The following is a 41,777-nucleotide window of genomic DNA, read 5'->3' as shown; positions in this document are numbered from 1 at the left end:
GGCACAGGCACAGGCAGAGGCACCTGAGTTCTATGACTTTGACACCTACGCAGAGGAAAAGCGGTTTCGCAACCTGAATGCCGAGCTGCGTTGCCCGAAATGTCAGAATCAGAACATTGCCGACTCCAACGCACCGATTTCCAAGGATATGCGGGATCAGGTGTATCTGATGATGCAAGACGGTGCTACCGACGCCGAGATTGTGGGTGCACTGGTGGATCGTTTTGGCGAGTTTGTAAAGTACAAACCCCCGGTAGATCGCCGGACCATCATCCTGTGGGGTTTCCCCGCGATTGCTGTATTCGGCGGCTTGCTCATCGTGGTCGGTGTTGTCATGCGTTCCCGGCGGCAGAGCCCGGAGCCCTCGCTGAGCTCAGAAGAGCAGGCAAGAATCAAACAAATGCTGACTGACAAGGATCAGTCGTCGCGCAGCTGATCCCTGCACTACATTTTTCAACTGTGATGATATCTCCATGACTGAAACATTCTGGATTGCCGCAACGGTACTCATTCTGGTTGCCTTGGCGTTTGTGTTGTACCCGATCTTTTTTCACGGTTCTCGCTCGACTTTGGAAATCGACCAAAGAAATCAGAATCTGCTGGCCTATCGTAGCCGGCTTAAAGAGCTGGATAATGAGTACGAGGCCGGCATACTGGAGGATGAAAACTATCAATTGCTGAAGGATGAACTGGCCGGTGCCATGCTGGACGATGTGCCTGAGCATGCCAAGCCGGAACAACGTATTCCTGGCCGGCGCAGCGCGATGGCCATTGCCTTGATGGCAGTCCTGCTGCTGCCTGCAGGGGCTTTTATTGCCTATGAGCGATGGGGCGCCATGGACCAGGTGGAACAGTACCTGGCCATGCAGGAGATGAGTGCAGTCGGTGATGAGCAAGTTGCCAAGGTATCGGAACTTGCTGAGCAGTTGCGTACCCGACTTGAGACTAATCCTGGTAACGCAGACGGCTGGGCCATGCTTGGCCAGACCTACATGCGGATAGAGCGCTTCAGGGACGCGGCGGACGCGTTCAGGAATCTGGCCACAGCGGTAGCCGAAGACAGTGAATCCAGTGCGGTGGCTCTTGGTCTGGCCGCTCAGGCGCTGTTTTTTGACAACGAAGGAAAGATGACGCCAGAGGTGGTCGAGGCCATTGAAGCGGCTCAATCGCTTAACCCGAGCGAAGTCAACTCGTTGGGTCTGCTCGGGATCAATGCGTTCAGCCAGCAGGACTATCAGGCGGCGATTGAATACTGGGAACAGATTGTGGCGGTGGCCCCCGACCACCCTCAGATCGACTCCATTCGCGGCGGCATTGATGAATCATACCGTCGCCTGGGTCAGCAACCTTCGGCAGCAGTTCAGAGCCAGTCAGTACCCGTGACCGAGGCGGGACCGGGGGTGTCCTTGCGAGTCTCGCTGGACGACGATTTTCGCGATCAGGTGCCGGCTGATACCACCCTGTTTATCTTTGCCCGTTCGGCAAACACCGCTGAGGGAGCGCCGGTCGCGGTTGCCCGCTTGACGGCAGGGGCATTACCCGCTGATATCCGACTGGATGACCGGTATGCGATGTCACCGAATGCGACCATCTCAGCTGAGCAGGACGTGGTCATTATTGCGCGTTTAAGCCGGTCCGGCAGCGTTAATCCTCAACCGGGTGACTGGCAGGGCAGGGTTGAAGCGCAGGTGATGGCGCTGAGCGCTCAGCCTGAGCCAGTCCAGCTGGTGATCAATCAGGAACTGACCAACTGATCTGAATCATCGCCGGGCTTGTCAGTTTGACAGGCCCGGCGGAAACAATGGCGCCAATCCCTGATTTGATTCCGGGCTGGGCTGTCGAGCTCTCAGTCGCTCAAGCGCGTTAATCAGTGGTCGCGTTACGGCTTTACCAGACGAAGCCCGGTGCTGCGAGAATAACCCCTCCTGAAACTGCCGCACGGCGTCCGCCAACGCCGGATCTCCACTGAACCGAAGTACATCTTCCAGAGTAACCAGGCGCTGGTCCGGATATTTGAGCTTAGCCCAGCTCACCAGTAGGGCAGAGCTTTGCCCGGAGCCGGCCTGAATGGCGTTTTTGAGTGAGTTGAACGCCTGCTGTTCATTCGCCGTGCCGGCATTCTCCGGCTGAGCTTGCTCGCCGTGTCGTCGGCGAGAGAGCCACCACAGCCCGGCAGTCGCCAGCCACAGTACCGCCATGATGACTGTGCTGATGAGCCAGGGCGAGGTTTGCCCCGGGTCAGCTTGATCACTGCTCGTCGTTACCGGTAGCGGCTCCAGAGCTTGCGATGAATCGTCCACCGGGGTTGCAACCATCGGGCTATCACCTTCTATCCGGTAACGGCGAGCGGGCAGTTCGGCGTATTCAAGCTGGTCTGTCTGTGTATTCCACCAGGGTATCCGGATGGCTGGCAGCTCAACGTCACCGGTCTGCACGGGAACAAGCGCTGAAACTTGCTGCAGGGCCGAGTTCAGGCCCTCTGCTGTGGTTTCGGTATTTCTGATCGGTTGCTCTGGATAGCTCCGGATAGCATCCGGAATGGCCTGTGGCAGATCTGGCAACGCTTCTGAGGGCAGGCCGATGGCTTCCAGGGTGAGCTGGCGATTCAGGTTGGTTCCTGCGCTCAGTTCGGTAGATGAGGGCAGTCCCTCTTCGGTCAAGGTCATCTGTATGGCTGGCAGCCAGGGCCTGCCGGCGGGATAGTTGTCGGGTATGGGTTTTACCTGAACGTCAAACAGCTGTTGCCGATCTCGCAGAAAGCGTAGCTGCCCGGAGCTGTCACGGGCCTGGCCTTCAAAACTGATCGGGGCAAGCCTGAACTCGCCCGGCTGTTGCGGAAAAATGGCATAGCGTCGTTCCACTACCCGATAACGGGTGCCATCGCGATATCGGTTGAACTCTTGCTGCCTGCCCAGGGATTCGATGATGGCGTTCGGGTGTTCAGGCTCAGACAGTTCACCCCGGATCAGGTTGCCGGAAAAATACAGTCGAACGGTGAGTACCAGTTGTTCCTGAACGTAGACATCGGCTTTGTCTGCCGACAGCTCGATAAAGCTGTCTCTGCTGGCGGCTGGCTGGTTTGGCGGCGTGCCGCCCAGCACCTCAACCATCACCGGTGCCGAGGTCGAATCCTGGAATGTCAGCTCGGGAATAGTCAACGTACCGGTGCGGGTTGGCGCCAGCCGGTAGGTCCAGGTGATTTCACCTACCATCTCATTGTTCACGGTTTGAACGCTGTAACGTTGGTTGCGCGCTAAAATCTCGAAGTCAGGTTGAACCTGTTCTATATCGGGCGAGGGCAGTTGCGACAAGTTAAAGCTGAACAGGTTGGTCAGGTTGACGTCGATCTTCATGGAGCCTTTAACGGTCAGCGTCAGCACCTCGCCCTCGTAGAGCTGTGTGCGGTCTGGCTCTACGGTTAATTCGTTGGCCCAGGCCGCGGGCATGGCCACCATGAGTAGCAAGCACAGGCTGACGGCAGAAGTCACAAAACGTTTTACCATGGTGTGTCGCCCTCGTCCGGTAGGGTCTGGCGTTGTTGGTGTTGCTGCAGGAATTTGCGCTGCAGCAACCCGCCGGGATTGTCTGGTATGCGCCTGAGCCACTGCTCCTGGGCCTGAGACAGGGGCTGTTCAGAGATCTCAGCCGGGGCTTCTGCCGTTGCCTCATCGGCATCCTGCCCTGAGGGGTCGGTCGGCAATTGCGCATCTTGCTCCGATTGATCGGCGTCTTCCTGGCCTGATTCGTCGGATTGCCCCGGCTCAGGCTCCTGAGCCTGGTCGCTGGGTGATCCCTGGTCATTCGGTTGAGTGTCAGAGCCGTCGCCTTGTTGCGGGTCGCCATCCTGGTCGCCTGCACTATCCTGAGATTCCGGGCTGTTTGGGTCGCTTTGAGATTCTGATTCCTGCTGCTGTTGTTCCAATAATTGCCGGACCAGTTCGTGGTTGGCGCGAGCGTCCTCGAATTCAGGGTTTTGCTCCAGTGCCTGCTCATAGGCTTGCAGCGCTTCGGCCAGCTCACCGGAGCGGGCCAGGGCATTGCCCCGGTTGTAATGGCCCACCGGGCCGGCTTGATCCGCAAAGGTTTGTGCAGCGTCGTTGAAGCGCCCGTCCCGATACAAGGCGCTGCCTCGCCAGCCAGGTTGTTGCAAGCGCTCTGCGGCCCGGGCTGGATTCTGTTCGATCAGCTCCCGGCCTCTCTGATCTTCCCGCTGCCAAAGGCTGCCCCAATCCATTGCCATCGCCGGCCGGGGCGTCAGTGACAAAGGTATGATGGCCATAAGGCAGAGTGCGAAGGCGCCTTTCTTCCAGCCCAGTAACAGCAGCGGAAGCGCCAGCCATAGCAGCCAGTAACCGTCGTCTTGCCAGCGGTTGATGGTCATGCCGTTGCGGTCTTGCATGGCATCGCTACGGAAGTCCGGCTCCAGATTCAGGCGGCGGATGTCGTCATCGTCAAGGGTCAGGCTGTGGCTTCTGCCCCCGTTGTCACGGGCCAGGCGGGCCAGGGCATCCGGGTTGGCACGAGTAATAACAACGTTACCGTTGTCGCGAATAAAGCCCCGTTTGGCTAAAGGGATTGGTCCGCCTTCCCATGTGCCTACTGTCAGTGTGCTCAGGCTATAGGGAGTGCCTTGTAAGCGAGTGGTTATGTCACCGTGGTGGCGGTCGGGATAGTCGTCGGCAATGACCAGTATTCGACCCTGCCCGGGGGTCCCCTGCTGGAGAAGGTTGACCGCTTGCTCTATGCCCAGATCAATGCGGTTGCCCTGAGCCGGCATAATGGCTGGCTCCAGAACGCCGAGCATGGACTCGATAGTGCGACGATCGTCGGTCAGTGGGGTAACCACATGCGCATCACCGGAATACACCACCAAGGCTGTCAGGCCACCCTGACGTGCAATAAGGATATCCCGGATCTTGCGCTTGGCCTGGGTTAGTCGGTCTGGTTCAACATCGGTGGCCAGCATCGACAGAGACAAGTCCAGAACGATCACCAGGCTGTCGGCAGGCTGTTTGAGGGGCGTGGGTGCTTCGCGCCAGCTGGGGCCTGACAGGGCGATGGCCAACACGACAACGCCAAGCCCCAGAGGGAGCCGGGGAGACAGGGTTTTGGTGCCGGATGGTTGCTCATCCCGGTGGCGAATCAGGGGGTTCAGTAACGCGGCGGGGATGTATCGATCCCAGCCGGTGTCGCCTTGCCGCAGTCGGTGTTGCAGTATGAAAAACAACGGCAAGGCCAGTAGCAGCAATAACCAGAGTGGGCGCAACAAATGAAAGTCAGTCATTGCCCGTCCTCCCGCCAGGGTTGAAGGGGCGCACGCTGCCGAGCAGTTGTGCGGTGAACAGGAGCAGCCACAGAACAAGAGCAGCGCCAGCAGGCCAAACATAGAGCTCGGTCACCGGACGGTAGAACTGCCCCTCCTGCTCGATGGGTTCGAGCTGATTGATGCTGTCGTAGATCATTTCAAGTTCCGGCAGGCTGCGCGCGCGAAAGTAGCGTCCGCCGGTTTGCTGGGCCATTCGTGTCAGCATACCTTCATCCAGATCCCGGGATGGATTGACTTGCCGTGAGCCCAGCAAGCCACGCTGAACCATGGAATCAGCGCCAATGCCAACGGTGTAGAGGCGGACACCTGCCGCCTGGGCGATCTCGGCAGCTTTGTCTGGCGTAAGCTGGCCGGCATTGTTCACGCCGTCCGTCAGCATGATAACCACACGCTGTTGCTCCGGGCGGTCTCTAAGGCGCTGAATGGACAGCCCGACAGCATCACCGATGGCGGTTGCCCGCCCCGCCATTCCGATGGCCGACTCGTGCAATAACGTGCGCACGGTTTCCCGGTCAAAGGTCAGTGGTGCCTGCACATAGGCTTCGGTGCTGAACAGAATGAGCCCCAGGCGATCGCCCTCGCGATGATCAATAAAGTCGTCCAGTACTCGTTTTACCGCCTGTAATCGGTTGATGCTGCGGCCGCGCAAGACCATGTCCTGCTCGTCCATACTGGGTGAAATATCGACCACCAGCATCAGATCGCGTCCGCTGATAGGCATCTGAACCTGCTCACCGACATGCTGTGGTCGGGCAATCGCAACCACCAGCAGGAACCAGGCCGCCAACAACACGAGTTGTCGCCAGCGTGGCGTTGCCTGTCCCCGGGTGCTCACGCCGGGCAACCCAGACAGCCAGTGACCGACTGGAATCACCGGGGCATCTACCGCCTGTTTGCCTCGATTTCGGCTACCCGGTAACAGTGGCAACAGGGCGAGTAACAATAGCCAGGGGTAAGCCAGGCTTATCATACTCTTGCCTCCAGCCAGTTGGCCGCAAAGCGGAGCGCTTGTGCCGGATCAGCCGTCGCTCTGGGCTGCCAGGTGCTGGCAACCATGGCTTCAACCACCGGTCGTGAGGCAATGCGGTCGTCAGGCGCGGTTTCCAGCAAAAAATCAATCCATGCGTTACCCGATAGTGCTTCCGGATTGCGGTCAGGAAAGGCTTGCCGGGCGACTCGTTTGAGCAGTGCGTTAAGCTCACTGAACCAGGCCGGATCCTTACTCGCCGATTCTTTGAGATCGGTCAGAAGATCCTTGGCCTGCCGCTGCCAGAGCGTGTTGCGCCGACGCCTGCGCCAGAACACCAACAGGGTGATGACAACGGCCAATGCCAAAGCAGTAGCCAGCCACCAGCCCGGTGCTGGCGGCCAGAAACCGCCGGTCTCGGGCAGATGAATGTCTCGCAGCTGGGCTAATGGGTCTTGTCCGTTCATCCGATCCGCCCTCCTGGCCCGAGCAGCAGGCGCAAGGCCGCCGCAGGGTCTTGTTGAGTCATCACGGTGGCGGCCTGAACGCCCGCGGTGCGAAAGCAGTCTGCGAGTTGCTGTTCATGGTGAGCCACTTTGTCACGCCAGGCTTTCTTGAAGGATGGGTTTGATGCATCAAACCAGATGGGCCCGTCCGGCCCGGCAACCGCAAAGCGGCCGCTGGCCGGGAGTTCCGTTTCCATCGGGTCGAGTATTCGTATGGCACTCACGCTGTTGTGGCGCGCAAGCGCCCCCAGCAGGCTGGTGGTGGTTTCCGTCACAGTCATGAAGTCACTGATAACGAAGATCCGGCTGCCGGTGTGAGCAATTCGCCTGGCCTCGGTCAGCGCGGTGTCCAGGCGGAGATCGGCTTGATCACCGATGGGTGCAGGTGGGGGGCTGCCTGGCTGGTGTTGCAGATTAGCGAGCTGGTCGAGCAGACGCAGTACCGATTTTCTGCGGCGTGCCGGGCGGGATACGTGCAACTCCCGGCCATTGAAGATCAGCCCGCCAATCTGATCGCCGGCCCACAGCGTGAGCCAGGCAAGAATGGACGTCACCTGGGCGCAACGAACCTGTTTATACGCGCCGGTGCTGGCAAAAAACAAGGTCGGCCCCAAGTCCGCAATAAGCAACACCGGGCGTTCCCGCTCTTCCTCATACAGTTTTGTGTGAGGGGACTGGCGCCGAGCCGTAACTCGCCAGTCGATGCTGCGAATGTCATCACCGGGCTGGTATTGGCGGACCTCGGCGAACGTCATGCCACGCCCGCGCTGACGGGACTGCCGAAGGCCGGACTGGCGTGATCGGACCGGTCGTGCCGACGGCATTTTCAGGGCTCGCGCATCGGCCTGCAGGCGCACAAGATCCTGCAGGGTGATGTGAGTGGCGGGGGATAGGATAGCCATACTGCCGCTAATGCCTCCTGCTTCGAGTCACTTCAGGCAGTCACCGGAACCCGGTCAATCAGCCTTTGAAGCACGGTATCTGCCGTCATGCCCTCGGCTTCGGCTTCGAAGGTCAGCAAAATCCGATGCCGAAGAACATCAAAGGCCATGGCCCGAACGTCATCTGGGGTCACATAATCCCGGCCATCTAACCAGGCCAGAGCGCGGGCACACCGGTCCAGGGCAATGGTGCCGCGGGGGCTGGCACCGAACGCTGTCCAGCGTGCCAGTTCCGGGTCCAGACTGGCAGCATCCCGGGTCGCCAGTATCAGAGCCAGCAGATACTGTTCGACCGGTTCGGCCATGTATATATCCGACACGGCCTGCCTGGCCGTCATCACCTGATCCTCTGTAAGACGAATGTCTACGTTCGGGATTCCCTGACGGTAGTCTGCGCGCGCAAGGTGCAGAATCTGTCGCTCAGCATCGGCAGACGGGTAGTCAATCACCACATGCATCAGAAAACGGTCGAGTTGGGCCTCAGGCAGGGGGTAAGTGCCCTCCTGCTCAATCGGGTTTTGAGTTGCCATAACCATGAACAGCTTGGGCAAAGCAAAGGTTTGCATGCCGACACTGATCTGGCGCTCTCCCATGGCTTCCAACAGGGCGGATTGCACTTTGGCGGGTGCCCGGTTGATCTCATCCGCGAGCACCAGGTTGTGAAAAATCGGGCCGCGCTGGAACTCGAACAGGCCGGTCTCGGCCCGGTAGATTTCACTGCCAGTCACATCGGAAGGCAGGAGATCCGGGGTGAACTGGATCCGGTGAAAATCGCCTTCAAGGTGTTCGGCAAGGGCTTTGACGGCGGTGGTTTTAGCCAGGCCGGGGGCGCCTTCGACCAGCAAGTGGCCGTCGGCAAGCAGGGCAATCAGCAGACGGTCGACCAGTTTGTCCTGACCGATGATGCGGGTTGCCAGTTGAGATCGAAGGTCACCAAACGTTTGCTGTAATGACATGAAATTCATAGCTCTTGGTTGGTCATGGTCCAGCGGGCGCGGAGCCGTATTGTGCCTGACTTGTGCCTAAGTAGATTCCGCAGTTTTGGCGTCTGGCCGGCAAAAATCAAGAGCTTGACTATGCTTATGTGACGATACGCTGATTACGTTTATTTCACACAAACCCGAGGTTAGATATGAATGCGCTGACAATCGCCAGCAAGGATCAGTTCTTCGAGCAGTTAGCCGAAGCGTTCTCAGAAAAAATTGCCAAAACCGAGGCCAGAAAAATCGCTGAGTTTGCCCGACAGCATTATGCGCACATACCGGTCGAGGAATTGGTCAGGCGGCGATTCTCGGATACCTACGGCGCAGTGCTGGCGTCCTGGCAGTTTTTGCAAAAGCGCAGCGCGGATGAAACGCCTGTGGCGGTTTTTAATCCGGATCTGGAAAGTGACGGCTGGCAATCTACCCATACCGTCATCTTTATGCTTCACCCCAATATCCCCTTTCTGATCGATTCATTGCGTATTGCTATTAATCAGCGGGAGATTGGCACTCATTCTATTCAACACTCGATTCTCCATGTCGACCGGGACGCTTCCGGTAAGCTCAAAAAGCTCTATTCAACAAAGAAATCCGGCGCTGGCTCGGCGTATGAAGCCTTCATTGTACTTGAGATTGATCGCCACAGTGCGCCGGAGGATCTGCGCAACCTCGAAGAAACCTTGCAGAACGTTCTGCACGAAGTCCGGATTGCGGTTGGAGATTTCCCGGTAGTGAAAGAAAAGGTCAATGAGATTTTGACCGAGCTTGATGCGACCACAGCCGGTATCAGTGATGAGGCCAAGCAAGAGGCAAGGGCGTTTCTCAATTGGCTGACGGAAGATCACTTTACCTTCCTGGGATACGATGAATACGACTTTGCCAAAGACAAGCAAGGCATGGTTGTAAGGCGCGTGGAAAACTCCGAACTGGGTATTCTGCGAGTCAATAACGAACGCCCGGACAAGGTGCGGTTAAATGAGCTGCCTCAGCGCACTCGCCATGAAATGACGCGCACGGATGATATTTTCATTTTCGCGAAGTCGGCTCAGCGTTCCCGGGTTCACCGGCCGGCCTACCCGGACTACATTGCGGTCAAAAAATTTAACAGCAAGGGTGAGGTGGTCGGCGAGCGGCGTTTCCTCGGTCTTTACACCGCAAGGGTTTACAACGAACGGCCAGATGAGATTCCACTGCTGCGCCGCAAGTTTCAGATCGTGATGAAGCGGTCTGGCTTCCTGACCGACGATTACGCAGGCAAAGAACTGGAACAGATCCTGACGCTCTACCCCCGGGATGAACTGTTCCAGATCGAAACCGACGAACTGCTGCGAGTGGCCAAGAGCATTCTGTACATACAAGAGCGCCGCCGGATTGAGCTGTTCATGCGTGAGGACGTTTATGGACAGTTTGTGACGTGTCTGGCGTTCTTCCCCCGCGACATTTACAACACCGAATTGCGACTGAAAGTGGAGCAGGTTCTGCTGGACAGGCTAGAGGCTGAAGACATCGAGTTTGTCACACACTTTTCGGAGTCTGTGCTGGCGCGGGTGCAGTTCACTATTCGGGTACCTCAGTTCGAGAACCGACAATTGCCGCTCGCGGAGATTCGGGACAAGGTCATTGAGCTGGCGCAGTCCTGGCGCGACGGCCTCTACGATGCTCTTAGCGAGTCTTACGGCGAAGAGCAGGGCAACGAGATGTACCGGGTGTGGGCCGGTGGTTTTCCCGCCAGCTATACCGATATGTTTTCGCCCCGGCGAGCAGCGATTGACCTGGAACACATTGTCGATTCAGCCCGCAATGATGACTTGGCCATGAGTTTTTATCGTGCGCTGGAAGAAGACGAAAGCACATTGCACTTCAAACTGTTCTTCCCGGATGAGCCTCTGCCGCTCTCGGATGTGATGCCGATTTTTGACAACCTGGGCTTCCGGGTGATCGGGGAGCACCCGTTTGAAGTTATTGATCGCACCGGCAAGACGGTTTGGATTCACGACTTCACCCTGCAGGCACACAAAGGTACGGTGGTGGATATTCACCGTATTCGTCCGATCTTCGAGGAGCTGTTCCGCCGGGTATGGCACGGTGAGGCCGAAAACGATGCCTTCAACCGGCTGATGCTGGTTTCGTACATGAGCTGGAGAGACATCGCTCTGCTGCGCACGCTCGCCCGCTACATGCGCCAGATACGGTTCTCTAACAGTCAGACGTTCATTTCCAACACCCTTGTTAACCATGTCAATTTGACGCGTTTATTGCTGGAGTTTTTCGAGGTTCGGTTTAATCCGGACCGGTTCCAGAGCAAAGGTAAGAGCGAGGCAGCTCAACAGAAGCTGGAGATCGAATTCAATGCGGGCCTGGACGAGGTCGAGAACCTCAGTGAAGACCGGGTGCTCCGGCTCTATCTGGAACTGATGCAGGCCGCGCTCCGCACCAACTACTACCAGCCAGATGCGGAAGGGCAGGTCAAACCGTACATCAGCGTGAAATTTGATCCGTCACGTATTCCGGACATGCCATTGCCGATGCCCATGTTTGAAATTTTTGTGTATTCGCCAAGGGTTGAAGGTGTGCACCTGCGCGGCGGAAAAGTGGCTCGTGGTGGCCTGCGCTGGTCAGACCGCTTTGAGGATTATCGCACTGAAGTTCTGGGGCTGGTGAAAGCACAGCAGGTAAAGAACGCGGTCATTGTGCCGGTGGGTGCCAAAGGTGGTTTTGTCGCCAAACGATTGCCGGATAGCTCTGACCGTGAAGCCTTCCAGGCCGAAGGGGTCGCCGCATACAAAACCTTTATTCGCGGGCTTCTGGATATCACGGACAACCTGGTGGACTCGCAGATTGCGCCGCCAGAGCGTGTTGTCCGCCACGACGAAGACGACCACTATCTGGTGGTAGCGGCCGATAAAGGCACGGCGACTTTCTCGGATATCGCTAATGGTTTGGCGGCGGACTACGGCTTTTGGATGGGCGATGCGTTTGCCTCGGGTGGCAGTAACGGCTATGACCACAAAAAGATGGGCATTACCGCTAAGGGTGCCTGGGTATCGGTAGAGCGCCATTTCCGGGAAATGGGCATCAACCCGGCGGTGGACGAATTTACAGCCATCGGCATTGGCGATATGGCTGGCGACGTCTTCGGCAACGGCCTGCTGTGCTCCGAGAAAACCCGCCTGGTGGCGGCGTTCAACCACATTCATATTTTTGTGGATCCGAATCCGGATGCTGAAAAGAGTTACAAGGAGCGCAAGCGCCTGTTTGAGCTCCCGCGCTCGGCCTGGACCGATTACGATGCCAAGCTGATTTCCAAAGGCGGTGGCGTGTTCAATCGAACCGCCAAGTCCATCCCGGTCAGTGCCGAGATGAAAAAGTTGCTGGGTATCAAATCCGATCGTGTACCGCCCAACATGCTGATCGGTCATATCCTCAAAGCTGAGGCAGACCTGCTTTGGGTAGGCGGTATCGGGACTTACGTAAAAGGATCGTCCGAAAGCCATTCAGACGTTGGCGACAAGGCCAACGATGGTCTGAGAATTAATGGCAGTGAGCTGCGCTGCAAGGTCGTTGGGGAAGGCGGCAACCTTGGGTTTACCCAGTTGGGGCGCATTGAATACGCGCTCAAGGGCGGTCGACTGAACACAGACTTTATCGACAATGCCGGTGGCGTTGACTGTTCGGACCATGAAGTCAACATGAAAATCCTGCTCAACCGAGCGGTTGCCATGGGCGATCTTACCGGCAAGCAGCGTAACACCATGCTGGAGGACATGACCGACGACGTATCGGCTCTGGTGTTGAAGAACAACTATCGCCAAACCCAGGCCATCAGTATTGCCAGTGAGGACACCGCACCGCGACTGGAGGAGTATCGACGGCTGATGAATGCCTTTGAGAGCGAAGGCAAACTGAATCGCGGGCTTGAGTTCTTGCCGGATGACGACACCCTCGCTGAGCGTAAAGTGGCCAAAAAAGGGCTCACTCGTCCTGAGTTGTCGGTACTGATTTCCTATGTCAAAGGCGACCTCAAGCAGACGTTGATTGCCAGCGAGTTGCCCGATGATCCGCTACTGGCGGGTGAAATGTACAAAGTGTTCCCGAAAGAGTTAACCAAGCGGTTCTCGACCGAGCTGGGTGACCATCAGTTGCGGCGAGAAATCATAGCCACACAGATTGCAAACGACATGGTTAACCACATGGGCATTACCTTTGTGGAGCGGCTGAGTCAGTCCACCGGTGCCGACGCCGCGTCTATCGCCCTGGCCTGGATCATTGCCAGAGACGTGTTCCGTATCGACAATTGGTGGGACCGGATTGAAGCCCTCGACTACCATGTCCCTGCCGATGTACAGATGACACTGATGCAGGATCTGATGCGTTTGATGCGGCGCTCCGTGCGCTGGCTGCTGCGTAATCGACGTGCCGAACTTAACATACAGAACCACATGGAGCGGTTTGCTGACAGCGTCTGGGCCATTACCTCGAACTTGCCCGAGTATCTGGGTGGGCAGGCGTGTTCAAGCTGGGAGAAACGCCACACGGATCTCGCGGAGGCGGGATTGCCCAAAGATCTTGCATCGGTATTGGCCGGCACCGGTTATCTCTATTCAGCCCTGGGCATTATTGAGGCGCAGGAGGCGACCGGCATGCCTCTCAAAACCGTCGCCAATTTATACTATGACTTGGGAGAGCGGCTCGATCTGAGCTGGTTTGCGAACTCCATTGCCGCTCTGGCGCCTAACTCGCACTGGCAGGCTCTGGCGCGGGAGAGTTTCCGGGAGGACCTGGACTGGCAGCAGCGGGCACTCACCACGGGCGTTCTGAAGCTGGCCCGTAAGGCTGAAGATGTGCCGGCCGCTGTGACGTCGTGGCAAGAAAGGCACCAGCCTATGATCGACCGCTGGAAGCTGATGCTGACCGAGCTGAAAAGCGCTCGAGAGCCGGAATACGCCATGTTCTCAGTGGCTTTGCGCGAGCTTCTGGATCTCGCTCAGAGCACCATGCATCAGTCCCCGGACGACGCCAAGACAAACTGACTATTGCGTTATGCCATTGATTCCCGTTCAATTCCGAACAGGAATCAATGGCGGGGAGTCGCGCGAATGCCACACTTACAACATCTTCTTGAAAAAAATAGGGCCTGGGCGGACGGAATCAAATCCGGTGATCCCCAGTTTTTCGATCGGCTGAAGAATCAGCAAGCTCCGGAATACCTCTGGATAGGCTGTGCCGACAGTCGGGTACCGGCAAATCAGATTGTAAACTTGGTTCCCGGAGAGCTCTTTGTGCACCGCAACGTCGCTAATGTGGTGGTGCACACCGACTTTAACTGCCTGTCGGTCTTGCAGTTTGCGGTGGATGTCTTGAAGGTCAAGCACATCATGGTTGTCGGCCACTACGGTTGCGGCGGCGTAAGAGCCGCTCTGCTGAATGAAGGCTTTGGTTTGATTTCAAATTGGTTGCGGCACGTCCAGGATGTGCGAGATCGGCATCAGGCGGTACTGGATGCCCTGCCAACGGCAGAAGACCGGATCGATCGCTTATGCGAACTGAATGTGCTGGAGCAGGTAAGCCATGTCTGCCAGAACAGTATCCTTCAGGAAGCCTGGCGTCGAGGTCAGCAGATCACTGTGCACGGGTTTGTGTACGATGTGGCTGATGGCCTGCTGCGGGATATGGGTCTTGCGATTACCAACGCAGATGAACGCGAGAGCGTTCGCGAAAAAAACCTGGCGGCTCTCATTGAGCGTCCGGTTCGTTCGGGGCGTCAAAAAACCTGACCCCGGAAATGTCAAAATAGGTCAAAAATTCGTGACGAGCGTCACTTGTTGACCTTTGGCGTCATCACAGTTGGTCACCTCCGGGTCTGATACAGTTGCAACTGTAGCAACGATGGGGGTGACCATGAAAGAACTGATGCAAAAGGCGCTGAGCGCAATCGAAGCCCGCAGGAATGCCGGCGCTACCATGGAAAACACCAGGCCGGACAGTAAGCCGAGACAAGCTCGCCCACAGGAAGATTGGGGTATGTCGCCGGAAGACGCGTTGCGTGTCGGCACAGTTGCCCGTTACAAGTAATTGCCCCGTCTGTTGCTAGTGACGGCACCGCCGCCGTCAACTGGTTAATCTTTATTTTGCTCCGGCCCTGAATTGCCGCCATAGCAGACTCAGGGCCTGTTTCCGGTTAGCATAGCCCGCTTTACCATCGCTAACGGGCTTGCTTCCATGTCTGCACTGACCAACACCCACGACGTCCTCGTTCGCAACCTTGAGCTTCTGCAAGGGCAGGTTGCATTGCTTGGCGTGTCTGATCCCGCTGTCTTGTCACGGTGTGCCACTCCAGGGCTGGCGATGAGTGAGCATGCCGGTGTGTTTGGCACGCTGGCTCAGGTCCCCGGATGGCATGCCTGTTACGGCTACGATGCCGGCGCATCAGAGGCCGCACGTTACGATACGGTCGTAGTGTTTCTTCCCAAAGCTCGAGCCGAACTGACTTTGCGCCTGGCAATGGCTCGATATCTGGGTCGCGCCGGGGCCAGGCTGGTTATGATTGGTGAAAAAAAAGAAGGCATAGCGGGTGCCACTAAGCAGTTTCAGGCAATCGCCGCCGATGCGAGCAAGGTCGATAGTGCCAGGCACTGTCAGGTCTGGGTTGGCAATAACCAGCATCCACTGACGGCGTTTGCGGTGGATGACTGGGTGGGCTGGAGTCAGATTGCCTGCGCTGGCGTCGAGTTATCCGTGGCGGGAATGCCGGGCGTGTTCAGTGAGGGTTCGCTGGACGAAGGCACCCGGTTGTTGCTGGAGACGCTCGCTGAAAAGCCGTTGAAGGCTGCCCGTGTTCTGGACTTTGCCTGTGGAGCGGGTGTGATCGGTGCCTGGCTGCATGCGTTCAGATCGGATTCAGCCGGCGCGGAGCTGATGGTGGACGGTGTAGACGTGCAGGCTCAGGCGGTCCTGTGCGCAGAGGCAACCTATATTAAAGCCGGCGTTAAAGGGCGTATTTACGCCTCCGATGGTATTGCCGGCCTGGCAGGGAAGTGGCAAGCGGTTGTGAGCAACCCTCCGTTCCACAGCGGTGTTAAAACCGATACCTCGATGACCGAGCAATTTCTGAGAGACGTGGCCCGGCATCTGGAGCCGGGTGGTGAACTGCGCCTTGTGGCAAACAGCTTTCTGCCCTACGAGGGAGAGATTTTGAGGCAGATTGGCCCGGTCGAGAAGTTAGCGCAAGATCGCCGGTTTACCGTCTACCGGGCTTTTCGTCGCGGTGGTGCCGGTGTATTACCCATAAAAAAGCCCCTGGGGTAAGGGGCAAAAGGTAATGTCCGGAAAAATACCGGTTATCCGGGTATGAAGAGCCGGATAACGTGACCGGAAAGGTGTTCAGAGTGAACAAATACAATTTAGGGCTATTTTCTAGAGTAAACAGCCTAAAAAACGTTATTTTCATCGATATCGAAACAGAGTGCCTAAAATGACAACCGCTACGCTTGCGCGCTCAGCCGGTGAGATTGTCCTCTCCAGGCCCGGCGTTGAACGTGATGCGCTCCGGGCCTGGGATGCGGCAGACGAACTCTTGTTGGACGAAGCGCAGCGTTGGCTGGATCAGCACCACGGTCGGCGGCGGGTGCTTGTGGTGGATGACCAGTTTGGTGCCCTCACGCTGGGGCTTTCTGGTTGTGCGCCGTGTTCCGTGGCAGACAGCGCAGTGCTTGCCGGTGCTCTCAAAACCAATGCTGCATTGAACCCCGATCTTCCGGCACCTTCGCTGCCGTTAAGCTGGCTGAACCCGCCGGTCGGCCCGTTTGATCTTGTGGTCATGCGCATTCCCCGACAGGCGGAATACCTTGGGTGGCTGCTACATTGGGTGAATGGCGTTCTGGCCGAGGATGGGTGTTTACTCGCTGGCGGTATGATCAAACACTTGCCGGACCGGAGTGTGGATGTGTTTGCCGGAGCGGTTATCACCGAGTCTGTGCGGCCGGCCCGTAAAAAAGCGCGGATTTTAGTGTGTCGGCGGGGCGCTGCGCAGCTGGCGGACTGGCAAGGTGCCTGGAAAGGATATGGTTTGCCCGGGCTGCCGGCAACGGTCGAGGCCATGCCTGCCGTGTTTGCCCGAGACAAACTGGATATCGGTACCCGGGAGTTGCTGCCCCTGATTGCGCCAGCCGTCGCAACGCTACCGGTCGGATCAAGAGTGCTCGATCTGGCTTGTGGTAACGGTGTTCTGGGGCTGGCGGCCCTGGCGTGTCGAGACAATATCTGCGTGGACTTCAGCGATGTTTCCAGCCAGGCCGTGGCCAGCGTGCGGCGTAACCTGAACCGCTGTGGCTGGGATGCCCGGGCTACAACGTTTCACAGCGATGGCATTGATGCTGGTGCCGGTCAATACCCGCTGATTTTGCTGAACCCACCGTTCCACGAAGGCGGGGTTGTTGGCGATCACATCGCCTTGCGTCTGTTTCGGGGCGTTACCCGGCATCTGGAGCCTAATGGTCGATTGTTGATGGTAGGCAACCGACACCTGGGTTATCACCGAACGCTCAAACGCTATTTTCGACGGGTTTCGCAGCAGGGTTCCAGCCCGCGCTTTGTCGTCTTCGAGGCCGGCCTTTAAGGGGTCGGTTTTGTCAGCTCCTGAGGGAGGACGGGCGATCGTAGCCCAGTCTGGCCAGGGTATCCACAATGGTTTGGGTCTGGCTGTCAACCTCGATGTTCACATCCTGGCCCTCTTCAACCGTGTCGAAAGTTGTCGCGCGCAAGGTTTCTGGAATCAGGTGAACGTTAAACCGGTTGTCCTGAACGTCTCCGATGGTCAAGCTGGCGCCGTTAATGGCGATGTAGCCTTTGGCAAATACGTATCGGCTCCACTCGGCAGGGATCTCAAACCACAAGGTTACATTATTCTCCGGCCGGATAATCTCAACAATCCGCGCAGTGGTGTGAATGTGGCCGCTGAGCAGGTGCCCGCCGATCTCATCGCCAATGCGTGCCGCCCGCTCAAAATTCACGGCGTCACCCGGCGACAGTCCACCCAGCGTGGTCAGTCGCAAGGTTTCTTGCATGGCGTCAAAATAGAGGCGGGCTCCGTCCTGGCGGGTAACCGTGAGGCAAGTGCCGTTGATGGCGACCGATGCACCTATGGTCACGCCCTCAACCTTGCTGGCCGGAAAGTCGATCACGAGGGTGCTCAGGCCCGGAGCTGCAACGATCTCGGTCACTTTTGCGATACCCTGAACAATGCCCGTAAACATAACCGTTCTCCTGAACCCTGAATGATCGGGCAAGGATACCGGTGCCCGGTGCTGTTGCCAAGAAAGACTGACAGTGATGCGTCGGCAAATCGGACATTCAAGATATCGGCTAAAAGGCCGATACTGGGTATAGCAATCGCCGACATAGGTAGCCCGATGGCTGAGCAATCTGCATCAGAAAAAACTGACGACGCCACGTCTTCCGGCGCTGTATTGAGGCCTGGCCGCGCGGCCGATCCGATACCGGCTTCGCCTCAATCTGCGCTGAATGCAGCCCAGCGAACGGAGGCCTTGCAAACCATGGAAGGGTTCGAGCCTGCGGATGAAGCCGCCGAGGCAGGGCAGGCAGCATCAGCCGGTCAGAGCAGCGGCGACGAATCCAGCCCGCAGACAAACGGCGATATCGAGCAAGCGCTGGCAGACTCAAAACAGCGTAAGCTCAGGTTGATGTTGCGCCAGTGTGACCGGGTGCTGCTTATGGATTTCGAGCTATTGGCGATGTCTGACTGGCCTGATAACTACCAGATGGCAGCAGCACGGCGTAGCCGCGATCTCTGGGTGTTCAGTGCATTGGTGGCGGCCTCCATATTCCTCAGTGGGCTGACGGGTTTTATTCCTGCCTGGATCGCCGGAGGTGGGTTTGGTGCTTTTGTGATTATTCTGCTGTTGGGCGTTCCTTTTATCCGGCACATCTACACCGCCAAGCCCTCGTATCTTGATCTGGTGGTCAAAAGGCAGCGTTTGCTTAAAGATGCCCGCAAACACATCGAGCACCTGGAGGGTAAAGAAGGGCTGATCTGGCAGTGTGCACGCATGGTGGAATACAACCCGGTCCTGAGGCACACGCGGTTCAGTGATTTGCTCAGGTTGAGCGAGCAGCGCGGGCTGGCCCGAAGCCTGACTCGCCGGGAGTATGTGAGGTTGTACCTGATTTACCTGCTGGAGGCAGAAAAAGCATACAGTCGTGTGCAGCAGGCGTTTTTTGAAGGTAACCAGGCTGCCATCGACAACGGTTGGCAATCGGTGGCCGCAGTGCCGGTGGAGCGTACTTGACATAACCGCGCTTCAAACGTATGTTTCAAACAGACGTTTGCTAGAGGCACGGAAAATAACATGGCGCAGTCTGATACCGTTGATCGCATTCTCGACGCTGCTGAGGAGCTGTTTGCTGAGCGGGGGTTCTCCGAAACATCTCTTCGGATGATTACCAGTAAGGCTAAAGTAAATCTGGCGGCTGTCAATTACCATTTCGGGTCGAAAAACGCTTTGATTCACGCTGTGTTTGCACGGTTTCTCTCGCCTTTTTCAGCCACACTCGAAACCGCCTTTGATGACCTGGAAGAGCGCTGTGGTGGCAATCCTCCCACGTTGAACCAGACTCTGTGGGCGCTTACCGAAAGCGCCGTGCGTATGCCGCAGCGTAATGACCGCGGAATCTCTATCTTCATGCGGTTGCTGGGTTTGGCCTATACCCAGTCTCAGGGCCATCTGAGGAAGTTCCTTGAGCAGGAATACAGTCAGCCATTCGGGCGTTTTATGCGATTGCTTAAAGAAGCTACGCCGGAACTGTCCTCGGTTGACCGATACTGGCGTATTCAGTTCATGCTGGGGGCGACCGCCTTTACCATGTCCAGCAGCGATGCGCTTCGGGATATCCTGCAGAACAAGACCGGTGTAGAAACTTCCGTTCAGGAAATCGCCGCACGACTCGTGCCCTTCCTGGCCGCCGGCATGCAGGCTCCGGATAAATTGTTAACGCCTCCACCCGAGAGCAAAGTCTCTGTTGCCTGACCTTCCCCGCCTCGGGTAGGCTTTCCTCTGATTTTAATTGGAGGGAGCCCGCCCCCTGTGAACACCCAGTCCAGAAACGCTGCACGCGTAGAGATCTCCATTGCAGATCAGTCTTTGGTGCTGCTCGCCCCCGGCGATGACGAGCTGGCCCGGTACAAGGTCTCAACTGCGCTCAACGGACCGGGTCAGCAGGATGCGAGCGGTTGCACACCCATTGGTGAACATTATATCCGGGCCATGATTGGTGCCGGGTTACCGCTGAATACGGTATTCAGGGCACGCCGACCTACCGGGGAGCTGTATACTCCCGAGCTCGCCTCGGCGCAGCCGGACAGAGACTGGATTCTGTCCCGCATTCTCTGGTTGTGCGGGGCAGAGCGCGGGCGCAACCGTGGTCCGGGTGTCGATACGTTTCGCCGGTTTATCTACATTCACGGTACTCCGGACACCGAGCCGATGGGTGTTGCTCGTTCCCACGGTTGTATTCGAATGCGCAACGACGATGTTGCGGATCTTTTCGACCGGGTTGCCGCAGGTACCCGGGTCACCATTAATTAAGCAGGGCTGTTCAGAGGCATAGGATGATTGGAGAAACCTTGGGCATTTTGAATAGCTGGATTAAAGATTTCGGAATGCTGTCCGAAGGCTGGCGCGCTGCCATTCTGATTTTCATACTCGTGTTCGGAACCGCCGTCGCGGCCTTTATTGCGTCCCGGGTGATCGGTGTTCTGGAGCAAAAATTCAACGCGACCCGAAATCTCTGGGACGATGCGTTATTGCATGCCGCCCGCAGGCCGGTTGTGGCGTTCATCTGGCTACAAGGTGTTTATTGGGCGGCAGAGGTGGCTTATCACTTCTCTGAGGCGGAAGTCTTCACGGCCAACAGCACCCTGTTGCAAATTGGTTTCGTCTGGGTGCTGGTCTGGGCGATGTTGCGCATGATCAAAGAGATCGAGAGAATCCTGGTGTCTCCGGTCAAGATGCGCAAGCCGATGGACTACACCACGGTGAACGCGATCAGCAAGTTGCTGCGAGCGGTGGTCATCATCACCGCAGTCCTTACGGCACTGCAAACGCTCGGCTTCAGTATTTCCGGTGTACTGGCCTTTGGTGGTATGGGTGGCATTGCGGTCGGTTTTGCGGCAAAAGATCTGCTGGCAAACTTTTTTGGTGGCTTCATTATACATCTGGACCGTCCGTTCAAGGTTGGCGACTGGGTTAGGTCGCCGGACCGGAACATAGAAGGTACGGTCGAGCAGATTGGCTGGCGACTGACCACCATTCGTACCTTTGACAAGCGGCCTCTCTATGTACCGAACGCGGCGTTTACCACCATCGCGGTAGAAAACCCGTCCCGGATGACCAACCGCCGTATCTTTGAGAACATCGGTATTCGTTATGCGGACGTCCATTCCATGAAGAAGATCGTGGATGAGATTCGAGACATGCTAAAGAATCACGATGACATTGCGGCTGACGAAACCCTGATTGTGAACTTTCTGGCGTTTAACGCATCCTCTCTCGACATCATGGTTTATGCCTTTACCAAGACGACCCAGTGGGTTCTGTTCCACCAAGTCAAAGAAGATGTACTGCTCAGGATCAGCGATATCATCGAAAGTCATGGCGCCGAAGTGGCCTTCCCGACCCGAACCTTGCACTTGCCGGATGGCTTGAAGGTTAACGGTGCCGGCCGCGAGGGCAGCGCGACCGAGGAAAGCCAGAATCAAAGTGCAGACACTCAAGCGGAGACAGTTAATGACAGCAATCGCTGACGACCGGCCAGTAGGCATTATCGGGGGCACCGGGTTAACCAGCCTTAGTGACCTGAATATTGTGGGCGAAGAGCAGGTGACGACCGTTTGGGGGGCGCCTTCATCTGGCCTTGTGCGTGGCAGGCTAGGGCAGCAGGCGGTTATTTTTCTGGCGCGTCATGGCAATCCTCATCGTATTCCGCCTCATCAGGTTAACTACCGGGCAAACCTTCAGGCACTTTACGATGCCGGGGTAAGAACGGTGGTCGGTGTTAACGCAGTTGGTGGGATTCACCACCAGATGGGGCCTGCTCATGTGGTGATTCCGGATCAGTTGATTGATTACACCTGGGGCCGGGCCAGTACTTTTTTTGAGGGTGATCTGGAGCAGGTGACCCACATTGATTTTACCTGGCCCTATGACCAGGATGGCCGCCAGCTGCTCATCAATGCGGCGACAAGTGCTGGTGTGTCGTTCTCGGATTTTGGTGTGTATGGAGCAACTCAGGGGCCTCGGCTTGAAACGGCGGCGGAGATCCGCCGTATGGAGCGGGATGGCTGCGATATCGTAGGGATGACAGGAATGCCTGAAGCCGTTCTGGCGGCAGAGCTCGGTATGCGTTACGTCAGTCTTGGGCTGGTGGTAAACTGGGCGGCTGGTAAGTCCGACCACATCATTACCATGGCAGAGATTGAGGCGGCCATTGAGCAGGGGATGTCTGGAGTTAAACAGATCCTTGAGCGTTCAATGGCCGGCCTTGGTCAGCTTAGTCAGTTGCCTCAATCCTCTTGAAGAACACCAGCACGCCAATGGTGGGGGAATCGATAAAATGGATTTCTTCACTGCGCATCCGGCGTGTTTCCCGAATCCAGGTTGCCAGTTTCAGAGGGGCCAAAGCTGGCCTTTCTGATACTTCCAGCAGACCTTCGGTGGCCTGGTCTGAGGCACGCTGAGAGATCGGTGCTTGCTCGTTGTTTGGCTCATCGGGATCTTGTGATGGCTGTTCAAGTACACGGGCAGCCCTCAGGCCGTCTTCATCAATCACCCAGTGGTTCAGATGAACGCCAACATGAAGGAAGCGTTGGCGATCAACCACAATGTGTCCTTCTACCGCACGCTGACCGGCTTCCGTTAGCCAGTCGCCAACGGCCACTTGCAGGGGTTCGCCGTCGTAATCCGGTGGGAATGCCTCATACCAGCCGGTTGCGGCCAGTAGGCGGTAGTTTCCGCTGCGCTCAAGCCTGGCCGCGGCCTGGTTCAGGTGCAGTTCGCTGCGAGGCACCAGCTTGAGGTCGCTACGGTGGCTGCCGCCTTCCTGGCTGACCCACAGCGCTTTATCCACCTGCACAGAGGGTTCCACGTGTTTTCCCGACATCTGTTCTTCTATGCCGGCTGGGTCGACCAGGCGCTCCAGAATGACGAATTCCGCCCGGTAGTAATCCTGAGGGATGCTTTCAGACTGGCTCTGTGCCATCAATGTTGCGGGAGCCAATGTGAGGGCCGTGGCCAGAACGGCTCCGGCCATAACGTGCCTTGAACAGAGAGGTTGGGCTTGCAAGAGTGTTACTCCACCTGAATCGTTGTTGGCTCACGACGCTTTGGCTGGCCTGCTTTTGGGCGCCAGTTCACTGAGCGTGGTTGCGATGGCGTCGAGTTTACCACCGGTTGAGTCATCATTCAGCCGGAAGCGAAAGCTGTTGGCACCTTCCAGTCGATAGGTGTCTGGTGCGGATTGCACTTTTTTAACCAGGGTCAGTGGGTCTACTGGTGTTGAGGCGCCAAACTCCAGTCGCACCCATTCCTTGCCGGCATCGATTTTTACAATGCCCAGAGCTTCTGCCCTCAGTCTTAGCTGGGTTTGGCGGATCAGGTTTTTGGCGGGCTCCGGTAATAATCCGAAGCGATCGATCATCTCAACCTGAAGTTCTTTTAATGCCTCTTCGTCTTTCACGCTGGCGATGCGCTTGTACAGCATCAGACGGTTGTGAACGTCTGGCAGATAATCATCGGGGATCAGCGCAGGGATGCGCAAATTGATTTCAGTGCCATGGCTGAGGGGCAGTTCCGCGTTTGGCGTGCGGCCCTCGCGAATGGCTTTGACGGCCTCATCCAGCAACTGCATGTACAGGGTAAAGCCGATGCTCTCGATCTGGCCGCTCTGCTCGTCCCCCAGCAGTTCGCCGGCGCCTCGAATTTCGAGATCGTGGGTTGCCAGCATAAAGCCGGCACCCAGATCCTGGGCCTCGGAAATGGCATCCAGTCGTTTTTTTGCATCCGTGGAAATACTTTTGGGTGGTGGCGTCAACAAGTAGGCGTATGCCTGGTGATGCGAGCGGCCAACCCGGCCACGGAGTTGGTGCAGCTGGGCCAGACCAAACTTGTCGGCACGCTCAATAATAATGGTGTTGGCGCTGGGCACGTCAATGCCGGTTTCGATGATGGTGGTGCACACCAGTACGTTAAACCGTTTGTGGTAGAAGTCCGACATGATCTGCTCAAGCTGGCGCTCGCGCATCTGACCATGGGCGACACCCACCCGGGCTTCTGGAATCAGGCGGCGCAGGTCTTCGGCGGTTTTCTCAATGGTGGACACGTCGTTGTGCAGAAAATACACCTGGCCACCACGAAGTATTTCCCGCAGAACGGCTTCTTTTACCATGGCTTCTTCGCGCTGGCGCACAAAGGTTTTTACCGATAACCGGCGGGCCGGTGGTGTGGCAATGATCGACAGATCCCGTAAGTGGCCCATGGCCATGTTCAGGGTTCGGGGGATGGGGGTGGCGGTCAGGTTAAGCATGTCCACCTCGGCCCTTAGCGATTTCAGCTTTTCTTTTTGCTGCACGCCGAACCGGTGTTCCTCATCGATGATCACCAGGCCCAGATTTTTGAACTTCACGTCGCCTTGCAGGAGTTTATGGGTGCCAATCACGATGTCGGCCTGGCCTTCTTCGATGGCTGTCATCGCTTTACTGGTCTGTGCGCCGCTGCGAAAGCGGCTGAGCAGTTCGATGGACACCGGGGTGTCTGAGAAACGGTCCCGGAAGGATTCGTAATGTTGCTGGGCCAGAAGCGTGGTTGGCACCAGTACAGCTACCTGCTTGCCGGACCAGGTGGCTAGGAAGGCGGCGCGCATGGCGACTTCGGTTTTGCCGAAGCCGACATCGCCACACACCAGACGGTCCATGGGCTGCTCGCTGGTCATGTCTTCAAACACCGACTGAATGGCCAGCTGCTGGTCCGGGGTTTCCTCAAACGGGAAGCCGGCGGCAAAGGCGCGGTAGGCTTCCTTCGGATCTTCAAACTGAAAGCCTTTGCGGGCTTCCCGTCGGGCGTATACATCCAGCAGCTCTGCTGCGGTATCGCGGATTTTTTCCAGAGCTTTCTGCTTGGCGGTGCTCCAGCGATCAGTGCCCAGTTTATGCAGTGGCGCATGCTCTTCATCGGTGCCGGCGTAACGGGAAATCAGGTGCAGGTTGGATACCGGTACATAGAGTTTGGCGCCGTCAGCGTATTCCAGAGTCAGGAACTCATTGGATTCTCCGCCAGCACTGATGGTCTCAAGGCCCTTGTAGCGGCCAACGCCGTGGTCAATGTGGACTACGGGCGAGCCAATGCGGAGTTCAGATAAGTCTCGGTAGCCGGCGTCATCGGTTTCGGTGGGCTTGTCACGGCGCCGGCGCTGCAATACCCGTTCGCCGAACAGCGCTGTTTCAGTGATCAGGGCGAGCTGCTGCCCGGGCAGCACCATGCCTTGTTCCATGGGTGCGATGGTGATGGCCAGTGCAGTCTTCTGGTTGCCCAGGAATTCTTGCCAGCTGCCCACGGTGGCCAACTTGAGGTTGTGATCACGCAGGCTCTCAATCAGAGCCTCACGTCGCCCGGAAGATTCGGCGCAGATCAGCACCCGGCCCGGAAACTCCTTGATAAAACGCTTCAGTCGCCCGGCCGGGTCTGCGGCCCGGCCATCCATGGCGACGTCTGGTAATGCGTCTGCGCCGCAATTGGCGGTGCCGGCACCCTCCATCAGCTGTGTCGTGCAGGTGACCCGTGGGTAGCGTTTGAGCTGACCAAATACATCGTCCTGTTGAAGAAACAGTTCTCCCGGCGGCAGGATAGGGCGAAGCCGGTCATACCTGCGGTCCTCGTGGCGACTGCGGGTTTCTGCATCGAAGGCGGTCACAGCATCGTTCAGGCCATCTGCGGTAAAGACCAGAGTTGTTGGTGGCAGGTAATCGAACAAGGTTGCTGTGTCATCAAAAAACAGCGGCAGATAGTATTCGATACCCGGCGGGGTAATGCCATTACTGACGTCCTGATACACCGGCGAGCTCTTGTCTGCGTGAGGGAAATACTCAAACCAGCGGTTCCGAAAGCCGGAGCGGGCTTCCTTGTGCCAGGGGAACTCATGGGCAGGCAGCAGTTCAATCTGTTCGATGCGGTCGATTGAGCGCTGGGTCTCTGGGTCAAATGTTCGCAGGGTTTCGATCTCATCATCGAACAGGTCAATCCGGTAGGGCAGGTTAGAGCCCATCGGATAGATGTCCAGGATGGCGCCACGAACGGCATATTCACCATGTTCATAAACGTTTTCGGAGTGGCGATAACCGGCGGCTTCCAACTGCATGCGCCAGCTGTCGATGTTCAGAGTCTGCCCGGTTTTCAGGAGCAGAGTGTTGCCCTGTAAATAGCTGGGTGGCGCCAGCCGGTGCATCAGGGTGCGCGCCGGGACCACCAGAATGCTGTGCTGGGTTGAGGGCAAGCGGTGCAGCGTGCGTATGCGCCTTGATGTGATGTCCTGGTGGGGCGAAAACAGATCGTAGGGTAGAGTTTCCCAGTCTGGCAGCGATAGCAGTTCCAGCCCGTCTTCCGCGACTGTCGTGCCGTCTTCTTCAGGTGGAAGGTTCAGGAAAAAGCGGATGGCCTGTTCAAGACGGATGGCATTGTCGGTGCTGCGGGTAACAACCAGCGTCAGCCCTTTGTGATGCCTGGCACTTTCACAAATGGCCAGGGCGTCACTGCAGCCATGAAGCTGGCCCCATTTGCGGTGATCTGCGCTGCGTTCCGGGGCGGCCGGGGCAATCAGTGAGGTCGGTGAGGTTGCACGGGCTGAACCTTGAGTCATGAGCTGACAATTCTCCTGAGTGGGCGCATCTTGAGCAGGGCGGCGCTATTCTAGCGTTCGGGGGTTTCGGTGTCATGGCCGGGGCAGACAAATCGCTATTTGCCGTGAGGCGTCTTAAGTTGGATAATATGCGCCACCCATTTTTCCCAGTGCCATACGAGGTTTCAACCGTGAGTCACGAACAGATCAACCAGCACCTGTCCAACTGGACTGACAGAGAATCCACCGCAGAGGCGATGATTCCGCTGATCGGCCGTCTCTACCGCAAAAACAACCTTGTTACGTCCGTGTATGGTCGTGCGATCATCAACCAATCCGTGATTGATATCATTCGCGCTCATCGCTTTGTGCGTCAGGTTGAGAATAATGAGCTGTCGGTTCACGACACCCTGCCAATTCTGCAGGCGATGGACAGCATGGAGTTGGGTCGCGCCCACGTCGATATCGGTAAACTGGCGGTTAAATTCAAGGAAGAGGGCGGCGACCTGGTCGAATTCCTCAAGCGTGAAATCGGACCGGTGGTTGGCCAGTATGCTACCCAGTCCGAACAGAACGCCCAGAATGAAACCAAAGATGTGGTTCTGTACGGTTTTGGTCGCATCGGTCGCCTGCTGGCCCGGATTCTGATCGAAAAGGCCGGCGGTGGTAATAACCTGCGTTTGCGTGCCATTGTGGTTCGCCAGGGCGGTGCCGAGAACGACCTTGAAAAGCGCGCCAGCTTGCTGCGTCGTGACTCTATTCACGGTCCCTTCGATGGCTCCATCACCGTGGATGAAGAAAATTCTGCCCTGATCGCTAACGGCAACTTTATCAAAGTGATCTACTCCGACGGCCCGGACAAAGTGGATTACACCGCCTACGACATCCACAATGCCATCGTGATCGATAACACCGGTATCTGGCGTGATGAGGCCGGTCTTGGTCTGCACCTGAAATCCAAAGGCGTGAGCCGCGTCATGCTGACAGCTCCGGGCAAGGGTGACATCAAGAACATTGTGTACGGCATCAATAACGACTGGATCACAGACGAAGACAAGATCTTGTCTGCGGCTTCCTGTACCACCAATGCCATTACACCGGTGCTGAAAGCCATCAACGACGAGTACGGTATTGAAGACGGCCACGTTGAAACGGTTCATTCTTATACCAACGACCAGAACCTGATCGATAACTACCACAAGGGCAGTCGTCGTGGCCGTAGTGCGGCGCTGAACATGGTTATCACCGAAACCGGTGCTGCCAAAGCGGTTGCCAAGGCGCTGCCTGAGCTAAAAGGCAAGCTGAGCGGCAACGCTATCCGCGTTCCTACCCCGAACGTATCGATGGCCATTCTGAACCTGAACCTGAAGTCTGACGTGGATGTCGAGAAGGTTAATGATTACCTGCGCGAGATGGCGCTGCATTCCGAGCTACAGAAGCAGATTGATTTTGTAAACTCCCCGGAAGTCGTCTCTACCGACTTTGTAGGTTCTCGTCATGCTGGCATCGTTGATGCTCAGGCTACCATTGCCAATGGCAAGCGCCTGATCCTTTATGTGTGGTACGACAACGAGTTTGGTTACAGCGCACAGGTTATCCGCTGCGTTAACCAAATGGCTGGCGTGGATTACCCGATTTTCCCGAAACGCGCGCGCGATTAAGGTCGTAAATCTGCGCTGACAGGGTAAGTCTCAAGAACCCCGGTTGCTCTGGCTGCTGGGGTTTTTGTTACTTCGGGCTACAAAACCATTTCCTCTACCGGTGGAAATGGCTCGCCTTAATCTCTATAATTGGCGCGATTTTGGGTATGTCTGGCACCCCGTTTCTCATCATTTCCTGCGTTGGGCGTTTATTGGCAGCAATTGCCACGGCGTTCGGACCGTAAACTGTCGTCATTCTGGCGTAATGCGGATAGGAAACCTGGGTCGCAGGGGCCGGGCTTTGTAAATCCACAGAATAGTTTCTGATGACTGGATGAGGCTAATGATCAAGATCAAAAAAGGCCTGGATCTTCCCATCAGCGGCGCTCCCGAGCAGACCATCACTGACGGCAAGCCGATTCGCCACGTAGCGTTGATCGGTTTTGACTACAACGGCATGAAGCCGACGATGGAAGTGAAAGAGGGAGACCGTGTAAAGCGCGGTACGCTGCTGTTCACGGACAAGAAGACCGAAGGCGTTCGTTATACATCACCCGCTGCTGGCGTTGTGAAGGAAATCAATCGCGGCGAGCGTCGCGTGTTTCAGTCTGTTGTCATCGAAATCGATGGCGATGAGGCGGAAACCTATGCCCGCTACAACGATTCGGATCTTGCCGGCCTGGAACGCCAGCAGGTTGTCGATAACCTGGTTGAGTCTGGCCTGTGGACAGCGTTCCGCACCCGGCCGTACAGCAAGGTTCCGACGATCGACTCCGCGCCCAACTCTATTTTTGTTTCCGTCATGGATACCAATCCACTGGCGGCAGACCCTACCGTAATCATCGGTGAAAACAGCAGGGCCTTTGAGAAGGGTCTCACCATCATTTCACGATTGACCAATGGCAAAGTCTTTGTCACTGGCAAGCCGGGCTCTGATGTGGCTGTGCCGAAAGCCGATAATATTGAAGTGCACCAGTTTGACGGTGTGCATCCGGCTGGCAACGTAGGGACTCATATCCATCATCTGGATCCGGTATCGGTCAGCAAGGCTGTCTGGTCCATCAACTATCAGGATGTGATTGATATCGCCAAGCTGTTCGAGACCGGAGAAGTCCCGGTTGAGCGCATTGTTGCGATTGGTGGCCCCAAGGCTCTGAAGCCGCGTTTGGTTCGCACTCGTCTGGGTGCCAGCCTGCCGGAATTGCTGGATGGCGAAATCGCCAACGACTGCGAAGTCCGTACTATCTCAGGCTCCGTTTTTGGCGGTCGCCGTGGCGATGGTCCTTGTGCGTACCTGGGCCGGTTTGCCAATCAGGTCTCGGTGCTGGAAGAAGGCACCAAGCGGGAGTTCATTGGTTGGTTGTCTCCGGGTGCCAACAGGTTCTCTGTGCTTAACATTTACCTGTCCAGTCTTGCCCGCGGCAGCAAACTGTTCAACTTCACCACCACCACCAATGGCAGTGAACGCGCCATGGTGCCGGTTGGTGCCTATGAGCAGATTATGCCGCTGGATATCCTGCCGACTCAGTTGCTGCGTTCCCTGATTGTTGGAGATACCGAAACGGCACAGAAGTTGGGTGCTCTGGAGCTGGATGAAGAAGATCTGGCGCTGTGCACCTTCGTGTGCCCCGGCAAATATGAATACGGTCCGATTCTGCGTGAGAATCTGACTCGAATCGAGATCGAGGGCTAATACGATGGCAATCCGACAGTTTCTCGATGGCATCGAGCATCACTTTGAAAAAGGTGGCAAATACGAGCGCTGGTACGCGCTCTATGAGGCCGTCGATACCATTTTCTATACTCCCGGCAAGGTCGCTTCTACTACCTCTCATGTGCGTGACGGCGTAGACCTCAAGCGCATCATGATTACGGTGTGGATGTGTACTTTCCCGGCCATGTTCTTCGGTATGTGGAACATCGGTTTCCAGGCCAACAGCTACCTCGCTGCCAACCCGGATGCAATGATTGCTGACGGCGCGCTGCGCGAAGCGTTTATTCTGGCTTTGGCCATTACCGGTGAAGGCGCTGGCTGGTGGGATAACTTCGTTTATGGCATGGCCTACTTTGTGCCCATTTACGCGGTTACATTTATCGTTGGTGGTTTCTGGGAAGTCCTGTTCGCGACGGTTCGTCGTCACGAAGTCAACGAAGGTTTCTTCGTAACATCCGTGCTGTTTGCACTGATCTGCCCGCCCACTATCCCGTTGTGGCAGGTGGCTCTGGGCATCACCTTTGGTGTGGTGATCGGTAAAGAGGTGTTCGGCGGTACTGGCAAGAACTTCCTGAACCCGGCGCTGACCGGTCGTGCGTTCCTGTATTTTGCTTATCCGGCACAGATTTCCGGTGATACTGTCTGGACAGCGGTAGACGGCTTTAGTGGCGCAACCGCGCTGAGCTGGGCGGCATCCGGCGGTATGGAAGCACTGGAAACCCAGATTGGCTGGATGAATGCGTTCGTTGGCAACATTCAGGGCTCCATGGGCGAAACCTCGACCATTGCTGTGTTGATTGGCGGCCTGATATTGCTTGCCATGAAGATTGCCTCCTACCGAATCGTCGGGGGTGTGCTGCTCGGCATGATTGCGACGTCTCTGCTGCTGAATATTGTTGGCTCCGATACTAACCCGATGTTCGCGATTCCGGCACATTGGCACCTGGTTATGGGTGGCTTTGCGTTCGGCATGATGTTTATGGCCACAGATCCAGTGTCTGCCGCCATGACCAACACCGGGCGCTGGTGCTTCGGCATTCTGGTGGGCGTGATGACGGTACTGATCCGTGTAGTCAACCCGGCGTTTCCGGAAGGCATCATGCTGGCCATCCTGTTCGCTAACCTGTTTGCCCCGCTGATGGATCACTACGTGGTTCAAGCCAACATCAAACGGAGGCTCGCACGTGGCTAAGAAAAAAGAAACGGTCGGAAAGACCATTCAGGTCGCATTCGCCCTGTGTATCGTTTGTTCGGTGATTGTGTCTGCCGCCGCGGTGTCGTTGCGTCCGCAGCAGGCGCTTAATCAAGAGTTGGACATCAAGTCCAATATCCTTCAGGCCGCTGGCATGTCTGAGCCCGGTGCTAACCGTGAGCGTATCGAGGAGCAGTTCGGTCAGTTCACGCCGCGCCTGGTCGATCTGCGCACCGGTAAATTCACTACGCCAGAAGAGCTGGGTGTGCCAGATGCGCTGAGCTACGATCAGTACCGCGCCGCTGGTGACCCCAACATGTCTACGCGTCTATCTAGCGCGCAGGACACTGCTAATATTCGTCGCCGTGCCCATGCTGCCACCGTTTATATCCTGGAAGAGGATGGTGAAATGGTGCGTGTGGTGTTGCCGGTTCATGGGCCGGGCCTTTGGTCCACCCTGTATGGCTTCATTTCGCTGGAAGGTGATCTGAACACCATAGAGGGTATTGGTTTCTACGATCACGCTGAAACCCCGGGGCTGGGCGGTGAAGTGGATAACCCTCGCTGGAAAAGCCAGTGGGTTGGCCAGAAGCTCTACAGTGACGACAAAAGTGAGCCTCAGATTCGCCTGGTTAAAGGTGGTGCTGATCGCAGTGCCGAGGATGGCGAACATCAGATTGACGCACTCTCTGGTGCAACTCTGACCGCTCGTGGTGTCGAAAATCTGGTCAACTTCTGGATGGGTGAGGATGGTTTTGCACCATTCTTCAAGAATCTGCGCGACGGGGAGGCTTGATCAATGTCTGAAATGTCAGCCAAAAAGGTTCTATTCGAGCCGATATTTACCAACAACCCTATAGCCTTGCAGATTCTAGGTATCTGTTCGGCGCTGGCGGTTACCACCAGCCTGAGCGTAACGCTGGTCATGTGTGCTTCGGTTATTGCGGTAACCGGGTTCTCCAACCTGGCGGTCTCTCTGATCCGCACCCAGATACCCAATAGCATTCGGATCATCGTGCAGATGACCATCATTGCGTCTCTGGTTATCGTGGTCGATCAGTTGCTCAAGGCCTATGCCTATGAAATCAGCAAGCAGCTGTCGGTATTCGTTGGTCTGATCATCACCAACTGTATCGTTATGGGCCGGGCTGAAGGCTTTGCCATGCAGAACCCTCCGATGCTGAGCTTCCTGGATGGTATCGGTAACGGTCTTGGCTATTCCATCGCGATTCTGTTCGTGGCGGTATTCCGCGAGCTGTTTGGCTCTGGTGAACTGCTGGGCTTCACCATCATGGCATCCGTAAACGACGGTGGCTGGTATGTGCCGAACGGCATGATGCTGTTGCCACCGAGCGCGTTCTTCATTATCGGACTGGGCATCTGGGCACTGCGTACCTGGAAACCGGATCAGGTGGAAGAGCCGGATTACAAGATGTCGGCTCATAAAACCCGGGAGGCCTTCTGATGGAACATTATTTAAGTCTTCTGATTACCGCCATTTTTGTTGAAAACCTGGCGCTGGCGTTCTTCCTGGGGATGTGTACGTTCCTGGCGATCTCCAAAAAGATCGAGGCCGCCCTTGGCCTCGGTATTGCGGTCGTTGTGGTACTGACGTTGTCAGTTCCGGTGAACAATCTGATCTTTAACACCGTATTACGTGAAGGTGCGCTGTCCTGGGCCGGTTTGCCCGACGTTGATCTGAGCTTTCTGGGACTTCTGACCTACATCGGCGTAATTGCTGCGCTGGTGCAGATTCTCGAGATGGTGCTCGACAAATACATTCCTGCGCTCTACTCCGCGCTGGGGGTGTTTCTGCCACTGATCACCGTTAACTGCGCCATCCTGGGTGCGTCACTGTTCATGGTTGAGCGTGACTACAACTTTGGTGAAAGCGTGGTCTACGGCTTCGGTGCAGGTGTCGGCTGGGCCCTGGCAATTACGGCTCTGGCGGGTATCCGCGAGAAGCTCAAGTACAGCGATGTACCCGAAGGTCTGCGTGGCCTGGGTATTACCTTCATCACCGTCGGCCTGATGTCGCTTGGCTTTATGTCGTTCTCCGGCATTTCGCTTTGATGCGCACCCGGATCATCGGTTAACTACGAGAAGGCGAGACCATGAATACAGAAATTATTCTTGGCGTAGTCATGTTTACCGTCATTGTGCTTGCACTGGTGGCGGTGATTCTGGCGGCGCGTTCAAAACTGGTCAGCACCGGGGATGTCACCATTGAAATCAATGATGACCCGGAACACACCATGAAGACAGAAGCAGGTGGTAAGTTGCTGAACACACTTGCAGGCAGCGGCATTTTTCTGTCGTCTGCTTGTGGCGGCGGTGGCACCTGCGCTCAATGTAAATGCAAGGTTTTTGATGGTGGTGGCGCCATGCTGCCAACTGAGAAGACCCACTTTACTAATCGTGAAGAAAAAGAAGGCTGGCGTTTGGCCTGTCAGGTTCCTGTAAAGCAGGATATGAAGATTGAAGTGCCAGAAGAATTCTTTGGCGTCAAAAAGTGGGAATGCGAGGTTTTGTCAAACCACAACGTGGCCACTTTCATCAAAGAGCTGGTGCTGAAGCTTCCTGAAGGCGAAGAAGTTGACTTCCGTGCTGGCGGTTATGTGCAACTCGAATGCCCTCCCTACGAAATCGATTTCAAGGATTTCGATATCGAAGAGGAGTTCCATGAAGACTGGGACAAGCACGATATCTGGCGTTACAAGGCAATAAACAAAGAGGACACCATCCGGGCCTATTCCATGGCGAACTATCCGGAAGAAAAGGGTGTGCTCAAGTTTAACATCCGTATTGCAACTCCGCCTCCCGGTACAGACCACATGCCGGGCATCATGTCCAGCTTTGTGTTCAACCTGAAGCCGGGTGACAAGATCACCGTGATGGGTCCGTTTGGTGAGTTCTTTGCCAAGAAGACTGACGCCGAAATGGTGTTTGTGGGTGGCGGTGCTGGCATGGCACCTATGCGCTCCCATATCTTCGATCAGCTTAAGCGCCTGAACTCCAAGCGTAAAATCAGCTTCTGGTACGGTGCACGAAGTGTTCGTGAAATGTTCTACGTGGAAGATTTTGACGGTCTGGCGGCTGATAACGACAACTTCGAGTGGCACGTAGCGTTGTCTGATGCGCTGCCAACCGATAATTGGGAAGGCCCGACCGGGTTTATCCACAACGTGTTGTACGAAAACTATCTGAAGGACCATCCGGCTCCGGAAGATTGTGAGTTTTACATGTGTGGGCCCCCAATCATGAACGCGTCCGTTATCAAGATGCTCAAGGATCTTGGTGTTGAGGATGAAAACATCATGCTGGATGACTTTGGGGGGTAATCAGCTCATATGACATCCCGCATGTATCGGCCCGTCAGGGTGGTTATGGTCAGTGTCCTTTTGGCACTGGCTGTTGCTGCCCTGGCGGGTTGCTCGTTTAAAGACGAGGAAAAAATCTGGGAGATCTCCGGGGGCATCTTCGGAACGACGTATAACATTAATGTCGTATTGCCAGAAGACGAGCAACGGTTGCAGACTCTGGCCAAGGGGATACAAAACGAGCTTGAGCAAGTCGATGCAGCTATGTCGACCTGGAAGGAGGATTCCGAGCTGTCCCGGCTAAATCAGAAGCAGGATCAGTCAGAGTGGACGCCGTTATCCGAACCGTTATTTGAAGTGATTCAACGCGGTCAGGAAATAGCTGAACTGACGGAAGGCGCTTTTGATGTCACCATTGGCCCTTTGGTCAACCTTTGGGGATTCGGACCAGAGGCCCGGCCGGTCGAGGTGCCTACGGAGTCTGAGCTTGCTGAACTGTTAGCAGTGACCGGATACCAATACCTTGAACTTGATAAGGCTGCGCAGGCTTTGCGTAGTACCAAGCCTCAGTACATTGACTTGTCGGGAATTGCCAAAGGTTACGGGGCAGACGTCGTCGCTCGTTACCTCGACAGAAAAGGCGTAGCAGCGTACCTTGTTGAGATAGGTGGTGAGGTCCGGGTAAATGGCCGTAAACCTGATGGTGGCGCCTGGCGTCTGGCTATTGAAGAGCCGTCCGAAGACGCTCGGCAGGTCAACAAGATCGTAGCAATGGATCGACACTCACTGGCAACGTCCGGTGACTATCGGAACTATTACGAATCGGACGGTCAGCGTTATTCGCATACAATTGATCCATCGACTGGCCAACCAATCAGTAACCGTTTGGCCTCCGTCACTGTGATTGCCGACGACAGCATGACGGCAGATGCGTTGGCAACGGCTTTTACCGTCATGGGGTATGAGCGGGCCATGAGCCTGGCAACCCGTGAAAACATCCCGGCGTATTTTATCGTAAGAGGAGAAAGCGGTTTTGATACATACCAGACACCGGCATTCTCGTCTTACGTTGTCCAGTAAAGGAGAACAGTAATGGGTACCTTTCTTCTCGTATTCCTGATTGTGGCACTGCTCCTCGCGGCCATGTCGGTTGGCGTCATGTTTGGGCGTAAGCCAATCAGTGGCACCTGTGGCGGTATTGGCGCACTGGGCATCAGCCAGTCCTGCGATATCTGTGGTGGTAGCCCCCAGAAGTGCGAAGAAAGCCGCAATGAGGATGACGCCCCGGTGACCGCTGAAGACCTGACGTACGACGCCACCAAGGTAGAAAAATAACGGCCGACGACGATAGCGACGGCTGTTATCAAACCAGTTTTATCGATGTAACCACTATAACGATAAATACATTTTTGCAACGTAGATAAGGAGTTACTGCGCGCATGGCAGAGCATCATTACGACGTTGTCGTTATCGGATCCGGTCCTTCAGGTGAGGGCGCGGCCATGAATGCGGCGAAGCACAACAGGCGGGTAGCCATCATCGAAGACAAGCCTACGGTGGGCGGTAACTGCACACATTGGGGGACCATTCCCTCTAAAGCGTTACGTCATTCGGTCAAGCAGATCATCACCTTCAACACCAATCAGATGTTCCGGGATATTGGCGAGCCACGCTGGTTTTCATTCCCGCGCGTACTGCAGAATGCCCAGAAGGTGATCGGTAAACAGGTCAAATTGAGAACCGGTTTCTACGCCAGAAACCGGGTTGATCTTATTAATGGCCGTGCATCGTTTCTCGATAACAGCCGCCTGGAAATTCGCGGTAACAAGTCGGTAGAAACGCTGCACTTCAAACAGGCGATTATTGCTACGGGCTCGCGCCCTTATTTGCCGCCTGATGTCGACTTCCGTCATCACCGCATTTATAACTCAGACTCTATTCTCAATTTGTCGCATACGCCGCGCACGCTGGTGATCTACGGTGCCGGTGTTATTGGGTCTGAATACGCATCCATTTTTGCCGGGCTGGGTGTGAAAGTCGATTTGATCAACCCGGGCGATCGCCTGCTTTCGTTTCTTGACGATGAGATCTCGGATGCACTGAGTTATCACTTGCGCAGCAACGGCGTTCTGGTTCGTCATAATGAAGAGTATGAGTCTGTTCGGGGTGATGACCACGGTGTCGTGGTGTCGCTACAATCCGGCAAGAAGATCCGTGCTGATGCCTTCCTCTGGTGTAACGGCCGCAGTGGTAATACCGAAAACCTGGGTCTCGAGAACATTGGACTGGTGGCGAATAATCGGGGTCAGTTGGCCGTTGACGATCATTACCGCACCGAGGTGGAAAATGTCTACGCAGTGGGTGATGTTATTGGTTGGCCAAGCTTGGCGAGTGCCGCTTATGACCAGGGCCGTTCGGCTTCATCAGCCATCGCTGAGGATGAATACTTCCGTTTTGTCTCGGATGTGCCTACCGGCATTTACACCATTCCGGAGATCAGTTCCGTCGGTAAAACCGAGCGTGAGCTGACCGAGGCAAAGGTACCCTATGACGTCGGCCAGGCCTTCTTCAAAGACTTGGCGCGGGCGCAGATAACCGGTGAAGCGGTGGGCATGCTGAAGCTGCTGTTCCATCGTGAAACCCGTGAAATTCTGGGGATCCACTGCTTTGGTGACCAGGCTGCTGAAATCGTCCACATCGGCCAGGCGATCATGAACCAGGAAGGGGAGGCCAACTCCCTGAACTACTTCATTAATACCACGTTTAACTACCCGACCATGGCTGAGGCTTATCGGGTAGCCGCACTGAATGGTCTGAATCGAATTTTCTGATCAGGCCAGGATCCAGGAGCCCAGTATCAGGCTGGCTCCTGGACGTTCTCCTTGGCGGGTAGGTTCAACAGGGCTTTTGCCCGGTTATCAAAAAACATGCGGGTACTGGTCGGGTAGTCCGTAATGATGCTGTCCACCCCCATGTCTTCCAGTGCGAGCATGTCGTGAATGCGGTTGACCGTCCAGGCGGAGACATGCATGTTGCGCTTGTGAGCAAGATTGACCATGTCCTTGCTGAGAATCTTCCAGTTCACGCAGAAATACTCGCACCCCAGGCGTGTAGCCAGGTTCAGGGGTTTCGGAAATTTACGCTCTGCGACAAGCCCAATCCGGATGTTTTTATCTCTTCGGCGCATCTCACGGAGGAACCATGGGTCCGAGGAGGTAATGGTGGCGGTCTGGTACATATTGCGGCGCTGAATAACTTCGGTTAGGCGATTACACAAAACATTCAGCCGGGGCCGGTTATCTTTTTTTACTTCCAGTTGAAGATGTTCCAGTCCATCGAGTTGGTCAAGCAGGGCTTCGAGGGAGGGGATGCCGGTTTTTCTGGGCCAGGCGCTGGTGTTTTTACGGGCATCCATATCGGCCAGTTCTGCGGCGGTATAATGCCCCACGTTGCCTTTTTTGCTCGTGGTCCGGTCTACCGTCAGGTCGTGCACCATTACAGGCTGTCCATCTTTCGACAGCACCAAATCCAGTTCGAAGTGCCGGATACCATGCCGGTAGGCATGGACGAATCCGGGCAAGGTGTTTTCGGGAGCCTCACCTTTGGCTCCCCGGTGACCATAAACGATCATTCTGCAGCATTATCCTTAAGGCGTTGATAGATAGCCTGGCGCTTCTTCCAGGTGTCGTGACACAGCCGAATGTCTTCCAGGTAGGCTGGCAGCTCATTCATCAACAAGGCCTGTGGGCCGTCGACCAGGGCTTTTTCAGGTTTCGGGTGGAAGTCCACCAGCACCATGTTTGCGCCGGCAATGACCCCCTGAGCGGTGGCGTGCATGACGTCCAGAATGCCATCGGGAGATCGATCGCGGCTGCCCACAGAATGGGACGGGTCCACACAAACGGGCATGCGGGTCAGGCGTTTGACTGCGGGCACATGCGCAAAGTCCACCATGTTGCGATGCGGCTGTCCGGCCTCGGTTTTCATGCCGCGCAGACAAAAGATGACGTTGGCGTTGCCTTCGCTGGCCAGGTACTCAGCTGCATTCAGGGATTCGTTCAGGGTAATGCCGAAGCCGCGCTTTAGCAGTACCGGATAGGTACGCTGCCGACCAATGGCTTTCAGCAATTCAAAGTTCTGGGTGTTGCGGGTGCCCACCTGGAGCATCACGCCTGTGGGCCGGCCCAATTTTTCCAGACAGGTGTCGATTTCCTCTATGTGGCTTTCATGGGTGATCTCCATGGCAACCACTTTGATACCGTGCTTGCCGGCTTTCTCGAACACCCAGGGCAGGCAACCCTTGCCATGCCCCTGGAATGAGTAGGGGTTGGTGCGCGGCTTATAGGCACCCATGCGGGTACACAGCTCACCATTTTCTTGCAGTGCCCGCATCATCATGTCCACGTGTTCGGGCACATCGACAGCACACAAGCCGGCAAAAATGTTCAGGTTGTTCTGGCTGAACTCAACGCTGTTGTAGGTGAAGCCGCTCTGGCGATTGTCGTCTTTGTGACGGCCCAGAATACGGTAATCGTCAGAAATCCGGATTGCTCTCTCAACGGCTGGCAGCGCTTCGATATCGTCCATGTCGAGGGTCTTGGTGTCGCCCAGCAAATAGATTTCCGTCAGTCGCTGGTTGGCACCCTGCACTTCATGCAAGCGCAGACTGACGCCTGGCAGGTTCTCGAGGTAGTGCATGGTTTGGCGATAGGCTTCGCTGTCCAGCGCTGTATTCGGATGAAGTATGGCTAACATGGGCTCTCCTTGAATTAACTGGCGGCGCTTTCCGCCCGGTGCCGTGCCTGCATGAACTCGCGATGATTAAGATGCAGCAGATCTGCCATACGGCGAATAAGGTGTTCTTCGTACTTGTCGATACGCCCGTCAGCCAGCGCAACCCGCCAGATACTCTCCAGCAGGGCCTGCTTCTGTTCTTGATCGAAGTGATCGTTGATCTGCCCGGTAAACTCATACAGCGAGGTGGCATCTTCTGCGTGCGCCAGAGCGTCTGTGAGAATCTCCTCGGCTTCTTCTCGGGTAACTTGATGGGCGTTAACCGCGCAGTCTACGATGATCTGCAGCTCGCGCTCGTCCTCATGGTTATCAACTCGTGCCAGTTGCACCATCAAGGCTGTGGCGGCTATAGCCAGCTGATGGGTATCGGCTTTAACCGGTTCGGCGGCCGGTACTGCAAAGAGCTTTTTCAGGTATTCGATCATAGTATGACCACTGTTGGTTCAGACACGTATCAGGCGGCTGAGGCCAGTCGGCGAACCCGATGTTCGAGTTCAATCTGGTCGGCCGCGAAGCGACGAATGCCATCGGCCAGTTTTTCGGTCGCCATGGCGTCTTCATTGGATTCCCAGCGGAACAGCTTTTCATCCACCGTGCCAATGGTCTCGCTACTGGAAGCATTGTTGGCATCCAGTCTGCGGGCCAACTCGCCCTGATCATCTTTCAGTTCCTGTAACAGGGCAGGGCTGATGGTCAGGCGATCGCAGCCGGCCAGCATTTCAATCTCGCCGGTATTACGGAAGCTGGCACCCATCACCACGGTGTTGAAGCCATTCACTTTGTAGTAATTATAGATTCGACTGACGGATTGAACGCCGGGATCTTCCGCGGCCGGATAGCTGTCTCGCCCTGTACTGGCCAGGTGCCAGTCCAGAATACGACCAACAAACGGTGAAATCAGGTGAGCACCAGCCTGGGCACAGGCGACCGCCTGCACGAACGAGAACAGTAAGGTGAGGTTGCAGCGGATGCCTTCTTTCTCGAGCTGCTCCGCCGCGCGGATGCCTTCCCAGGTGGACGCAATCTTGATCAGCACCCGACCAGTATCCGCGCCCTGTTGATCATAGAGCTCCACCAGCCGGCGAGCACGCTCCAGTGTTGCGGCTGTGTCGAAGGATAAGCGGGCATCTACCTCTGTGGACACCACGCCGGGGATAAGATTCAGGATTTCCTTGCCGGCCAGCACGGCCAGCATGTCTGTTGCTATGGTCAGCTGGTCGGCGGCAGAGCCACCGTGTTTGCTGGCACAGGCAATGGCTTTATCCAGCATCGGGCGATAAGCGTCTGAGGCAGCTGCTTTCAGCAGTAAAGACGGATTAGTTGTGGCATCTTCCGGCCGCCATTGGGCTATGGCGTCTATGTCGCCGGTGTCTGCGACCACGGTGGTCATGGTTTTGAGTTGGTCCAGCTTGCTTGTCATTCGTTTTGTCGTCCCGGTTGTCAGATGTTGGTGCGGCACCCAGCTCCCGAGTGCCTTGGTAACCTCTACAATAACGGCAGCTTACGACAGGAACAAGACGACCAAAGGTTTGATGTGCGTCAGTGTTCCAAAAGAGCGTCAGGCTGTCGCACTTTAGCCAGTGCCTGCTCGATGACTTCAAGCCCGGAGCCCGGCTTATTGGCGTTCTCGCTCAAATGGCGGCGAAACTGCCGGCCTCCGGGCATGCCGAGAAACAGACCCATGATGTGCCGGGTGATGTGGGTCAGGTACACGCCCCGGTCCAGCTCCTGCTGAATAAACGGGAACATGGCCCGCATGGCCTCGTGGCGGTTGGCAACCGGAGCTGGCTCGCCGAAAAACTCGGTATCCACCCCGGCCATTAGCCAGGGATTGTGATAGGCCTCCCGGCCGATCATCACGCCGTCGGTGTGGGCCAAGTGGTCGCGGCACTCGTCAAAGGTCTTAATGCCGCCGTTGATGATGATTTCCAGATCCGGGTAGGTCTGCTTCAGGCGGTATACCCAGTCATACTTCAGCGGTGGAATGTCCCGATTTTCCTTTGGGCTCAGGCCCTCCAGAACGGCAATGCGAGCATGCACGATAAAGGTCTTGCAGCCGGCCGCCGCTACCTTCTCGATAAATTCGCAAAGCTGGTCCCAGGATTCCCGGCCATTGATGCCAATGCGGTGTTTAACGGTCACCGGCACATCGGTGGCGTCAATCATCGCCGCCACGCCCTCGGCCACTTTATCGGGATGCGCCATCAGGCAGGCGCCGATCATGTTGTTCTGCACCCGATCGCTGGGGCAGCCTACGTTCAGGTTCACCTCGTTAAAATCAAACTGTTGCGCAAGCTTTGCACAATGAGCCAGCTCACCGGCATCACTACCACCCAGCTGCAGCGCTAACGGATACTCGAAGCCATCGTGCCGGAGAAAACGCTCGGTATCGCCATGAATCAACGCACCGGTGGTGACCATCTCTGTATACAGTAATGCGCGCCGGCTCAGGATGCGGGCCAGATAGCGGAAGTGCGGCGTGGTCCAATCCATCAT

36 protein-coding genes are annotated in these 41,777 nt (G+C 56.2%); 22 read left to right on the top strand and 14 right to left on the bottom strand.

Annotation, left to right across the window (positions count from 1 at the left end; all coding sequences use genetic code 11):
- On the top strand, positions 1–436 hold a 436-nt coding region (locus IBX51_RS06535), incomplete at its 5' end, for a cytochrome c-type biogenesis protein (protein ID WP_291829959.1).
- A 37-nt stretch (positions 437–473) separates the two neighbouring features.
- Positions 474–1,754, top strand: coding sequence for a c-type cytochrome biogenesis protein CcmI (gene ccmI / locus IBX51_RS06530; protein WP_291829957.1), 1,281 nt, complete (start codon positions 474–476; stop codon positions 1,752–1,754).
- A 21-nt stretch (positions 1,755–1,775) separates the two neighbouring features.
- On the opposite strand, the gene IBX51_RS06525 is transcribed toward ccmI, so the two are convergent.
- Genes IBX51_RS06525 through IBX51_RS06500 form a run of 6 tightly spaced genes read right to left on the bottom strand, consistent with a single transcriptional unit; the run spans position 1,776 to position 8,696 of the window.
- A complete protein-coding gene (locus tag IBX51_RS06525) occupies positions 1,776–3,503 on the bottom strand; it encodes a BatD family protein (RefSeq protein ID WP_291829955.1) in 1,728 nt (575 codons plus the stop codon).
- A complete protein-coding gene (locus IBX51_RS06520; RefSeq protein WP_291829953.1) occupies positions 3,497–5,284 on the bottom strand; it encodes a VWA domain-containing protein in 1,788 nt (595 codons plus the stop codon). Before IBX51_RS06520 ends, IBX51_RS06525 begins: the two co-directional genes overlap by 7 nt.
- The gene (locus IBX51_RS06515; RefSeq protein WP_291829951.1) at positions 5,277–6,296 is read right to left on the bottom strand and encodes a VWA domain-containing protein; all 1,020 of its coding nucleotides are present in this window, start codon (positions 6,294–6,296) and stop codon (positions 5,277–5,279) included. Before IBX51_RS06515 ends, IBX51_RS06520 begins: the two co-directional genes overlap by 8 nt.
- Positions 6,293–6,760 (bottom strand): DUF4381 domain-containing protein, encoded by a 468-nt coding sequence (locus tag IBX51_RS06510; RefSeq protein WP_291829949.1) that lies wholly within the window; start codon positions 6,758–6,760, stop codon positions 6,293–6,295. Before IBX51_RS06510 ends, IBX51_RS06515 begins: the two co-directional genes overlap by 4 nt.
- Positions 6,757–7,701 (bottom strand): DUF58 domain-containing protein, encoded by a 945-nt coding sequence (locus IBX51_RS06505; RefSeq protein WP_291829947.1) that lies wholly within the window; start codon positions 7,699–7,701, stop codon positions 6,757–6,759. The genes IBX51_RS06510 and IBX51_RS06505 overlap by 4 nt, the downstream gene beginning before the upstream one ends.
- A 32-nt stretch (positions 7,702–7,733) precedes the next feature.
- Positions 7,734–8,696 carry a MoxR family ATPase gene (locus tag IBX51_RS06500; protein WP_291829945.1) on the bottom strand — a complete coding sequence of 321 codons (963 nt, stop codon included), beginning with the start codon at positions 8,694–8,696 and terminating at the stop codon, positions 7,734–7,736.
- 176 nt (positions 8,697–8,872) lie between these two features.
- Between IBX51_RS06500 and IBX51_RS06495 the strand changes: the two genes are divergently transcribed.
- The 5 genes from IBX51_RS06495 to IBX51_RS06475 all read left to right on the top strand — a co-directional run bounded on the left by IBX51_RS06495 (position 8,873) and on the right by IBX51_RS06475 (position 17,337).
- Positions 8,873–13,753: an NAD-glutamate dehydrogenase gene (locus IBX51_RS06495; protein WP_291829942.1), complete on the top strand. Its 4,881-nt coding sequence runs from the start codon at positions 8,873–8,875 to the stop codon at positions 13,751–13,753.
- A 66-nt stretch (positions 13,754–13,819) separates the two neighbouring features.
- Positions 13,820–14,497: a carbonate dehydratase gene (gene can / locus IBX51_RS06490; protein WP_291829940.1), complete on the top strand. Its 678-nt coding sequence runs from the start codon at positions 13,820–13,822 to the stop codon at positions 14,495–14,497.
- Between the two features lie 124 nt (positions 14,498–14,621).
- Positions 14,622–14,795: a hypothetical protein gene (locus IBX51_RS06485; RefSeq protein ID WP_291829937.1), complete on the top strand. Its 174-nt coding sequence runs from the start codon at positions 14,622–14,624 to the stop codon at positions 14,793–14,795.
- A gap of 147 nt (positions 14,796–14,942) precedes the next feature.
- Positions 14,943–16,028: a class I SAM-dependent methyltransferase gene (locus tag IBX51_RS06480; protein WP_291829935.1), complete on the top strand. Its 1,086-nt coding sequence runs from the start codon at positions 14,943–14,945 to the stop codon at positions 16,026–16,028.
- Between the two features lie 166 nt (positions 16,029–16,194).
- Entirely contained in the window at positions 16,195–17,337 is a 1,143-nt protein-coding gene (locus IBX51_RS06475; RefSeq protein WP_291829932.1) for a methyltransferase, read from the top strand.
- A 13-nt stretch (positions 17,338–17,350) separates the two neighbouring features.
- On the opposite strand, the gene IBX51_RS06470 is transcribed toward IBX51_RS06475, so the two are convergent.
- The gene (locus tag IBX51_RS06470; protein ID WP_291829931.1) at positions 17,351–17,974 is read right to left on the bottom strand and encodes a riboflavin synthase subunit alpha; all 624 of its coding nucleotides are present in this window, start codon (positions 17,972–17,974) and stop codon (positions 17,351–17,353) included.
- 156 nt (positions 17,975–18,130) lie between these two features.
- On the opposite strand from IBX51_RS06470, the gene IBX51_RS06465 reads away from it, so the two are divergent.
- From IBX51_RS06465 to IBX51_RS06445, 5 genes are all read left to right on the top strand, one after another.
- The gene (locus IBX51_RS06465; RefSeq protein ID WP_291829929.1) at positions 18,131–19,027 is read left to right on the top strand and encodes a hypothetical protein; all 897 of its coding nucleotides are present in this window, start codon (positions 18,131–18,133) and stop codon (positions 19,025–19,027) included.
- A 60-nt stretch (positions 19,028–19,087) separates the two neighbouring features.
- Positions 19,088–19,765 (top strand): TetR/AcrR family transcriptional regulator, encoded by a 678-nt coding sequence (locus IBX51_RS06460; protein ID WP_291829927.1) that lies wholly within the window; start codon positions 19,088–19,090, stop codon positions 19,763–19,765.
- Between the two features lie 93 nt (positions 19,766–19,858).
- Entirely contained in the window at positions 19,859–20,323 is a 465-nt protein-coding gene (locus IBX51_RS06455) for a L,D-transpeptidase (protein WP_291829962.1), read from the top strand.
- A gap of 23 nt (positions 20,324–20,346) precedes the next feature.
- The gene (locus IBX51_RS06450) at positions 20,347–21,540 is read left to right on the top strand and encodes a mechanosensitive ion channel family protein (protein ID WP_291829925.1); all 1,194 of its coding nucleotides are present in this window, start codon (positions 20,347–20,349) and stop codon (positions 21,538–21,540) included.
- The gene (locus tag IBX51_RS06445) at positions 21,524–22,312 is read left to right on the top strand and encodes an S-methyl-5'-thioinosine phosphorylase (RefSeq protein ID WP_291829922.1); all 789 of its coding nucleotides are present in this window, start codon (positions 21,524–21,526) and stop codon (positions 22,310–22,312) included. Before IBX51_RS06450 ends, IBX51_RS06445 begins: the two co-directional genes overlap by 17 nt.
- Here IBX51_RS06445 and IBX51_RS06440 read toward each other — a convergent pair.
- Both IBX51_RS06440 and mfd read right to left on the bottom strand, forming a co-directional pair.
- On the bottom strand, positions 22,287–23,045 hold the full coding sequence (locus IBX51_RS06440; RefSeq protein ID WP_291829920.1) for a CsiV family protein: 759 nt from the start codon (positions 23,043–23,045) through the stop codon (positions 22,287–22,289). The genes IBX51_RS06445 and IBX51_RS06440 overlap by 26 nt on opposite strands.
- A gap of 63 nt (positions 23,046–23,108) precedes the next feature.
- A complete protein-coding gene (mfd, locus tag IBX51_RS06435; protein ID WP_291829918.1) occupies positions 23,109–26,642 on the bottom strand; it encodes a transcription-repair coupling factor in 3,534 nt (1,177 codons plus the stop codon).
- A gap of 128 nt (positions 26,643–26,770) precedes the next feature.
- On the opposite strand from mfd, the gene IBX51_RS06430 reads away from it, so the two are divergent.
- The 10 genes from IBX51_RS06430 (at position 26,771) to sthA (ending at position 37,318) form a co-directional block, all read left to right on the top strand.
- Positions 26,771–28,282, top strand: coding sequence for a glyceraldehyde-3-phosphate dehydrogenase (locus IBX51_RS06430; RefSeq protein WP_291829915.1), 1,512 nt, complete (start codon positions 26,771–26,773; stop codon positions 28,280–28,282).
- A gap of 322 nt (positions 28,283–28,604) precedes the next feature.
- Positions 28,605–29,954 carry a Na(+)-translocating NADH-quinone reductase subunit A gene (locus tag IBX51_RS06425; protein WP_291829912.1) on the top strand — a complete coding sequence of 450 codons (1,350 nt, stop codon included), beginning with the start codon at positions 28,605–28,607 and terminating at the stop codon, positions 29,952–29,954.
- A 4-nt stretch (positions 29,955–29,958) separates the two neighbouring features.
- Positions 29,959–31,167, top strand: coding sequence for an NADH:ubiquinone reductase (Na(+)-transporting) subunit B (locus tag IBX51_RS06420; RefSeq protein WP_291829909.1), 1,209 nt, complete (start codon positions 29,959–29,961; stop codon positions 31,165–31,167).
- Complete coding sequence (locus IBX51_RS06415) at positions 31,160–31,963, top strand: Na(+)-translocating NADH-quinone reductase subunit C (protein ID WP_291829907.1); 804 nt, start codon at positions 31,160–31,162, stop codon at positions 31,961–31,963. Before IBX51_RS06420 ends, IBX51_RS06415 begins: the two co-directional genes overlap by 8 nt.
- Positions 31,964–31,966: 3 nt before the next feature.
- A complete protein-coding gene (locus IBX51_RS06410) occupies positions 31,967–32,632 on the top strand; it encodes an NADH:ubiquinone reductase (Na(+)-transporting) subunit D (RefSeq protein WP_291829905.1) in 666 nt (221 codons plus the stop codon).
- Positions 32,632–33,240, top strand: a complete 609-nt coding sequence (gene nqrE, locus IBX51_RS06405) for an NADH:ubiquinone reductase (Na(+)-transporting) subunit E (protein WP_291829904.1) — start codon at positions 32,632–32,634, stop codon at positions 33,238–33,240. Before IBX51_RS06410 ends, nqrE begins: the two co-directional genes overlap by 1 nt.
- 41 nt (positions 33,241–33,281) lie before the next feature.
- A complete protein-coding gene (gene nqrF / locus IBX51_RS06400) occupies positions 33,282–34,508 on the top strand; it encodes an NADH:ubiquinone reductase (Na(+)-transporting) subunit F (protein WP_291829902.1) in 1,227 nt (408 codons plus the stop codon).
- A 9-nt stretch (positions 34,509–34,517) separates the two neighbouring features.
- A complete protein-coding gene (locus tag IBX51_RS06395) occupies positions 34,518–35,567 on the top strand; it encodes an FAD:protein FMN transferase (protein ID WP_291829899.1) in 1,050 nt (349 codons plus the stop codon).
- Between the two features lie 12 nt (positions 35,568–35,579).
- A complete protein-coding gene (gene nqrM / locus IBX51_RS06390) occupies positions 35,580–35,822 on the top strand; it encodes a (Na+)-NQR maturation NqrM (protein ID WP_291829897.1) in 243 nt (80 codons plus the stop codon).
- Positions 35,823–35,926: 104 nt separating this feature from the next.
- Positions 35,927–37,318, top strand: a complete 1,392-nt coding sequence (gene sthA, locus IBX51_RS06385; protein ID WP_291829895.1) for a Si-specific NAD(P)(+) transhydrogenase — start codon at positions 35,927–35,929, stop codon at positions 37,316–37,318.
- Between the two features lie 26 nt (positions 37,319–37,344).
- Here sthA and IBX51_RS06380 read toward each other — a convergent pair whose 3' ends face one another.
- From IBX51_RS06380 to dusA, 5 genes are all read right to left on the bottom strand, one after another.
- On the bottom strand, positions 37,345–38,118 hold the full coding sequence (locus tag IBX51_RS06380) for a glycerophosphodiester phosphodiesterase (RefSeq protein WP_291829893.1): 774 nt from the start codon (positions 38,116–38,118) through the stop codon (positions 37,345–37,347).
- Positions 38,115–39,242 (bottom strand): 3-deoxy-7-phosphoheptulonate synthase, encoded by a 1,128-nt coding sequence (locus IBX51_RS06375; RefSeq protein WP_291829890.1) that lies wholly within the window; start codon positions 39,240–39,242, stop codon positions 38,115–38,117. Before IBX51_RS06375 ends, IBX51_RS06380 begins: the two co-directional genes overlap by 4 nt.
- Before the next feature lie 14 nt (positions 39,243–39,256).
- A complete protein-coding gene (locus IBX51_RS06370) occupies positions 39,257–39,706 on the bottom strand; it encodes a TerB family tellurite resistance protein (protein ID WP_291829888.1) in 450 nt (149 codons plus the stop codon).
- Between the two features lie 29 nt (positions 39,707–39,735).
- Entirely contained in the window at positions 39,736–40,701 is a 966-nt protein-coding gene (gene tal / locus IBX51_RS06365) for a transaldolase (protein ID WP_291829886.1), read from the bottom strand.
- A gap of 119 nt (positions 40,702–40,820) precedes the next feature.
- The coding region (gene dusA / locus IBX51_RS06360; protein ID WP_291829884.1) for a tRNA dihydrouridine(20/20a) synthase DusA at positions 40,821–41,777 on the bottom strand (957 nt) is incomplete at its 5' end.

The sequence above is a fragment of the Marinobacter sp. genome, from assembly GCF_014859525.1.
GTDB lineage: Bacteria > Pseudomonadota > Gammaproteobacteria > Pseudomonadales > Oleiphilaceae > Marinobacter.
Note: the sequence above shows the minus strand (reverse complement) of the source record. Positions and strands in the feature narration are given on the sequence as shown.

What these genes read in the sequence shown, in the direction of transcription:
- IBX51_RS06495 (WP_291829942.1), top strand. Translation starts at nt 8,873, where the DNA reads ATGAATGCGCTGACAATCGCCAGCAAGGATCAGTTCTTCGAGCAGTTA.
- IBX51_RS06370 (WP_291829888.1), bottom strand. Translation starts at nt 39,706, where the DNA reads ATGATCGAATACCTGAAAAAGCTCTTTGCAGTACCGGCCGCCGAACCG.
- IBX51_RS06470 (WP_291829931.1), bottom strand. Translation starts at nt 17,974, where the DNA reads ATGTTTACGGGCATTGTTCAGGGTATCGCAAAAGTGACCGAGATCGTT.
- mfd (WP_291829918.1), bottom strand. Translation starts at nt 26,642, where the DNA reads ATGACTCAAGGTTCAGCCCGTGCAACCTCACCGACCTCACTGATTGCC.
- IBX51_RS06380 (WP_291829893.1), bottom strand. Translation starts at nt 38,118, where the DNA reads ATGATCGTTTATGGTCACCGGGGAGCCAAAGGTGAGGCTCCCGAAAAC.
- IBX51_RS06465 (WP_291829929.1), top strand. Translation starts at nt 18,131, where the DNA reads ATGGCTGAGCAATCTGCATCAGAAAAAACTGACGACGCCACGTCTTCC.
- IBX51_RS06425 (WP_291829912.1), top strand. Translation starts at nt 28,605, where the DNA reads ATGATCAAGATCAAAAAAGGCCTGGATCTTCCCATCAGCGGCGCTCCC.
- IBX51_RS06430 (WP_291829915.1), top strand. Translation starts at nt 26,771, where the DNA reads ATGCGCCACCCATTTTTCCCAGTGCCATACGAGGTTTCAACCGTGAGT.
- IBX51_RS06505 (WP_291829947.1), bottom strand. Translation starts at nt 7,701, where the DNA reads ATGGCTATCCTATCCCCCGCCACTCACATCACCCTGCAGGATCTTGTG.
- can (WP_291829940.1), top strand. Translation starts at nt 13,820, where the DNA reads ATGCCACACTTACAACATCTTCTTGAAAAAAATAGGGCCTGGGCGGAC.
- tal (WP_291829886.1), bottom strand. Translation starts at nt 40,701, where the DNA reads ATGACAAGCAAGCTGGACCAACTCAAAACCATGACCACCGTGGTCGCA.
- nqrE (WP_291829904.1), top strand. Translation starts at nt 32,632, where the DNA reads ATGGAACATTATTTAAGTCTTCTGATTACCGCCATTTTTGTTGAAAAC.
- IBX51_RS06520 (WP_291829953.1), bottom strand. Translation starts at nt 5,284, where the DNA reads ATGACTGACTTTCATTTGTTGCGCCCACTCTGGTTATTGCTGCTACTG.
- IBX51_RS06440 (WP_291829920.1), bottom strand. Translation starts at nt 23,045, where the DNA reads ATGGCCGGAGCCGTTCTGGCCACGGCCCTCACATTGGCTCCCGCAACA.
- IBX51_RS06480 (WP_291829935.1), top strand. Translation starts at nt 14,943, where the DNA reads ATGTCTGCACTGACCAACACCCACGACGTCCTCGTTCGCAACCTTGAG.
- IBX51_RS06510 (WP_291829949.1), bottom strand. Translation starts at nt 6,760, where the DNA reads ATGAACGGACAAGACCCATTAGCCCAGCTGCGAGACATTCATCTGCCC.
- sthA (WP_291829895.1), top strand. Translation starts at nt 35,927, where the DNA reads ATGGCAGAGCATCATTACGACGTTGTCGTTATCGGATCCGGTCCTTCA.
- IBX51_RS06395 (WP_291829899.1), top strand. Translation starts at nt 34,518, where the DNA reads ATGACATCCCGCATGTATCGGCCCGTCAGGGTGGTTATGGTCAGTGTC.
- IBX51_RS06500 (WP_291829945.1), bottom strand. Translation starts at nt 8,696, where the DNA reads ATGTCATTACAGCAAACGTTTGGTGACCTTCGATCTCAACTGGCAACC.
- ccmI (WP_291829957.1), top strand. Translation starts at nt 474, where the DNA reads ATGACTGAAACATTCTGGATTGCCGCAACGGTACTCATTCTGGTTGCC.
- nqrF (WP_291829902.1), top strand. Translation starts at nt 33,282, where the DNA reads ATGAATACAGAAATTATTCTTGGCGTAGTCATGTTTACCGTCATTGTG.
- IBX51_RS06525 (WP_291829955.1), bottom strand. Translation starts at nt 3,503, where the DNA reads ATGGTAAAACGTTTTGTGACTTCTGCCGTCAGCCTGTGCTTGCTACTC.
- IBX51_RS06450 (WP_291829925.1), top strand. Translation starts at nt 20,347, where the DNA reads ATGATTGGAGAAACCTTGGGCATTTTGAATAGCTGGATTAAAGATTTC.
- IBX51_RS06445 (WP_291829922.1), top strand. Translation starts at nt 21,524, where the DNA reads ATGACAGCAATCGCTGACGACCGGCCAGTAGGCATTATCGGGGGCACC.
- IBX51_RS06515 (WP_291829951.1), bottom strand. Translation starts at nt 6,296, where the DNA reads ATGATAAGCCTGGCTTACCCCTGGCTATTGTTACTCGCCCTGTTGCCA.
- IBX51_RS06375 (WP_291829890.1), bottom strand. Translation starts at nt 39,242, where the DNA reads ATGTTAGCCATACTTCATCCGAATACAGCGCTGGACAGCGAAGCCTAT.
- IBX51_RS06485 (WP_291829937.1), top strand. Translation starts at nt 14,622, where the DNA reads ATGAAAGAACTGATGCAAAAGGCGCTGAGCGCAATCGAAGCCCGCAGG.
- nqrM (WP_291829897.1), top strand. Translation starts at nt 35,580, where the DNA reads ATGGGTACCTTTCTTCTCGTATTCCTGATTGTGGCACTGCTCCTCGCG.
- IBX51_RS06475 (WP_291829932.1), top strand. Translation starts at nt 16,195, where the DNA reads ATGACAACCGCTACGCTTGCGCGCTCAGCCGGTGAGATTGTCCTCTCC.
- IBX51_RS06420 (WP_291829909.1), top strand. Translation starts at nt 29,959, where the DNA reads ATGGCAATCCGACAGTTTCTCGATGGCATCGAGCATCACTTTGAAAAA.
- IBX51_RS06410 (WP_291829905.1), top strand. Translation starts at nt 31,967, where the DNA reads ATGTCTGAAATGTCAGCCAAAAAGGTTCTATTCGAGCCGATATTTACC.
- IBX51_RS06460 (WP_291829927.1), top strand. Translation starts at nt 19,088, where the DNA reads ATGGCGCAGTCTGATACCGTTGATCGCATTCTCGACGCTGCTGAGGAG.